This window comes from Kitasatospora sp. NPDC054795, from assembly GCF_053611565.1.
Genome location: NZ_JBSHAP010000001.1, coordinates 56,291 through 112,324, shown reverse-complemented (window position 1 = coordinate 112,324; position 56,034 = coordinate 56,291). Strand labels below are relative to the sequence as shown.

Here is a 56,034-nt window from a genome sequence, read left to right as displayed (position 1 = left end):
GACGTGGTGCTGCCCGCCGACGCCGCGCTGCCCGGGGTGGTCGGCCTGCGCGGACCTCTCTCCTCCCTCAACGAGGCCCGCTACGGGATCCTCTGGGGCACCGTCGGCGCCGCTCGCGACTGCTACACCTCCGCCCTGGACTACGCCAAGAGCCGGATCCAGTTCGACCGTCCGATCGCGGGCTTCCAGCTGACCCAGCAGAAGCTGGTCGAGATGATGCTGGAGGTCGAGAAGGCGTACCTGGTCGCCCTGCGGATCGGGCGGCTCAAGGAGCAGGGCGCCGCTCGCCCGCCGCACATCAGCTTCGGCAAGCTCAACAACGTCCGCACCGCTCTGGAGATCGCCCGCAGTGCCCGGACCGTCCTCGGGGCCAACGGCATCACCACCGAGTACCCGGTGCTGCGGCACGCCAACAACCTGGAATCGGTGCTCACCTACGAGGGCACCAACGAGATCCACACCCTGGTGCTCGGCGAGGCCATCACCGGCGAGTCCGCCTACCGCTGACGGCCGCCCGTCCGCCCCCGCCGCCTGCCGGCCTTCGTCGCATCTCCTCGCCCCTCGTCTCCGCTCGCGGCCCTCTGCCGCTCTCCCACTGCCCTCTACCGTTCCACTGCCCTCTGCGGCCCTCCGCGGCCCGGGAAAACCGGTGGCCGGGCCCGTCGTGGCCCGGCTACCGTCCCTGCCATGACCAGCCGTTTCGTCCCGACGCAGCCCCCGACCACCACCCTCTGGCGCCCTACCGGTCCCGAGGAGCTCGCCCTGGTCGAGGCCGCGGACCGGCGCGCCTGGCCGCCCCGCCTCCCCGAGCAGCCGATCTTCTACCCCGTCCTCAACGAGGACTACGCGATCCGGATCGCCCGGGACTGGAACGTGCCCGCCTCGGGCGTCGGCTACGTCACCCGCTTCGAGGTCGACACCGCCTTCCTCGCGCGCTACCCCGTTCAGCGGGCGGGCGGCCGGACGATCCTCGAACTCTGGGTGCCCGCAGAGGAGTTGGACGAGTTCAACCGGCACATCGTCGGCCGCATCGAGGTCGTCCACGAGTTCCGCCCGCAGCCGTGAGGCGGCCGCCCGCCGACAAGTCGCTGCCGCCCGCGGTCTACCCGGACAGCTCCAGGCTGCCGCGCACCGGACCCTCCTGACCCGCTCCCGGACGGCAGTCCTGGCACCCGTGCCCGCCCCCGGACGGCAGTCCTGGCACCCGTGCCCGCCCCCGGACTGCATCGGCGGAACTCGGCCCGGGGCGTGGGAACGCCCGTCCGACACTTCGTGGACACCTGACGTTCGGCGGTGGGACGCCGACCGGTACGGCGGTCGGTGAACCATGGCGCGGTCGGCGGCGCCCTCGGCGGGCGCGGCCGGGTGCGCACGACCGAAAGGAACCCCCATGTCCGCTGCCCAGTGGCCCCGCCCCCGCGTGCTCGTCGTCGGGATCGACGGTGTCCGCCACGATTTCCTGGCGCAGGTACCGATGCCCCGCCTGCAGGAGGTCGCCGAGGCCGGGTTCCTGGTGCCGGTCACCGTCGCGGACGGCACGCCCACCATGTCCGGGCCGTGCTGGGCCACCATCGTGACCGGCGTCGAGCCCGCCAAGCACGGGGTGTGGGGCAACCACCTGGCCGGCAACCGGCTCGACGTGTTCCCCGACTTCGCCACCCGCCTCGCCCGGGGCGACCGCCGCCGCACCTTCGTCGCGGCCGGCTGGGACCCGCTGATGATCAACGAGTCCGGCGGCCCGCTGTTCCGCGCCCCCGGCCGGCTCTCCTACGTGGCTCCCGCCGAGGACACCCCCGAGGCCTGGGAGGCGGTGGACGAGGAGGTCACCCGGGAGGCCGTCCACGTCCTCGGCACCGCCGACCCCGAGGCGTCCTTCGTGTACCTCGGCGCCGTCGACGAGACCGCCCACTTCCTGGGCTGCGGCGACGAGTACCGCGCGTCCATGCGCACCGCCGACGAGCGCCTCGGCCGCCTCCTCGACGCCGTCAGGGGCCGGGTGACGCACGCCGAGGAGCAGTGGACGGTCATCGTCGTCACCGACCACGGGCACGTGGACGCCGGCGGCCACGGTGGCCGTACGGCCGAGGAACGGACGGCCTGGGTGGCCTGCGCCGGGCACGGTATCCCGGCCGGCCCGCCCACCGGCGAGATCCGTCATCCGGACGTCGCCGCGCAGGTGTACGCCTCGCTGCTGCGTCCGATCGACCCGCACTGGACCCTCGACGGCCGCCCGTTCCCGGTCGCCCGGCCGGTACCGGCGGCGGTCTGAAACCGCGGAGGCCCGAAGCGGTGGTGGTCCGAGGCGGTGGCGGTCCGAAGCGGTGGTGGCCGGTGACCCGGCTGCAGCAGGCCGGGCTGCGGCCGCTCCGGGCTTGAGCAAGGCTCGATCGGGGCTCGGGCCGTTCTCGACCCGGGCGTGCCAACCTGAGCGCCGGAGCGGCACGGACCCGGCGACCGGCGGTGCCGAGGCCTGTGGCTCAGGGATCCGCGGGGCCGGAATCCGCAGGTCCGGAATCCGCGGGCCTCAGGGTCCCTGCCGGAGGACATACGCCTGAAGGTGGAGAAGCTACCCCGTGGGTCGGAGACAAGTTCGCGACCTGGTGGTGACGATCCGACGGGTCCGGACGGGCCACGATGGTTGCACCGGACGGCGGAGCGCGCCGACCGGGTCGGTGACGCGGACCTGAGCGGCCGCCGACAGCGAAGACGAGCGGCAGCGGCACGAGCGGCAACGGCCGCATCGGTCACGACACGGAGAGGGCAGTCGGGCATGAAGGGCATCGTGAGCAAGGTCGCGCTGGGAGTCGCGGGTACCGGCATGGCCGTCGCCGTGGCGGCTGTGGCAATCGGCCCGCGGGTGTCCGACTGGTACGACGAACACCACCAGCAGCAGGGCTCGTACGAGACCGGCACCCAGGCCAAGGCCGACCGGCGGTCGATGCCGACCTGGCTGCCCGACGACGCCTCCGGGGTGAAGTACCTGATCTCCACCACGGGCGACGACCGCCTGCTGCGCGCCACCCTCCCGGAGGGCCGGCTGCCCGCCGGCTGCACCGCCGGGCTGCCGGGCAAGAGCGCGCACCCGGTGCCGCAGGCGCTCAAGGCCGGCTGGTTCCCCGAGAGCGTCGCGACCAAGGCCACCGGCACCTGCGGGCACTACAATGTGGCCCTGACCGGCAACCAGCTCTATGCCTGGCAGGACGGTGCCGCGGTGCAGGCGGCGCTGCGCGCCGAGCACGTCGCCAAGCGCTGAGTCCGGCGACCGGCCCCGGGGGCGCCCGCCGACCGGGCAACGGGCCTCCCGACCACTGCTGAGGACTCTCCTCCCGGCCACTCCGGCCCGGGGAGCGGAAACGGAACGGAACGGCCCGCCGGGCACCGGAAGGTGCGGGCGGGCCGTCGACGTGTGCGGGCCGGGCCGGGCTGCGGGGCGACCGCCGGACGCACCCCCACGGCCGAACAGCGTGCACCCCCGCTGTCGGAACCGGCCCGGGCTGCGATAGGACGGAGCGCGAACGAACCCCGCGTCACCCGTCCGTAAGGAGAACCATGCCCGGCCCGACCGTCGGCCCCACCGACGACACGTCGACCGCTGCCGCTTCCGCTCCCGCCACCACGCCCGACCCCGCGTCCCTTGCCGCCCCGGCCCCGGCCCCGGCCCCCGCCACCGCCACCGGCCAGGCCCGGCCCGGCTGGGCAGTGATCGCCGCCCTCGGCGGGATCGCCGCGCTCGGCCCGCTCACCACCGACCTCTACCTCCCGGGCCTGCCCGCGATCGCCGACGACCTGGTCGCCCAGCCGGCCGCCGTCCAGCTCACCCTGACCTTCTCGATGCTCGGAGTCGCGGCCGGGCAGCTGCTCTTCGGGCCGCTCAGCGACCGTTACGGGCGCCGTCGGCCGCTGCTCGCGGGGCTCGTCCTCTACACCCTGGCCAGCGTGGCGTGCGTGTTCGCGCCGAACCTGACGGTGCTGATCGTCGGCCGCTTCGTCCAGGGCGCGGCCGGCTCCGCCGGGCTGGTGATCGGGCGCGCCGTCTCCCGGGACCGCTTCCAGGGCGTCGCGCTGCTGCGCTTCCTCGCCTCGATCGCCCTGATATCCGGGCTGGCGCCGATCCTCGCCCCGATCATCGGTGCGCAGCTGATGCGGTTCACCTCGTGGCGCGGCACCTTCGGCGTGCTCACGGCCCTCGGGTTGCTGCTCACCCTGGTCTCCTTCGGTGTGCTGCGCGAGACGCTGCCGCCGGAGACCCGGGACCGCGGCGGGGTCGGTGCGGCCCTGCGGACGATGGGGAGGCTGCTGCGCAACCTGCCGTTCCTCGGGCTGGCGCTGACCAGCTCCCTCGCCTTCGGGGCGCTCTTCGGCTACATCAGCGGGTCGTCGACGGTCCTCCAGGACGTGTACCAGGTCTCGCCGCAGACCTACAGCCTGCTGTTCGGGCTGAACTCGTTCTCGATCGTGGTGATGACCCAGGTGAACGGACGGGTGCTGGCGCCGCGCTTCACCCAGCGGGCGCTGATGCTGGGCAGCCTCGCGGCGGCGGTCGCCGCCGGGGCGGCGCTGGTGCTGCTGACGACGGTGTGGGACTTCGGGCTGGCCGGGTTCTGCCCGCCGCTGTTCGCGATGATGGGCAGCCTCGGGGTACTGCTGCCGAACACCGCCGCCCAGGCGCTCGGCCTGGTCGAGCCGCAGGTGGCGGGCACGGCGTCGGCGCTGCTGGGGACGGGCAACTTCCTGTGCGGCGCGGTGGTCGCACCGCTGAGCAGCCTCGGCGGTCGGCCGTCCGCCGTGCTGTTGGCGCTGGTGGTCCTGGTCTGCGGGGTGCTGGCGACGGTGGCGTACCTGGCGCTGTGCCGGCCGGAGCGGATGCGGGCGGCGGGCGGCTGACGGGCGAACAGCGGCGAACGGACGCCGACGAACGGACGACAGGGAACAGATAGCAGCGAACCAGTAACAGGGAACAGGGATCAGCGAACAGAAGACGGATGACAGCTGACAGAAAATGAAATCTGTCAGCTGTCATCCGTCATTCATCACCCGAAGCGGACTCAGGCGATGGAGAAGTCATCCCCGTACACGTTGCCCTGGCCGTACCAGCCGTGCAGGTACACGGTGACCGTGCCGTTGGCGCCGGTGGTGAAGGGGACGGACAGCTTGGTCCAGCCGGAGGAGCTGGTCCAGGCGCTGGCGGTGGCGCCGCCGCTGACGCCGACGTAGGCGTAGTTGCCCTGCACCCAGCCGCTCAGGGCGTAGCTGGTGTTGGGCTTCAGGGTGACGGTCTGCGAGCACTCGCCGGTCTGGCCGGCGGTGGCCGCCGCCTGGAGCGCCTTGGTGCCGGAGTGGACCGGGGTGGAGACCACGGCGCCGCCGCTCTGGCAGGTCCACGGGGTCAGGCTGCCGCTCTCCAGGTCACCGTTGACCAGGCCGGTCGTCGGGCCGGTTCCGGTGATGGTCAGGGTGTAGGCCGCGGTGTGGCTGCCGGAGGGGCCGGTGGCGGTGACGCCGAGCTGGTAGGTGCCCGGAGTCGCGGCCGAGGTGGTGCTGATGTTGAGTGTGGCGCTGTTTCCGGTGGTGACGCTGCCAGGGGTGACGGTGGTGTTGATGCCGATGGTCGGGACGCTGATGACCGAGAAGTTGACGGTCTGCGCCGAGCCCGCGGTGGTCGCCGTCGTGATGGTGGCGGAGGTGGAGGAACCGACCGCGACCGTACCGGAGTTCGGGTTCACGGCGACCGAGAAGTCGTTGCCGGGCTGGGTGCCGGTGACGTTCAGGGTGAAGGTGCCGGTGTGGCTGCCGGAGGCCGCCGAGCCGGTCACCGTGATCGGGTAACTCCCGGGCGTCACACTGGAGATGGTGCTGATGTTGAGCGTGGAGCTGTTGCCGGCGGTGACGCTGCCGGGGGTGACGGTGGCGGTGACGCCGGCCGGGGCTCCGCTGACCGTCAGGTTGACGCTCTGCGCCGAGCCCGCCGTCACGGCCGTCGAGACGGTCGCCGAGGTGGACGAACCGGCGGTGACGGTGGCGGAGTTCGGGCTGACCGACACCGAGAAGTCGTTGTTCACCGTCGAACCGCTGGTGAACGGCGCGAAGATGTGGCTGAAGTCCCAGGTGTTCTGGGCGATCCCGGAGCAGTTGTCGTTCCCGGCCGTGCCCGGGCAGCCGCCGTTGTCGCGCTGGAGCGCCCAGAAGGACAGCGTGTTGATGCCCTTGGAGACCGCCCAGTTGTACACGGTGTTGGCGTTGGCCAGGGTGAACGTCTCGGCCGGGCCGAAGTCGTCGACACCGATCATCTCGATGATCCCGATCGAACCCCACAGCTGGGCGGGGGTCTTGGACGGGTAGAGCTTGGCGAGCTGGTTGTAGAGGCCCTGCGCGGAGGTCTGGGTGTCGGCCGCCATGTCGTGGGTGGCATTGTCGTAGTAGTCGAAGGTCATCATGTTGACGACATCGATCCGCGCGTTGTTGCTGACCGCGTTCCGCAGCACCGCGAGGCCGCTGTCGGCCAGTCCGGAGGGGGTGGTCGGCAGCGTGTAGGAGAACTGGATGGTCCGGCCCTTGGTGGCCGCCCAGTCCTGGACGAGCTTGATGGCCTTGTTGCGGCGGTCGATCCCGCCGCTGTTGGTGAGCGAGTTGTCCTCGATGTCGAGGTCGATCCGGCTGACGTCGTAGGTGGTGATCACGTTCTCGAAAGCGGCCGCGATCTGGTTGACGTCGGTGCAGCTGTCGGCCAGCTCGGTGCCGGTGTTGTCGGCGGTGTAGCCGCCGAAGGACGGGATCACGTCCCCGCCGTTGGCGCGGATGGTCGCGATGTCGGTGCCGAAGGTGGAGGAGGACACCGGCTTGGAGGTGTCGCCGTTCCAGTACGGAGTGCAGGAGCCCTTGGTGGCGGCCTGGAGGAACGCCATGGTCAGGTGCTTGGCGCCGGACTGCGCGGCCAGCTGGGCCGGGCTCTGGCCGGTCCAGGACTCGAAGTAGGGGGCGAAGACCCGGCTGGGCAGCGGGGTGGCGGCCTGGGCGGAGCTCGTCCCGGCGGCGACCAGGCCGGCCGAGGCGGCCAGTGTGGCGCAGGCCGTCAATACGGCCTGGACTGTTCTGCGAAGGCGCATGGATTCTCCAACAGACTTGGTGGGGCAGGACGTTGGGGAGGTGCGGTCGGTCCGGGCAGGGCGGCCGAGTGAGGTCGGCCGCGATCCCGGGGCCGGGGCGGATATCGGGAGTGCGGGAGTGCGGGCGTGCGAACGCCCACCGACTCGCGCGGACGCGGGTGGCGTGCGCATACGCACCGAACGGAGCGGGGGTGGAGTGGAGCATGGCAGGGCAGTGCCTCAGCCGCCGGTGGTCACACCCCCACAGTGCATCCCGGTCGGATCGACATGCTTATGTTTGGACTAGACCACTGGTCTGTCAAGAGTCCTAACAGTTCGTCAGCACACGGTCCGCGTGGTGAAAGGGGGCGGGAGGAGGGCGGTGCTGGAGTCGGCGCTGGAGTCGGTGCCGGTGACGGCGAGAGGCCCCGAAACGAGAAGACCGTGGCCGCGCACCCCGGAAAGGGGCGCGGCCACGGCAGCCCGGCGCTCAGGACGCCGGGCGGTTCATGGTGTCGCGGATCCGTGGACCTGTCGGCCCGGATCGGTGGCTTGGATCAGTGGCCGGAGTCAGCGGGACGGCGGGCAGAGCGTGGAGAGCAGCGCCTCGTTGATCTTCGCGGCGGTGTCCGGGCCGAAGCCCTGCGGGTGGTCGGCGGAGGTGAAGCGCTGGTTGGCCAGGTCGACCAGCTTCTGCTTGTCCTTGGGGAACTGGTACATCGACTGGCACTGGTTGCGCGCCCGGTCCACGGCCTGGTCCGGCTTGCCGCCGACGATCGCCGGGTCGATCGCGTCCAGTGCGGACACCAGTTTGGTCGCCTGGTCGGCGCCCGGCTTGGCGGGCAGTCCGGCGTCGGTGGGCGGGGCGGGCTTGGCCGGTGCGGGGGCTCCCGAGGTGCCGGCGTCGGGGGTGGGAGCGCCGGTCGCGCCGTCGGCCGTGGGGGCGGCCGAGCCGGGCGCGGGAGCCGCGGGTGTGGTGGCGGCGTCGGAGGGCGCGGGGGTCGATGCGGCGGAGGCGGTGGGGGAGCCGGCCGCGGAGGTGGCCTTGTCCGAGCCCGAGCCCGAGCCCGAGCCCGATCCGGAGCTGGAGCCGGAGCTGGAGCAGGCTGCGAGGCTCACCGCGGCGAGTGCCGTGAGGGTGGCGGCGAGGAGACGAGTGCGCATGGCGCCCAGAGTGTCATGTTCGCGGCATAGAAGGGAAGGTGTCTCCGGTGGCTCAAGAGGATCGCCGGAACGGCGGGCGGCGGCCCGGAGGAAACTCCTCCGGGCCGCCGCGTTCACGATCGGCGGGCGTCCACGGGCGTCCACGGGAGTCCGCAGGCATCCACGGGAGTCCGCAGGCGTTCGCGCCGGACCGCCGTCAGCTGAGCCCGTTGGACTTCAGCCAGTCCTTGGCGACCGCCGACGGGTCCTCCTTGTCCACCGAAACGCGCTTCATCAGAGCCACCAGCCCGGCGGTGTCGAGCTTGGCCGACACCGCGTTGAGCGCCGCCGTCGCGGTCGCGTCAACGCCCGCCTTGTAGACCAGCGGGGTGACGTTCTGCGCGCCGAAGATGTTCTTCGGATCGGTCAGCGGGACGAGCTTGTACTGAGCGATCTTCGGGTCGGTGGTGAACACGTTGCCGACCTGGATGTTGCCGTCCTTGAGCGCGTTCGCGGTGGTGTCGGCGGTGGGCTTCCACTCCTTGAAGGTCAGCCCGTAGACGTCCTTGAGCTGCTGCTCGCGACGGTTCTTGAACTCCGGCGGCCCGCCGATGGTGAACTCTCCGACCTTGGCGGCGAGGTCGGCGATGCTCTTGAGGTTGTCCTTGTCGGCCGTCTCCTGGGTGACGCTGAGCGAGTCCTTGTCCTCGGCCGGGGACGATTCGAGGAGGCCCAGCGAGGCGGGCAGCGTCGTGGTGAGTGCCGCGTTCACGTCCTGGGTGGTGGCGGCGGTGGACTTGGGGTCCAGGTAGGCGAGCAGCGAGCCGTTGTACTCCGGCAGGACGGTCAGGTTGCCGCTCTGCAGCTGTCCGTAGAGCACCTCGCGGCTGCCGATGTTGAACTTCTCCTGAACCTTGACGCCCTTGGCCTTGAGCGCCTGCGAGTAGATCGACCCGAGCAGGACGTTCTCCGGGAAGTTCGCCGAGCCGACCACGACCGTCGACCCTGAGCCGCCTGAGCCGCCTGCCGGGGCCGAGGCGCTCGACCCCCCGCCGAGCGGGTCCCCGCCGGAGGATCCGCAGGCGGTGGCGCCGAGGGTGAGCGCGGCGAGGGTGCCGAGGACGACGGCGCGACGGCTTCGGTTGATTGTCGACATGATGACAAATGTCCTTCCGGAACGGGAGGTGAGGGGAGACGGACGTCAGTGGGGCCGCTGCTGGGCGCGCACCCCGGGCGGGAGCGCGAACCGGGCGAGCAGGGCGAAGAACAGCTGGGCGGCGACCGCGAGCAGCACCACCAGCAGCGCGCCGCCCACGGTCACGGCGTACTGGCGGGTCGCCAGCCCGTCGATGACGTAGCGGCCGAGGCCGCCCAGACCGACGTAGGCGGCCACCGTGGCGGTCGCGATCACCTGCACGGTCGCCGTGCGGAAGCCGGCCAGCAGGGTCGGCGCGGCCGAGGGCAGGCAGACCTGCCGCAGCACCTGGGGATGGGTCAGCCCGATGCCGCGGGCGGCGTCCCGGACGTCCGGGTCGGTGCCGCGCACCCCCTCGACGGCGGCCACCAGCAACGGCGGCGCGGCGAGGGCGACCAGCGGGATCAGCACGGCGGTGTCGCCGACCCCGGCGAGCAGCACGGCCAGCGTCACCAGGCCGAGGGTGGGCAGGGCGCGGGCGGCGCCCGCGAACGCGGTCACCACGGTGACGCCGCGCCCGGTATAGCCGATCAACAGCCCGAGCGGGACGGCGAGCAGCGTCGCGCACAGCAGGGCCTCGCCGGAGAGCAGCAGGTGCTCGGCGACCCGGTGCGCGATCGAGTCCGGCCCGCTGAGGTGGTCCGGGGCGGTGAAGAAGTCGCCCAGCCAGTTCAGCCAGTTCACGAGCCGGCTCCCTTCTCCCGGACGGCCCAGGGCGCGAGCAGCCGCCGGGCGGTGACCAGCAGCAGGTCGACGGCCAGTGCCAGGACGGCGATCAGCGCGATGCCGGCCACGATCGGGGTCGGGAAGGTGCGCTGGAAGCCGTCGACGAACAGGTAGCCGAGCCCGCCGCGGCCGACCAGCGCACCCACGCTCGCCAGCGAGATGCTGGACACCGAGGCGACCCGCAGTCCGGCGATCAGGTACGGCACGGCGGCGGGCAGCTCGACCGAGGTCAGCCGGTGCCACGGCCCGTACCCCATCGCGGTCGCGGCCTGCCGGACGGCGTCGGGGACGGCGCGCAGTCCGTCCACGGTGGTCGGCAGCAGCACGGCGAGGGCGTAGAAGGTGAGCGGGATCATCACGGTCGCCTGGGTGGCGAGGCCGGTGTACGGGATCAGCACCACGAACACGGCCAGTGAGGGCAGCGCGTAGACGATGTTGAACACGGCGGACAGCGGCTGGTACAGCCGGGGGTAGCGGGCGCAGGCCAGGCCGAGCGGGACGGCCAGCAGCAGGCCGATGAGCACGGGGACGAGGGCGATCACGGCGTGGTCGGCAAGCAGGTGGCCCAGGTAGCCGAGGTGATCGCCGATCCAGTACCAGCGGACGATCGGTTCATCGTCCACCATCGGCTCCGTCCGTGCCGTCGGTGCCGTCTGTGAGGCCTGTGCCGCCGGTGCCGCCCGTGTCGCTCACGTCGTCCGCGTGGCTCCCGGCGATCGGGGACTTGTCGATGCGGACGGGGGCATCGGCGGCCGGCGAGCCGGAGGCGTCGGGCCGCAGCGCGGCGAGGACGGCCTCGCGGCTCACGGTGCCGGTGACCCGGCCGTCGGCGTCCAGTGCCACGGCGACCCCGGCGGGGGAGAGGACGGCGGCGTCCAGCGCGGTGCGCAGGGTGTCGGTGTCCGGGTGGAAGCCGGCCGTCGGCTGGAGTTCGGCGACGACGGCGTCGCGGTCGATCCAGCCGATCGGGCGGCGCTCGTCGTCCAGGGCCAACTCCCAGCCCCCGTAGCGGAGTCCGTCGCCCACCGGGCGGAGCTCGACGGCCCGGGCGGGGCGCAGGCCGAGGCCGCGCAGGCCCCGGTCTCGTCCGAGGAAGGCGGCCACGCCCTCGTCGGCGGGGGTGGTGAGCAGGGTGTGCGGGTCGGCCAGCTGGGCGATCCGGCCGCGCTCGCGGAGCACCACCACCTGGTCGCCGAGCCGGACGGCCTCCTCGATGTCATGGGTGACGAACAGCACCGTCTTGTGCAGCTCGGACTGGAGCCGCAGCAGCTCCTCCTGGAGCCCGGCCCGCACCACCGGGTCGACCGCGCTGAACGGTTCGTCCATCAGCAGCACCGGCGGGTCGGCGGCCAGCGCCCGCGCCACGCCGACCCGCTGCTGCTGGCCGCCGGACAGCTGGAACGGGTACCGCTTGGCGGTCTCCGGCGCGAGTCCGACCAGTTCGAGCAGTTCGGCGGCGCGGGCGCGGGCCTTCTTGCGGTCCCAGCCGAGCAGGTAGGGGACGGTGGCGATGTTGTCGATCACCTTGCGGTGCGGGAAGAGCCCGGCCTGCTGGATCACGTACCCGATGCCACGGCGCAGCTTGGCGGGTTCCAGCTTCGCGACGTCCGTGTCGTCCAGCAGGACCCGGCCCGAGGTGGGCTCGACCATTCGGTTGACCATGCGCAGCAGGGTGGTCTTTCCGCAGCCGGACGGGCCGACCAGGACGGTTATCCGACCGGTCGGGACCTCCAGGTCCAGGCTCTCGACCGCGACGGTGCCGTCGGGGTGGCGCTTTCCGGCGCCCTCGAATCTGATCACGTGGGAGTTTCCTCGTCAGGGCGCCCCGGGGAGGCGGCGCCTGGGTCGTTCGGTCGTTCGGTCGGGTCGTTCGGTGACGGCGGTTTCAAGCGCCCGGGCGTACTTCCGCCCGCGTGGCTGCCCAGCTTTGGACCGGCGGAAACTCTGATCAGACTATGACCTGCATCATCTCCTGTCCTTGATTTACCGCCCGGCACGCGGTGCGACTGCGACCTCAGCCGCCCTGACGGGTCGGCAGACCGGAGGCCGCCCAGCCCACGAAGCCGCCGTCCAGGTCGGTCGCCCGGTGCAGCCCCAGCTCACGCAGGGAAGCGGCGGCCAGGCTGGAGGCGTAGCCCTCGGAGCAGACCACGATCACCTCGACGTCGTAGCCCGAGGCCTCGGGGATCCGGTGACTGCCCGTCGGATCGAGCCGCCACTCCAGCACATTGCGCTCGATGATCAGCGAGCCGGGGATCTCCCCCTCGGCCGCCCGCTGCGCCGCCGGACGGATGTCCACCAGCAGCGCGCCGTCCAACTGGGCCTGGTAGGCCTCGCGGGCGCGCGGCCGGTGCACGCCCTGCCGGGCTCGCTCCACCAGGTCGTCGATCGTGGTCACCATTGTTCCGGTCCTTCCTCGGAGGTGCGGACGAGCCCGCCGGCCCGCAGGTCGTAGTGCGCCATCGAACTCAGCGGCGGCGAGTAGGCGTGCAGGGTGACGGCAGGGCCGACGGCGGTGTTGCGCACGTCGTGCACGTACTCGGGGCCGAAGGCGCGGGCGGTGCCGGCCGGGATCCGCCGGATCAGCAGGCCCTGCTCAGGGCCGCCGAGGGACAGCTCCTCCAACTCGCCGAGGGCGACGGTGAAGGCGCCGCGCGAGCCGCCGTGGTCGTGGAAGCCGGTGGACTGGCCGGGCAGCCAACTGATCAGCCACACCTCGTGGTCCTCGTCGGCCGCCAGGCGGCGGTACCAGCGCTCCTCGGTGGAGAGGCGGACGTGGTGGATCCACTCGTCGGGCCGCTCGGCCAGCTCGCGGACGATGGTCCGCAGGGTGCTGGGGGTGAGCGGCGCGGGGGTGTCCCCGGCGGGCGGCGGCGGTGGTGGCTCGGGGGCGCTCGCCGGGCTCGCGGAGCCGGTGGCTGTGGTTGTGCCGATGGCGTCGGCGGTGGTGATGCCGACGGTGGTGATGGTACCGGCGATGGCGCCGGCGCCACCGCCGGTGGCGGCGTCGATGTCGGCTTCGGGGCCGATGGCCGGGCGGGTGTGGCGGCTGATGCTCGGGCTCGGGCTCATGGGGCGTCCTCGGGTGCGGCGGGAACGTCGGCGGGAAGCGCCCGGCGTCCGGCGGCGTCGGACGGGCGCGGGCCGACGGAGCGGCTCGGCACGAACGGGTGCGCCGGGGCGGGGCAGGAGTCAGAACTGCGGGTACGGGTGCGCGGCGCGGGACCTGGTGGACGTCACAGGGCGGGACCGGCGGAGGAGAACAAGGTCAACAGGCACAGATGGAACTCGCCTGGCGTCGCAGATCGACGTGCAGGCGGCAGACCAGAGTGGCGCCGGAGTCCATGCGCCGGATCTTTCCCGAGCGAACCGGACGAAGTCAAGCCGGGCCGGCGGCCCGCCGCCGTCCGTTGCCGGTGCCGGGCGGACCCGTCGGCCCCCGGTCGGACCGCCCTTCGAGGACCCCTCGACCGTCCTTCTCGACCGCCCCTCGTCCACTCCTCGGCCTCTACTCCTCGACCCGGTGGCGCGGAACCGGTGGACTCGTGGCGGGCGGCGCCGACGCGGTGTCGCCCGTCGGCTGCGCGGGTACCGGCCCGCCGGCGCCCGGCGCCGGTCCTGCCAGTGCCTGGTCGGCCAGTGCCTGGTCGGCCAGTGCCTGTTCGACCAGGGGCGCGGCCTGCTCGCCCAGGTGGCGGCCGAGTATCTGGTAGGCGTCGAACTGCTGGTGGTCGAACCACTGGTCGCTGGTGCGGTCGTTCGGGAAGGCCCGGTTCGCCATCGCGTAGGCGTGCAGCTCGTACGGCATGTCGGGGGTCAGCACCGCCTGGAGGACGACCAGCCGGCCGTGCCGGACTGCCCCGGGCCCCTCGTCCAGGTCCGGGTAGTGGATGTCCCCGGTGATCACCGCCCGGGCCGAGAGCCGGGCGGACAGCTGTGCCGCGAGCCCGCGCAAGGGTGGCCGACGGATCGCGCGGTCGTTCGTGCGGGCCTTCGCGCCGTCGTCCGCGCCGCCCCCGGCGGGTCGGTCGGTGGGTCGGGCGCACGGCAGGTCGGTCGGCAGGTCGGTCGGCAGGTCGGCGGCGCTGCCGGGGATCAGCAGTTCGGGCTCGTGCAGGGTGATGACGACGCCCAGCTCCTCGCGGGCCAGGGTGATCGCGGCGGCCAGCTTGACGGCGTAGCCCGCGTCCCCGCTGGCGTCGATGCAGACCGCCGTGTCCACCCGGTGCCGCAGCAGCTCGACCAGCCCGAGGTTCTCGTAGTGGCCGCCGTCGGTGGTGAGCAGGAAGCGGTCGTCGGCCGGGAACCGCCCGATCAGCTCCCGCAGTTGGTACGGGAGGCGGCGGACGGCCGGCTGCGCGGGGCGGCGCCAGTCCGGTGGGCCGGACCAGTCCGGGCCGAGCACCGCCGGGTTGGGCAGCCATGTGCCGAGGCGGGCGTTGGTCACCGCGAAGAGCCGCTGGTGGACCCGGGATTCCCGCCCCATCGCGGAGGAGAAGGCCGCGCCGGACACGGCCATCGCCGACTGCACGGTGAGGTCCCGGGCGATGTGCGGACGGGTGCGCCGCTCCAGCAGGTCGGTGCGCGCGTACCCGATGTCCGGACCGCCCACGTAGTCGTACGAGAGTGAGAAGGAGACCGCCGGACGGCCAGGCGGCGTACGAGAGTTGCCCGACAGGTTGGCCGCCGCCGAGAAGATCACCTGGGGGAAGTCGGGGCGCCGGGCGCCGTAGTGGCTCAGCCAGGTCTGCTCCCGGAAGAAGTGGTACGGGCGGGCCACCGACCGGCCGCCCTCGGTGGCGCGCCGGACCGCGAACGCCGAGGCCAGTCGCAGCCGGTAGAACGGGTGCAGGCTCATCCAGGTCTGGTCGAGGTTCAGCCCGACCGCGCCGAGCAGCACCGGCAGCAGCACCTGGACGGAGGTCGGCCAGGCGTAGCCGGTGGCGACAGCCCAGCCGAGGGCCAGCAGCGCACCGGCCGTCAGCGCCAGGAGGGCGGACCACACCACGAGGGTCTGGGGCAGGCCGGCGGCACGACCACCGTGGGGACGGCCCGCGCCGCGGCCGGTACCGCGCTCTGCCGTGCCCGCCGTGCCCGCCGTGCCCGGTGGGGTGGCACCCCGGCCGGGCGACCGGCGGTCGCGCCAGAGTATGCCGAGCAGCAGGGCCAGGTAGCTGAGCGCCACGGTCAGGCCGAGACCCGCGCCGGTCAGCTGCGGCCCGGCTGCCAGCGCCTGCTGCAGCCGCACCGCGCCCCAGGCCAGCTCCGGCACCGCCAGCACCCCGACGGCCAGCAGGGCGGCCAGCCCGAGGAGGCCGAGGCCGGCCCGGCGCAGTGCGCGTGGCAGCAGCGCCTGCCAGCCGAGCGACGGGAAGGCCAGCAGCCAGAGCAGCCAGCACCCGGCGGCCGTGGCCAGCAGCACGCCGAGGGCGGCGAGTGCGGGCACCCGGAACTCCAACGGGCCCGGTACGGCGTCGGTGTGGCGCAGCCCGGCGGCCGCCAGGTGGCTCAGGTCGGTGAGCGGTACGGCCCGGTAGCAGCGGCTGAGTCCGAGGCCGAGCGTCAGGACGGCGGCCAGCAGCAGGGTGAGCGCGGACAGGACGCCACGCAGCAGCGTCCCGAGGGCGACCAGCCACTCGCCGGGGCCGTCGGCGACGTACTTGCCGTGCCGGCGGAGGTGGTCCTCCTCGGGGGAGCCGGGTTCCATCACGGTGTCGGCCGTCAGGCCCGAGACGGCGTGCACCGGACTGCCGGGCGCCGAGTCGCTGAGCGCGAGCTGGAGCGCGCCGACGGTGTAGCCGCCGCCCGAGACGGAGACGAGGTAGCGGGCCCGTTTCAGCCAGGGCCGCAGCGACTGGAGCGCGCCGAGGGTGACGCAGGCCGAGCGGATGCCGCCGCCGGAGGCGCAGAAGCCGAGTTCGGCGGGTTCGCGGCCGGGCGGCACCCGGGCGGCGTCGCGCCAGCGGGCGTGCCGGACCGGGGTGTCCCGGGCGCCCGGCGGGCCGTGGGCGTCCGGAGGCGCGGCGGCGGCGGCCGGTGGGGCGCCGTGCCGGGTGGCGATCGGCCAGGGCGGGACCAGCGCCGGGCGCTCGGGGGAGTCGGTGCCGTGGGCCTTCGCGCCCGCCCGCGCCGGCCGGAGCCCGCGTACGGCGCGGGTGGCGGTCACCACCAGGAGCCCTGCCGCGACCGCCCCGGCGGGCAGGAGCAGCAGCCATTTGACGGTGGCGAGCGCGGTGGCGGCGGCGAAGGGGGTGTCGGAGGAGATGCCGGAGCCGCCCGTGCCGGGGCGGAGGCCGTCGAGCCCCGCGCACAGCAACGCGTCCTCGCCGAGGTCGCAGCAGGCCGCCAGCAGTCCGGCGGCGCCGACCGCGAGCGCCGGCAGCCGTCGGCGTGCCGGTCCGAGCACGTACCCACCGAGCAGTGCAGTGGCGAGCAGCGTCAGCGCGTAGCCGCCGATCAGCCAGCCGTCGGCCCGCAGTGCGGCCAGGTGGTCCGCGACGCGCTCTCCGACCACAGCCTCGGCGGCCGCACGGGACCCGGCCAGTTGGAGGGCGACGTCCGGTACGTGCGGTGCCAGGTGCCGGAACAGCAGCCCGCCGAGGACGACCGGGACCAGTGCGCCGAGGGCGAGCAGCAGGCCGGCCCCGGCGGGCAGCGCGGGCGACCGAGCCGCGGGGCTTCCGCCCGTCGTCGTCGTACCGGCCGGAACCTCGCCTCCCGCCTCGCCTCCCGCCGTGCCTGCTGCTCCCGCAGCTTCCGCCGTTTCCGCCGCGGAATTCCGCACCACCGTCATCGTCACCCCCGCTCGGTCGCCTCGATCCCCCGTGACCGAGCCGTCGAACTCGTATGAAACCAGTGAGGACTGACGGTCCATCGGATCCACAGCGAAGTTCACGCGGGCTCTTACCCGGCCATCGCCATGTGCGCACCCCGGGCGTTCGGTTTCACTCGAACGAGTAAGGAGGTGACTCCTGGGGTAGATCGTCTTTTCATCGCACCCGGGACCGCCCGCGTGTCCGCGCAACAAGATCTCCCCAGACGCGTTTCCGTCAACGTATTGTCAGGCCACCGAGGCCGGGCCTACCGTCTACAGATCGCTTTCTACGCACGTAGACCCTGTGGTTCCCCGAGCGGAACCGCGGGTCAGACCCGCCCCGTCAACCCTCAGACCGCGGGCCCGACCGCACGGCCGGACCGCGGAGTTGCGGAGGTACCCATGTCGCAGATCGTCCGTGCCGCGCTCGTCCAGACCCGCTGGACCGGCGACCAGGAGAGCATGATCGCGCTCCACGAGCGGTACGCCCGCGAGGCCGCCGCCCAGGGCGCGAAGATCATCGGCTTCCAGGAGGTCTTCAACTCCCCGTACTTCTGTCAGGTCCAGGAGGCCGAGCACTACCGCTGGGCCGAGGCCGTTCCCGACGGCCCGACCGTGCGCCGGATGCGGGAACTCGCCCGCGAACTCGGGCTGGTGATGGTCGTCCCGGTCTACGAGGAGGAGCAGCCCGGCGTCTACTACAACACCGCCGCCGTCATCGACGCCGACGGCAGTTACCTCGGCAAGTACCGCAAGCACCACATCCCGCAGGTCAAGGGCTTCTGGGAGAAGTACTACTTCAAGCCCGGCAACCTCGGCTGGCCCGTGTTCGACACCGCCGTCGGCAAGGTCGGTGTGTACATCTGCTACGACCGCCACTTCCCCGAGGGCTGGCGCGCCCTGGGCCTGGCCGGCGCGCAGATCGTCTACAACCCCTCGGCCACCAGCCGCGGCCTGTCCGCCTACCTCTGGCAGCTCGAACAGCCCGCCGCCGCCGTCGCCAACGAGTACTTCGTCGCCGCGATCAACCGCGTCGGCACCGAGGAGTACGGCGACAACGACTTCTACGGCACCTCCTACTTCGTGGACCCGCGCGGCCAGTTCGTCGGCGACGTCGCCTCCGACAAGGAGGAGGAACTCGTCGTCCGCGACCTCGACCTCGGCCTGATCGAGCAGGTCCGCCAGCAGTGGGCGTTCTACCGCGACCGCAGGCCCGACGCCTACGGACCGCTCGCCGAGGCGTGAGGAGCAGCGCGATGACCACCAACGACGTGCGGGCCGCCCGCGACCCGCACCAGCGCACCGTCGTCCGGGGCGGCCTCGTCATCACCGCGACCGAGGAGGTCCACGCCGACGTCCTGATCGAGGGCGAGCGCATCGCCGCCCTCGCCGCCACCGGCAGCTCCGCCGCCGGGGCCTGGACCGCCGACACCGTCATCGACGCCACCGGCCACTACGTCATCCCCGGCGGCGTCGACGCCCACACTCACATGGAACTGCCGTTCGGCGGCACCGCGGCCTCCGACACCTTCGAGACCGGCACCCGGGCCGCCGCCTGGGGCGGCACCACCACCATTGTGGACTTCGCCGTCCAGCCGGTCGGCGGCTCGCTGCGCGAGGGCCTGGACGCCTGGCACGCCAAGGCCGAGGGCAACTGCGCGATCGACTACGCCTTCCACACCATCGTCTCCGACGTCAACGACGCCGTGCTGAAGGAGATGGACGCCCTCGTGGACTCCGGCGAGTCCACGTCCTTCAAGCTCTTCATGGCCTACCCCGGCGTCTTCTACAGCGACGACGGCCGCATCCTGCGCGCCATGCAGCGCGGCGCCGCCAACGGCGGGCTGATCATGATGCACGCGGAGAACGGCATCGCCATCGACGTCCTGGTCGAACAGGCGCTCGCCGCCGGGAGGACCGCCCCCCGCTACCACGGCGAGGTCCGCCGCGAACTGCTGGAGGCGGAGGCCACCCACCGGGCGATCAAGCTCGCCCAGGTGGCCGGCAGCCCGCTCTACGTGGTGCACGTCTCCGCCGCCGCCGCGCTCGCCGAAATCGCCCAGGCCCGGGACACCGGCCTCAACGTCTTCGGCGAGACCTGCCCGCAGTACCTCTTCCTCTCCACCGACAACCTCGCCGAGGAGGGCGCCGACGGCTTCGAGGGCGCCAAGTACGTGTGCAGCACGCCGCTCAGGCCGCGCGAGCACCAGGAGGCGCTCTGGCGCGGGCTGCGCACCAACGACCTCCAGGTGGTCTCCACCGACCACTGCCCGTTCTGCTTCGTCGGCCAGAAGGAGCTGGGCCGGGGCGACTTCTCGAAGATCCCCAACGGCCTGCCCGGCGTCGAGAACCGGATGGACCTGCTCCACCAGGCCGTGGTGGACGGGCACATCAGCCGGCGCCGCTGGGTCGAGATCGCCTGCACCACCCCGGCCCGGATGTTCGGCCTGCACCCGCGCAAGGGCACGATCGCCCCGGGCGCCGACGCCGACCTGGTGGTCTACGACCCCACCGTGGTGCAGACCGTCTCCGCCGCGACCCACCACATGAACGTGGACTACTCGGCCTACGAGGGCCGCCGACTCACCGGCCGGGCACGGACGGTGATGTCGCGCGGCACCGTCGTGCTGGACGACGGCACCTGGCTCGGCCGGGCCGGCCACGGCGCCTTCCTGCGCCGGGACACCTGCCAGTACCTGGTCTGAGCCCTCTCCCGCTTCCCGCCCCTCCCGCCGTGCGGCGTCACCTGGCGCCGCCTGGTCGTTGCAGACCGGGCCGGGCTGCCCGGCCTTCCTGCTCGCCGTCCGACCGCTCGCCGTCTCATCGCTCGCCGTCCGACCGCTGTCCGCCCGCCGCTCCGATCGGGGGCCGGTCGGCGGCGGGCAGAACCCTTACCTGGAGCCCTCCATGGACATCGGCCTCGTCCTTCAGACCGACCCGCCCGCCCGGCTGCTCATCGACCGGATGATCCGCGCCGAGCAGGCCGGTTTCAGCCACGGCTGGACCTTCGACTCCTGCGTGCTCTGGCAGGAGCCCTTCGTCATCTACAGCCGGATCCTCGCCGAGACCGAGCGGATGACCGTCGGCCCGATGGTCACCAACCCCGGAACCCGCACCTGGGAGGTGACCGCCTCCACCTTCGCCACGCTCAACGACATGTACGGCAACCGGACCGTCTGCGGCATCGGCCGCGGCGACTCCGCCATGCGGGTCGCCGGACGGCGCCCCGCCACCCTCGCCCGGCTCTCCGAAGCCATGCACGCCATCAAGGAGTTGGCCGAGGGGCGCACCGCCGAGGTGGACGGCACCGAGATGCACCTGCCGTGGGTTCGCTCCGGCGCGTCGCTGCCGATCTGGATGGGGGCGTACGGTCCGAAGGCACTGAACCTGACGGGCCGTCAGGCCGATGGTTTCATCCTGCAGCTGGCCGATCCGTACCTCACCGAGTTCATGGTCAAGGCGGTGCGGGCCGCCGCCGTCGAGGCCGGCCGGGATCCGGATTCGATCACCGTCTGCGTCGCCGCCCCGGCCTACGTCACCGCCGACGACTCGCCCGAGGCGCTCGCCCATGCCCGGGAGCAGTGCCGCTGGTTCGGCGGGATGGTGGGCAACCACGTGGCCGACCTGGTCAGCCACTACGGCGAGCACTCCGACCTGGTGCCGGAGGCGCTCACCGACTACATCAAGGACCGGCAGGGCTACGACTACAGCCACCACGGGCGGGCCGGGAACCCGGACACGGCCTTCGTCCCGGACGAGATCGTCGACCGCTTCTGCCTGATCGGCCCGGCGGAGGCGCACCGGGCCCGGCTGGTGGAGCTCCGCTCGCTCGGCGTCGACCAGTTCGCCGTCTACGCCATGCACGACGCCATCGAGGCCACCATCGACGCGTACGGGACGGACGTCATCCCGCACCTGTGACGCCGGCCCGCGCAGCCCCGTGTGGCGTCCTGACCGTGCCGCCGATCGTGAACCATCCTGTGTGCCTGTCTGTGAACCCGGCCGTGAACCCGGCCGTGAAGCTGCCCGTGAACCTGTCCGTGAAGCCGACCGTGAGCCTGCTTGTGAACCCGCCCCTGACCCCCACCTGAGCCCGGCCGCGGATTCGGCCGCGGCGGACGGGAGTTGTCCGTGTCCGGAACCGAAGCCAGCGGCAGCAGAAAGCTGCACCACCCCGACGGCCGGGTCGAACTCGGCCCGGCCGCCGGACAGTTGCCCCCCAATGGATTCACCAGCGACGACCTGCGGCCGGTCCCGGTAGCGCGGCGCACCTGGACCACGTACAACTTCCTCGCGCTCTGGGTCGGCATGGCCCACAACATCCCGTCCTGGACCCTGGCTTCGGGCCTGGTCGCGCTCGGCATGGACTGGAAGCAGGCGGTGCTGACCATCGCACTCGCGAACCTCGTCGTGCTGGTCCCGATGCTGCTCACCGGGCACGCCGGCACCAAGTACGGTATCCCGTTCCCGGTCTTCGCCCGCGCCTCGTTCGGGCTGCGCGGCGCCAACCTGCCGGCCCTGCTGCGGGCGGCGGTGGCCTGCGCCTGGTTCGGCATCCAGACCTGGATCGGCGGCGAGGGCATCTTCCTGCTGGCCGGCAAACTGCTCGGTGAATCCTGGCGCACCGCCGGTGAGTTCGGCGGACACCCGTGGACCCAGTGGCTCTCGTTCCTGCTGTTCTGGCTGATCGAGATGGCCATCATCGCGCGGGGGATGGAGGCCCTGCGGCGGTTCGAGAACTGGGCGGCGCCGTTCGTCATCGTCGGCGCGCTCGCGCTGCTGGTGTGGATCACCGTCAAGGCGGGCGGGCTCGGGCCGCTGCTCGACCAGCCGTCCAGGCTGGGGTGGGGCGGCGGCTTCTGGAAGGTCTTCTTCCCGGCGCTGATGGGCATGATCGGGTTCTGGTCCACGCTCGCGCTGAACATCCCCGACTTCACCCGCTTCGGCGGCAGTCAGCGGGCTCAGATACGCGGGCAGGCGCTCGGCCTGCCGACCACGATGACGCTCTTCGCGTTCCTGTCCGTGCTGGTCACCTCTGGCTCCGAGGCGGTCTACGGGGTGCCGGTGTGGGATCCGATCCAGCTGGCCGCCAAGATGGAGAACCCGGTCGGCATCCTGTTCGCGCTGCTGATCGTGCTGGTCGCGACGCTGTCGGTGAACATCGCCGCCAACGTCGTGTCGCCCGCCTACGACCTCGCCAACCTGCTGCCCCGCCTCGTCGGCTTCCGGACCGGGGCGCTGATCACGGGGGTGGTCGGGATCGCGATCCTCCCGTGGCGGCTGATCTCCGACCCGCACGTGTACATCTTCACCTGGCTGGGCGTGGTCGGCGGCCTGCTCGGCACCGTCGGCGGAGTGCTGATCGCCGACTACTGGGTGCTGCGTCGCACCCGCCTCCGGCTCGCCGAGCTGTACCGGCCGGGCGGGGCGTACTGGTACGCGGCCGGTTGGAACTGGAGGGCCGTCACGGCGCTCCTGGTGGGCGGCATGCTGGCGGTCGGCGGCTCGTACTCCACGCTTGACGCCGATGGGGCGAAGCAGGGTCCGTTCCCGGCGGACGGCCTGATTCCCGTCCTCAAGCCGCTCGCCGATTACGGCTGGGCCGTTGGGCTCGCGGCGGCGGCCGTGGTGTACCTGGGGCTGAGCGGGCTGTTCGGGAGGGGAGTTGCGCGGGCGGGGGAGGGCTGACGGATGACGGCGAACAGCTGACAGATTTTGAAATCTGTCAGCTGTTGGTTGTCGGCTGTTCGCTGTTCGCCGTTGTTCGTCGCCTGTCGCCTGTCGCCTGTCGCCTGTCGCCCGCCGTTCGCTGCCGCCGGTCGTTCCTCACCCGGCCGCTGCCGCCGCCCGGTCGACGGCGGCGAGGACCTTCGCGGTGCCGTCCTCGACGGCCAGGACCGCCGCGACGGCCCGGGCGCGGGTGCGGTAGCGGGGGCCGTCGAGGGTCAGGCGGAGGGCGGCGGCGAGGCGGGCGGGGGTCAGGGTGCGCAGCGGGACGGGGCCGGGGGAGACGCCGAGCAGGGCCAGCCGGGCGGACCAGAACGGTGCGTCGAGCTGGGCGGGTACGGGGACGGTGGGAGTCCCGGAGCGGAGGGCGGCCGCCGTGGTTCCGGCGCCCGCGTGGTGGACCACGGCGGCGGTGCGGGGGAAGAGCCAGTCGTGCGGGGTGTCGCCGATGGTCAGGACGGAGTCCGAGTCCTCGGCGGCCAGTTCGCTCCAGCCGGACTGGAGGAGGAGGCGCACCCGGGCGGCGCGGGCGGCGGCGAGGACGGTGGCGGTGAGCCGGTCGGGGTCGGGGACGACCAGGCTGCCGAAGCCGACGAAGACCGGCGGCGGTCCGGCGGCGAGGAAGTCGAGCAGCCGGGCCGGGGGTGTCCAGTCCGGCCGCTCGGGCGGCCACCAGTAGCCCGCCACGTCCAGCCGGGGGTGCCAGTCGGCGGGCCGGGGCACCACCAGCGGCGAGAAGCCGTGCAGGACGGGGTGCTTGCGACGGGCCCGGGTGACGCCGAGCGGTGGCAGGCCGAGTTGCTGCCGCAGCCCGCGGACGGCCGGCCCGAAGAGCCGGTCCGTCGCGGCCTGGACGGCGTGCCCCGCCAGCAGGTTGCCGGACCGGCCGAGCGATCGGGTGCCGGTGACGGCGGGCGCGAACTCCCGGGTGGGGGAGAGGGGCTGGAGGTACAGCCCGATGCTGGGGATGCCGGCCGCCTCGGCGGCGACCTGGCCGAGCGCGCTGGTGGTGCTGGTGGTCAGCAGCAGATCGGTGCCGAGCGCCGTGGCATCGGCGATGCCCTTGCCGAGTGCGGGCATGAACCTCCTGGCGAGCCGCAGGAGTTGCAGGATTCCACTCGGTCCGCTGCCGGCCCGCAGCAGGCGCCGGCCCTCGGCGGAGGCGAGTTCGGCGCGCGGGTCGACCGGTAGCGGGCGGAACTCCAGCCCGGCGGCCCGTACGGGCCCGGCGAAGGTGTCGTGGGTCGCGACGGCCACCTGATGTCCGGCCGCCCGCAGGCGGACGCCGAGCCCGGTGAAGGGGGCCACGTCGCCCCGGGAGCCGGCGGTGGCGATCAGGATGCGCATGGTCGCAGTATTTCGGCGTCGGCGGCGGGCAGGAAGGGCGCCACGCGCGGGGGCGGTCCGGCCCCGCTGACCGGTATCGAACGCCGGCCTGCAGGTGGCGGGCGCCGTGGCTGACCACGTGGCTGACCCCGTCAGATCCCTGCGGCGGAACCGGGTGGCGGAACCGGGTGGCGGGCGGAGGCGTCCTTCCGGGCAGAGCGCACGGGGCGGGGCCCGGGGCGCCGCGGACGGGAGGGGATGTCGGCATGAGCATCGTCGCGTGGATCGTGCTGGGCCTGCTGGCGGGTGCGCTGGCCAAGCTGCTGCTGCCGGGGAAGGACCCGGGCGGCCTGATAGTGACCACCCTGATCGGCATCGCCGGATCGTTCGTCGGCGGCTGGATCGCGTCGCACTTCCTGCACCGCTCGGTCACCGCGCACTTCTTCGACGCCGCGACCTGGGTGTCGGCGATCGGCGGTGCCCTGGTGCTGCTGATCGTCTACCGGCTGCTGTTCGGCAACTCGCGCCGCTGACGGCCGGGTTCGTTCCGTCACCGGTACCCGGGAGGCCACGGGGTGGCCTGCCGTGAGGGGGTCCGCCGCCCGGAGCGGCCGCGCCCGGATGGCCGGTTCGCACCGGTCCTTCCGGGCGCTGGAACGGTGCGGGGCTCTCGTACGTCCTTCCGGTCGGACCCGGGGGCTCGACGGGGTCGTCACACCGATGACGCAAGGGGCGGCGGATGAGCTGGATGGCGTGGATCGTGCTGGGCCTGGTGTCGGGGACGCTGGCCAGGATGGCGATGTCGAGGGGTGAGCGCGGCCTGATCGGCAGCACCCTGATCGGGATCACCGGCTCCTACATCGGCACCTGGATCGTGTCGAACTGGATGCACGGGGCGGTGAAGGTGAGCTTCCTCGACATCACGACCTGGGTGTCGGCGATCGGCGGCGCGATGGTCCTGCTCCTCGCCTACAAGGTGTTCCGCTTCATCACCCGCCGCTGACCGCCGGCCTGAGGCCGGACGCCCCGGACGCCTCGGCGACCCAGTTCGGGAGCGGCTCGCGGGCGGCGAGCCAGCCGGGCGGCACGTCCGCGAGTCCGGTCCGGGCGGCGACCACGCCGGCGGCGATGGCGCAGGTGGTGTCCTTGTCGCCCCAGCCCTCCAGGGTGTGCCAGACGGCCTCGGACAGCGAGTCCAGGTGCCCGGCCGCGGACCAGAGGGCGAACGGCACGGTGTCCGGGGCGGAGATCAGGGTCCCCGAGCCGAGCACGGCGGCGGCGTGCCGGACGCTGGTGTGCCCGGGCAGCCGGGCGGCGATCCGCAGCCCGGAGCGGACCTCGCAGTCCGGTAGCCGTCCGGCGACCTCGGTCAGCAACTCGGCCCGGCCGGGCGGGCTTCCGCCCCGGCTCCGGACCGCCAGCGCCGCCGCGAGGGCGGCCGCCACCGCGCCGGCGACCGCCTCCGGGTGGAAGTGGGTGGTGAGCGCCTGCAGTTCGGCCTGCCGGACCACCGTGTCGAGGTTGTCGGCGAACCAGACCCCCAGCGGGGCGACCCGCATCGCGGCGCCGTTCCCGTGCGATCCCTGGCCCTCGAACTGGCCCGCGGTGATGGCGCGCCAGTCCCCGCCGGCACCGATCCCGCGCAGTACCCGGTGCATCGACGGGCCGTACTTGCGGCCGTACTCGCGGGCGTACTCGGCGGCGAACTCCCGGGCGAGCGCGTCCGGCCGGACCTCTCCCGCACCGAGCAGGTGGCGGACCAGCACGAGCGCCATGGCGGTGTCGTCGGTCCAGTGCCAGGGCGCGCGCCGGACCAGGCGGGCGGCCAGCGCGGCGGGTGCCTCGTCCGGCGGGACCGAGAACCAGCGGTCGCCGAGAGCGAGCCCCTCCAGGCTGTCCAGGACCGGGCGGGCCGCACGCATGTCATCCTCCGAGTGAGATCAACTGTGCGCGGCAGTCTGCCGGACGGGCGGGGCGCCGGCGAACGGATTTCCCGCCGCTCGCCGGCGCCCTATGTGCTGGCGTTCCGTCACTTCACCTTCAGGCCACCGAGGACGAGCTTCCAGACGGCCTCGAAGCGGTCGTCGACCCCGGGCGTGGACCAGGTGGACGCGTAGGCCGGGTCGTGGAAGGGGCCGGTGGCGTCGAAGACGGCGCGGGCGGTGTTGCGGATGTGGGCGAGCTTGAACTCCTTGCGCTCCGTGCCGTCCGTGACGATCTGCGCGATCTGGTCGACCAGGGTGTCGACATGGGCGTTCACCAGGCCGCTGTTCTCCTCGACCAGCACCATGTAGGTGGCGAACAGCTCCGGGTCGTCCAGCGCCTTCTTTCGCTTGGCCGTGAACAGCGTCCTCAGCCAGCGGTGCAGCCGCTCGGAGGCGGGGCCGCCCTCGTTGGAGACGGTCGCCAGCTCGTGGTGCGCCTGGTCCAGCCAGCGCTGGGTGACCGCCTCGCGCAGCGCGGACTTGCTGGGGAAGTGGCGGTAGACGCTGCTGTGGCTGACGCCGAGGATGCGGGCGACGTCCACGACGGTGGCCTTGGCCGGGCCGAACCGCCGGAGGACGTCCTCCGCCGCGATCAGGATCTGCTCGGCGGTGAGTGTGGTGTCCGTGGTCACGGGGAGGTCCGTCCTTTGGGTCGTGCGGTCGGGTGGTGCGGCGGCGCCGGTGGTGCGGTCAGCGCTCGCTGTCCAGGTGGGCCATCTGTGCGGCAGCGTACCGGTCACCTGCGGCGGCGCCGGCGGGTACGGCGGCCTCGACGGCGGCGAGGTCGGGCCCGGTCAGCGTGACGTCGAGCGCGCCGAGGGCCTCGGTCAGACGGTCCCGGCGGCGGGCGCCTACCAGCGGGACGACGTCCTGCCCGCGCGAGGCCACCCAGGCGATGGCGACCTGGGCGACGGTCGCGCCCCGCGCGGCGGCGATCTCGCGCAGGGCCTCGACCAGCGCCAGGTTGTGGGCCAGGTTCTCGCCCTGGAAGCGCGGACTGTGGCTGCGGAAGTCGGTGCCGGCGAGGGCGCGTTCCCGGTCCCAGTGGCCGCTGAGCAGGCCGCGGGAGAGCACGCCGTAGGCGGTGATGCCGATGCCGAGCTCGCGGGCGGCGGGCAGGACGGCGGCCTCGATCGAGCGGGAGAGCAGCGAGTACTCGATCTGAAGGTCGCTGATCGGGTGGACGGCGGCGGCCCGGCGCAGGGTGTCGGCACCGACCTCGGAGAGTCCGATGTGGCGGACGTAGCCGGCCTTCACCAGGTCGGCGATGGCGCCGACGGTCTCCTCGATCGGGACGTCCGGGTCCAGACGGGCCGGGCGGTAGACGTCGATGTGGTCGGTGCGCAGGCGGCGCAGGGTGTAGGAGAGCGCGGTCTTGGTGGCGGCGGGGCTCGTGCTGTAGCCGAGCCACTGGCCGTCGGGGCCGCGCTGGGCGCCGAACTTCACGCTGATCTGCACGCTCTCGCGGTCGCGGCCGCGCAGCGCTTCGTGGATCAGCAGCTCGTTGTGGCCCATGCCGTAGAAGTCGCCGGTGTCGAGGAGGGTGATTCCGGCGTCGAGGGCCGCGTGGATGGTGGCGATGCTCTCGGCCTCGTCGGCCGGGCCGTACAGGTCGGACATGCCCATGCAGCCCAGGCCGAGGGCCGAGGTGACCGGCCCGGTGGTGCCGAGAGTGCGCTGGGCGGGGCGGGTGTGCGGGGACACGGGGACTCCAAGGGGCGGGTGCGGCGCCGGGAGGCGGGGGCAGGGTGGCTCGGGCGCCACTGTGGCACAACAGCGAACAGATTTCAAAATCTGTTCGCTGTCGTCTGTTATCTGAAAGTTGAACTCTGTCTGTTGTCATTTGTTCGGACGAACGCCCCCCTGAATCAGCCACCTCCGCCGCAGCTGCCCGAACGGTCGCGACACGGCTGCCCGCCGGCCGTCAGCGGGCGACCCGGCTGCGGTTCTCGTACGCGAAATCGGTGACCTCGGGGTGGCGGAGCATCCAGCCCTTGATGAAGGGGCAGGTCGCCAGCACGGCCAGGCCGCGGGCGCGGGCGTCGTCCAGGGCTGCGCGGGCCAGCGCACTGCCGATGCCCCGGCCCTCGAAGGCGGGCTCGACCATGGTGTGCGGATAGACCACCAGCTGGTCGCCGCGCAGGTACTCGGCGAAGCCCGTCGGCCGGTCGTCCTCCCAGGCCTCGAAGCGGTTGCGGGCTTCCGCGTCACGTACCGAGAGGGTCATCGAGACTCCTCACCGCCGGAGAGTCGCGGCCGGGCCCGGCCCCGGTCCGTCATCGGGCGACCGGGGCCGCCCCGCCCGTCGATCGCCGGTCGTCCCCGTACCCGTCCCCGTCCCCTCCGTCTCCGCCCGCTCCGTCCACGTCTTCTTCGCCGCGGCCGTCGGCTCACCGGCCGCGCTCCCGACCGGCGCCCAGGCCTCGCGTCCGCCCGGCGCCCGCAGCAGGTAGGCACGGGCGGGCGGCACGTTGCGCCACACCGTGCGCTCGCCCAGGCCGTACGCCGCCTCGAACCCCCGCAGCAGCCGCACCACCGCCCGGTGGCGGGCGCCCCGGCGGGGGCCCGAGGTGAGGGTGCGCGCCGTCGTCGTGCCGAGGTACCCGAAGTACGTCAGCTCGCCGCCGGGTGCCAGCAGCCGCAGGTAGAGGTCGAGGATGTCGCGTACCCGCGCGGGCTCGAAGTTGGTGAACGGGAGCCCGGACACGATCGCGTCGTACCGCTGCGTACAGTCCTCCGGCCGGGCTCCCTCCGGCTCCGCCGCACGGGACTCCGGAAGCTCCTCGACCCGGCAGGCCGACAGCCGCAGCCCGATGCCGGGGTGGCGCGCGGCCAGGACGGGGTCTTCCCGGAGCCGCTCGGCGAACCGCGGGTTGGCCTCGACGACGTGCAACCGGTCACCCGGGCGCAGCACGCGGGCGAGCCGGCGGGTCACCACGCCCGTTCCGGCGCCGACCTCCAGCACCGAGATCGGACGGTTCGGGCGGCTGGTGACCGGTACCACCAGCGCGTTCACCAGCTCGGGGCCGCTCGGGGCCAGCGCGCCGGTGTCGTGGAAGGTGCGCAGAGCCTCGGCGAGGAACAGCAGGCGGTCCCCGCCGAAGGACGAACCGTACGGGGGGGAAAGGGACTTGGGGCCGTGGTGGAGCCGTTCACTGGTCATGTCGTCGACGCTAGGCAGGACGGGGCCGCCGCGAATCGGCCGGTCAGTGGCGCCGACCCCCGACGAAAGTCGAGGGTGCGGTTACCCGGAAGACAGAGGTGTTCCACGGTCGAGCGCCCCTAGCATCGAGCCCGAGGTACCGAACACCGAACCTGCGGAAGGCTTTCGGGGCGGGGGAGAGGGAAGGAGGGGCGTCATGCGCAGGAGTGTGCTCGGCTGGTACGGGCCGGACCACCGGGCCGGGACCGATACCTTGTTGCTGCTCGGAGTGCTCGGCCTGGGCATCGAGGAGGCGTTGGTCCAGTGGACGCGCTCCGACGGTCCACTGCGCCTGCCGCGCACGGTCGTTGCCGCGCTCGCCGCGCTCTCGCTCGTCTTCGCCCGCCGTTACCCGGTGGCCTCGGCCGTGCTGCCGGTGCTCACCGGCGGGTCGTTCAACCGGGCCTTCCCCGGCCTGTTCAGCGTCTTCCACCTCGCCTACCTGGGCCGGACCGGCCCGGCGGTGGCGGGCGGCGCGGCCATCGTGGTGGGCAGTGCGGCGGGTGCGGATTCGCTGATCGGCTGGGCCGGCACCGCCGGGTCCCAACTCCTCGTCCAGGCCGCCGTCCTGGCAGTCGCCCTGTGGCTGCACGGCAGACGGGTGCTGATCCGCACCCTGCACGAGCAGGTCGACGCGCTGCGCCGCGAGCGCGAGCTGCGTGCCGACCAGGCCCGAGCCGCCGAACGCGCCCGGATCGCCCGGGAGATGCACGACGTGCTGGCCCACCGGCTCAGCCTCCTGGTGCTGCACGCCGGGGTGCTGCGCGACCAGGCCAGGGCCGGTACCGTCGCCGCGGACACCGACCGCCTCACCCACCGACTCGAACTGCTGCGCACCACTGCCGCCCGATCGCTCGACGATCTGCGCGACGTCCTGGGCGCGCTGCGGGCCGACCCACCGGCCCCGCGCGCCGCGGGAGGTGATCCGCCCGTGCCGGCCGAGGCCGGGAGCGTCCCGGCGCCCGCCCTGCGCGACCTCACCGAACTCGTCGGCGAGGCGACCCAGGCTGGCCAACGGGTCCAACTCGCCCTCTCGGGAGACCCGGAGACCATCCCGACCACCCACCGGCTGGCCGTGCACCGGCTGGTCCAGGAGGCGCTGACCAACGCCCGCAAGTACGCGCACGCCGCGCCCGTCACCGTCCGGGTCGGCTACGGCGCGCCGGCGACGACGGTCGAGGTCCGCAACGGCCCGGGCGAGGCGATGCCGGACGGGCCGGGTGCCGGCGGCGGGTACGGGCTGGTCGGGCTGGCCGAACGGGTCGAGGCCCTCGGCGGCCACCTCGACGCCGGTCCGGAGGGTGGCGGCGGCTTCCGGCTCTCCGCCCGGTTGCCCGCGCCGGACCGCCCGCCGCAGCTGGTGGCCGACCCGGCTCCCGTCCCGGGCCAGGGTTCGCCACCACCACCGGGGCGCGCGTCGTCGGACCCGGCGCGGGCGTCTCCGGGGCAGGGGCAGGGGCAGGGGCAGGGGCAGGGGCAGGGGCCGGGGCCGGGGCAGGGGCCGGGGCCGGGGCAGGGGGGATCCGGACAGGGGAGACCCGGGCAAGGAATTGGAGGGGCACGGCAGTCGCCGGAAGGGGTGCAAGGGGCGCACCACCCGGAGCGATCCACGGGACCGGAGCGATCGATGGAACCGGAGGAGCCGATGGAACCGGAGCAGGAGCCGAAGCAGCAGCCGAAGGGTGCCGCATGATCCGAACAATGGTGGTCGACGACGACGCGCTGGTTCGCCTCGGCCTGGTCGACCTCCTGGCCCAGGACCCGGCACTCACCGTGGTCGCCGAGGCCGCCGACGGGCTGCAAGCCGTCGAAATCGCCGGCTGCCGGCGGATCGACGTCGCGCTGATGGACATCCGGATGCCCAGGCTCGACGGGATCGCCGCCACTCGGCGGCTGCGCGAACTCCCGGACGGCCCACGGGTCATCGCCCTCACCACCTTCGATCTGGACGAGTACGTGTACCAGGCGCTCGCGGCCGGGGCGGACGGCTTCCTGCTCAAGGACACCCCGCCCGCGGAGATCGCTCGGGCCGTCCACGTCGTCGCGGGCGGTCAGGGGATGCTGCACCCGGCGGCCGCGCGGCGACTGATCGACCGCTACCACCGGGTCGGGGCACCCCGGTCGGTGGCAGCCCGTCACCGGGTCGCCGGGCTCACCCCGCGGGAGACCGATGTGCTGTGCGAACTCGCCGACGGCCTCTCCAATGCCGAGATCGCGGGCGTGCTCGGAATGCGCGAGAGCACCGTCAAGGCGCATGTCAGCCGGATCCTGACCGGGCTCGGTGTCGGCAACCGGGTCCAGGCGGCGCTGCTCGCACGCGATGCCGGGCTGGTGGGCGACGGTGGCTGAGGACGAACGGCGGAGAGCGACTGCGGCCGGGACCGCGCACCGGGGTTCCGGTCGGTCGCGCACGCTCGCACACATTCGTGCACGTCCGTGTCGGGCCTGCTCCCGCCGTGCAGGGGTGCCGCCCTGTCGTGTCCGGGCGGGCAACCGAGGCACGTCGAGGCTCGGAGGGGCACACCGGGGCACGGCACCGGCCGGTGTTCACGCGGGTGTTCCCCGGACGTTCCCCCGGAGTCGGGGTGGGCGGTGCAGCGGGCTTCCCTGAGCCGCCGCGTGCTCCCGGTTCGTATCGCATGCTGAGCCGCTGTCACCCATCCGGCGTGGAATTGCCGTGCCTTGGCCGTTTGCGCTGCCGAACTCGGGCGGCGGGTCCATGGTGGAGATGGGCGCGATCCGGCGACCGCGTCCGCGCGCCGATCCAGGCCCGCGCGCCGAGCGCCCGCGCCGATCGTGGACGGGCGGCCTCCGAAGCGGGGCCCGGTACCGGCACGCTGGGAGCAGGGCCACCTCGCAGGAAACCGAACGGTTCTTCTAGGCTCACATCTCGGCTTCCCTGCGGCGGTACGGCCATTGCGCCCGCTGCCAGGAGGCCACCGTCCACGGGGGCTCCGGGCGGACCGGGGCCCCCGGATCGAGCGAGGAGGACGCACATGCCAAGCACGCCGCCCAGCCGTTCCACCGTACTTGGGCCAGACGGGCCGATTCGATGGGCCGCCCATCACCCCGGTCGACCGGTGCGGTCCGGCCGGGCCTGGTACCCGGGTGGGAGCGGTCGGCCGGTACGGCCGCTGTATACCGGCGGTGGTCGCGGAGGCGAGCGTTGAGTCCCCAGATCGTCGGGGCGCCCGCCGTGCCGGGCGCCGCCGTGGAACCCGACCCGACGCCGGTCACCGTCCCGGCCGTCACCGACGGCGAGGCCCTCGCCGCAGCCGCCACGACCACCGCGACCACCACCACTGCCGCCACCACCACCACTGCCGCCACCACCGTCGGTGCCACCGGCACCGTCATCGCTGCGGGCGCCACCACCGGCACCGCAACTGCCGCTGCGGCTCAGGCCACTGCGGTTCCGGCCGCCTCGGCTCAGGCCGCCGCGGTAGCGACCGGCGCGGCGAAGACCGCCGTGACCACGGCAGCCGTCGCCAAGACCGCAGCGGCCAAGAGCACGGTAGCCAAGACCACGGCAGCCAAGACCGCGGTGGCCAAGTCCGCCCTCACGAAGTCGTCCCTCGCCAAAGCCGTCGTCGCGAAGAACACGGTGGCGACGACCGCGGTGCCGAGGAGCACGGTCGGAAAGCCCGCGGCGGGCCCGGCCACCACCGCCACCCCCGGGGCCTCCACCGCCACCACGGCGCTTCCCGGTGTGCCGCAGGCGCTCAGCGCCCGGGCCCGTACCCTCGCCGGAGCAGTCCGGCGGCGCTGTGCCGATCTGGCGCGGATCGAGTCCCCCAGCGGGGACGCGCCCAGACTCGACGCCCTCGCCGAGGAGTTGGCGGCCGGCTTCCGTGCCACCGGTGCCACCGCCCGGCGTGAGCCCGGACCGGCCGGGGACCACCTCGTGCTGGAGTGGGAGGGCCGGGACGAGTCCCTGCCGCACCTGCTGATCGTCGGGCACCACGACACCGTCTGGCCGGTCGGTACCCTCGCGGACTGGCCGGTGACCGAGCAGGACGGCCGGCTCACCGGCCCCGGCGTGGTCGACATGAAGGGTGGACTCGCCGTCCTGGAGAGCGCGTTGTCGCTGCTCGCGGACCTGGGTGAGCGCCCGCACCGGACCGTGCGCCTGGTCGTGGTCTCCGACGAGGAGGTGGGCAGCCCGGACGGGCGGCGCCTGGTCGAGCGCCAGTTGCGCGGCGCCGCGGCGGTCCTGGGGCTCGAACCACCGCACCCCGACGGTCGCTTGAAGACCGCGCGGCGCGGCAGCACCCGGGTACGGCTCACCGTGACCGGCCGCGAGGCGCATGCGGGCAACGACGCCCACGACGGGGTGTCCGCGGTCGACGAGCTGGTGGACCAGCTGGTGGTGGTGCGGGACCTCGCCGGCCAGCCCGGCACCGAGCTGAACGCCGGTCGGATCAGCGGTGGTTCGCGTGCCAACGTGGTCGCCGGCCGGGCCGAGGCCGAGTTGGGGCTGCGCTTCGCCACCGTCGAGGCGCAGCGCCGCACGCTCGACGACCTCGCCCGGCTCGCCCCGTTGCGTCCGGGTGCCCGGGTTCGTACGGAGGTGCTGTCCAGCCGTCCGGCCTGGCCCGAGCGGACCGGCAACCCGCTGCTGCGGCACGTGCGTTCGCTGGCCGCGGTGCTCGGTCAGCAGCTGGACGGCGGTCCGGCGGGCGGGGCGGGGGACACCAACCTGCCGGGCTCGCGCGGGCTTCCGACCCTGGACGGCTTCGGGGCGGTCGGTGCTGGGGCCCATGCCCGGCACGAATACATCCGGCTCGACCAGATCGCCCCCCGGATCGCACTGCTGGCGGCGCTGCTCGCCGTTCCGCTGCCGCGACTGCGTGACCGCGCGGAGGGGTGAGGCGTTGCGGTGAGCCGCTGACGGTCGGCAGCTGACAGCCGACAGCGGTGGACGGTAGGCAGTAGACGGACGCCGGCGATCAGAGGGCAGCGGACGGACAACGGCCGACAGGCGCCGGCGAACAGATGACAGTCGACAGATAGCAGCTGACAGATTTCAGAATCTGTCAGCTGTTATCTGTTTCGCACCTTGCCATCCCTCCGCCCCGCTGCGCAGAATGGTACCGACCGAACGGTCAGTCGGTTGGTTGATCGGGCGTTCCGGCAACCGACCGGGCAGGACGGGCAGGACACGAGAGGGGACTGTGGTGACAGCAGAGGTGGCCGAGGCGGTCCCCGCGCAGACGCCGGAGGACCGGTTCGAGGCGGTCGTCGCCGCCGAGCAGCGGATCGAGCCCAGGGACTGGATGCCCGACGCCTACCGGGCCACCCTGATCCGCCAGATCGCCCAGCACGCACACTCCGAGATCATCGGCATGCAGCCCGAGGGCAACTGGCTGACCCGGGCGCCGTCCCTGCGCCGCAAGGCCATCCTGCTCGCCAAGGCCCAGGACGAGGCCGGTCACGGCCTCTACCTCTACGCCGCCGCCGAGACCCTCGGCGTCGACCGCGCAGAGCTCACCGAGAAGCTGATCTCCGGCCGCCAGAAGTACTCCTCGATCTTCAACTACCCGACCCTCACCTTCGCCGACGTCGGGGTGATCGGCTGGCTGGTGGACGGCGCCGCGATCTGCAACCAGGTCCCGCTCTGCCGGTGCAGCTACGGCCCGTACGCCCGCGCGATGGTGCGGATCTGCAAGGAGGAGTCCTTCCACCAGCGCCAGGGCTACGAGCTCCTGATGACGCTGATGCGCGGCACCGAGGCCCAGCGCCGGATGGTCCAGGACGCGGTGGACCGCTGGTGGTGGCCGTCGCTGATGATGTTCGGCCCCTCGGACTCCGACTCGCCGAACAGCGCCCGCTCGATGGCCTGGCGGATCAAACGGCACAGCAACGACGAGCTGCGCCGGCGGTTCGTCGACATGACCGTCCCGCAGGCCGAGCACCTGGGGGTCACGCTCCCTGACCCGGAGCTGCGCTGGAACGAGGAGCGCGGTGGCTGGGACTTCGGTGAGCCGGACTGGTCCGAGCTGACCAGGGTCATCCACGGCCAGGGCCCCTGCAACGCCCAGCGGATCGAACGCCGCCGTGCCGCCCACGAGGACGGCGCCTGGGTGCGCGAGGCCGCCGTCGCCTACGCGGCCAAACGCGCCGCCGAGGCTGCCCGAGCCGCCGAGGCTGCCGAAACCGCCGGAGCCGTCGAAGCCCCCGGAGCCGCCCAAGCCCCCGGACTCACCGAAGCCACCGAACAGGAGAACGGAAAGTGACCGAGCCCCAGGTTGGCTCCCCGGCAGGGTCCAAGGCCGGCTGGCCGCTGTACGAGGTGTTCGTGCGCCCCCGGCGGGGGCTGAACCACGTCCACGTCGGTTCGCTGCACGCCGCCGACGACCGGATGGCGCTGCTCGCCGCCCGCGACCTGTACACCCGGCGCAACGAGGGTGTGAGCCTCTGGGTGGTCCGCTCGGACGCGATCACCGCCTCCACCCCGGACGAGCGCGACCCGTTCTTCGATCCCAGCGGCGACAAGGTCTACCGCCACCCGACCTTCTACGACATCCCCGAGGATGTCCCGCACATCTGACGGGGGAGCCACCGTGCACGACCACACCACCTCCACCACCGGAACCAGCACCGGCGCCGGCCCGGGCGGCGGCCAGGACGACCACGTCTACCTCAGCCTCGCCGACGCCGCCCCCGGACCCGAGGGCGAGGGCCGCTGGGCGTACGGGACGGGCTTCGCCGACCCGCTGCTCGGCGTGGACACCACGCTGCCCGCCGGTCTGGACGGCGCCGACCTCGCCGCCTACTGCCAGATGCTGGGCGACGACGCCCTGGTCCTCGCGCAGCGGCTGATCGAGTGGTGCACCCGGGCGCCCGAGCTGGAGGAGGAGGTCGCGCTCGCCAACCTGGGCCTCGACCTGCTCGGCCAGGCCCGCCTGCTGCTCACCCGGGCCGGGCAGGCGGACGGCACCGGCCGCACCGAGGACGACCTGGCGTACTGGCGCGAGGAGCACGAGTTCCGCAACGTCCGCCTGGTGGAGACGTCGAACGGCGACTTCGCGTACTCGATCGCCCGGCTATTGCTGTTCGCCACCGCGCGCGGCGCCCTGTACGAGGCGCTGAGCGCGCACCCCGATCCGGTGCTGGCCGCGGTCGCCACCCGGGGTGTCAAGGAGCTCGCCTACCACCGGGAGTACGCGACCGCCTGGACGCTTCGTCTCGGCGACGGCACGCCGTACTCGGCCGAGCGGATGCAGGCCGGGCTGGACGCGGTCTGGCCACTGCTTGAGGAACTGTTCACGGCGCACCCGGTGGAGCTGCGGGCGGGTGTCGACCCGGCGACCCTGCGCGAACCGGTGCTGCGCTCGCTCACCGCCGTCCTCGCCGAGGCCGGGCTGACCCTGCCGGACGCGCCGCCGCTGGCCACCGTCCTCGGCCGGGCCGGCCGGGACGGCGTGCACACCGAGGCGCTCGGCCCGCTCCTCGCCGAGCTCCAGGTGCTGGCCCGAGCCCACCCGGGGGCGACATGGTGACCCACGACATGGTGACCCACGACATGGCGACCCACGACGTGGCGACCGACGGCATCGTGACCGACGAGGTCGCGACGGGTACGGCGGGCATGGCGGGCATGGCGGGCGCGACGGAACCGACGACCCGCGACGTGGCCTGGGCCGTCGCCGCGGCCGTCCCGGACCCGGAGCTGCCCATGCTCACCCTGGCCGACCTGGGCGTCCTGGCCGGGGTCGAGGTGGACGGCGGCAGCGGTACCGTCACCGCCTGGCTGACCCCGACCTACTCGGGCTGCCCCGCCGTCGCCGAGATGGCCGCCGATGTGGACCGCCGGCTGCGCGCGGCCGGCTACCCGGACGTCCGGGTGCGGCTGCGGCTGGACCCGCCGTGGTCCACCGACCTGATCACCGCCGAGGGTCGCCGCAAGCTCGCCGAGGCGGGCATCGCCCCACCGCACCCGACCGCCGCCGTCGCGGCCGCCACCGGACCGGTGGCGCTCACTCTCGGCCCGACCCGCTCCGGGGCCCCGACCGCGGCCGGGCCGGGCACCGTTCCCCCCGTGCCGTGCCCGCAGTGCGGCGGGACCGACACGGAGGAGCTGTCCCGCTTCGGTTCCACCGCCTGCAAGGCGCTCTGGCGCTGCAGGGCCTGCCGCGAGCCGTTCGAACGCGTCAAGGAGATCTGAATGCCCGCCGCTTCCGCCGCCGCCGGCTCCGCCGTTCCCGCCGCCGCTGTTCCCGCGTCCGTCGACACCGCGTCCGTCGACACCGGGTCCGTGGTCTCCGCGTCCGTCGACACCGGGTCCGCGACCGGCATCCGCCCCGCCCGCCGTCCGACCTTCCACCGGTTGCGGATCGCTCGGGTCGAGCGGCTCTGCGAGGACGCCGTCGCGGTGACCTTCGCGGTGCCGGACGGGCTGGCGGAGGAGTACGCCTTCCGCCCCGGGCAGACCCTGACCCTGCGCAAGCTGGTGGACGGCGCCGACGAGCGCCGCTCGTACTCGATCTGCGCCCCGGACGGCGGGCCGCTGCGGATCGCCGTCCGGGAGGTGCCCGGCGGGTTGTTCTCGCGTTGGCTGGTGCGCGAGGCGAAGCCCGGCGAGGAGGTGGAGGTGCTGACGCCGTCCGGCCTGTTCACCCCCGAGCTGGGGGTTCCGGCCGACCACGTGCTGCTCGCGGCGGGATCCGGCATCACCCCGATGCTGTCGATCGCCGCCTCCGTGCTGGCCGCCGACCTCAGCTCCACCGTCACCCTGCTCTACGGCAACCGGCGCAGCGACACCGTGATGTTCGCGGACGAGCTGGCCGACCTCAAGGACCGCTACCTCGGCCGCTTCCAGCTGGTCCACGTGCTCTCCCGGGAGACCAGGGACGCCGAGTTGCTCAGCGGCCGGCTGGACCCGGAGCGGGTCCGCGCGCTGCTGGCGGCGCTGGTGGACGTCGGGAGCGTCGGGCACTGGTGGCTGTGCGGCCCGTTCGGCATGGTCACCGGGGCCAAGGACCTGCTCGCCGAACTGGATGTGCCGGGCGAGCGGGTGCACCAGGAGCTGTTCCACGCCGAGGACGAGCCGCTCCCGGAGCGCGACGAGGACTGGGACCGGACGGACGCCTCGGCCGACGGCGGGTCGGGCCCGCAGAGCGAGGTGACCGTCGTGCTCGACGGCCGCGGCAGCACGCTCTGCCTGCCGCGCGACCGCTCGATTCTGGACGGCGCCCAGCGCTCCCGGCCCGACCTGCCGTTCGCCTGCAAGGGCGGAGTCTGCGGCACCTGCCGCGCCCTGGTCACCGAGGGCGAGGTGGAGATGCGCCGCAACTTCGCCCTGGAGGAGAAGGAGCTGGCCGCCGGGTACGTCCTGACCTGCCAGGCCCGCCCGCTCACCGACCGGGTGACCGTCGACTACGACCGCTGAGCGAGCTCAGACGGCGGCGGGTTCCGCGACCTGGTCCGCGAGCGCCGGGCTCCCGGCCGTCGGTGCCGCGAGCGCCGGGTCCCCGAGGAGCTTGACCAGGTCGTTGACGGCCGCGCGGCCGGCCCGGTTGGCGCCGACGGTGCTGGCGGACGGACCGTAGCCGACCAGGTGGACGCGCGGGTCGGCGGTGGCGCGGGTGCCGGTGAGGGCGATCCCGCCGCCGGGGGAGCGCAGCCCGAGCGGGGCGAGGTGCCCGACCTCGGGCCGGAAGCCGGTGGCCCAGACGATCGCGTCCACCGGCAGCTCCTCGTCGCCCCAGGCGACCCCGTGCTCGGTCAGGCGGTCGAACATCGGGCGGCGGCGCAGCGCGCCCAGCTCCTGGGCGCGCCGGAGGGCGACGGACGGGCCGAGCCCGGTCACGCTGACCACGCTGCGCACCGGCAGGCCCTGCCGGACCCGCTCCTCGACCTTGGCGACCACCGCGCGCCCGTACTCGGGGGTGAACGGTCCGTTGTGGTAGAGGGGTTCGGAGCGGGTGACCCACACCGTCTCGCCGACGGCGGCGACCTCCGACAGCACCTGGACCGCCGAGGCGCCGCCACCGACCACCAGCACGCGCCGGCCGGCGAACTCCTCGGGACCGCGGTACTCGGCGTAGTGCAGCTGGCGGCCCGCGAAGTGACCGGGGTAGTGCGGGAGGAAGGGCCGGGTCCAGGTGCCGGTGGCGTTGATCAGTGCGCGGGTGGACCAGACACCGTGGTCGGTCTCGACCAGCAGCCGGGCGTCCGGTCGTTCGGACTCGGCGCGTACGGCACGCACCGCGACCGGGCGTACGACCGGGAGCGCGTGTCGGACCTCGTACGCTGCGAAGTACTCCGGCACCACCTCGCGCGCGGGGGCCCCGGGGTCCGGCGGCGGGAGTTCGGCGTCGGGGAGGTCGTGGACGCCGTGCACGGTGGCCATCCGCAGGGACGGCGAGCGGTGCGCCCAGGCGCCCCCGGGGACGGGGTTGGCGTCGAGGACGACGAAACCGCCGTCGACGCCAACCCGGTACGGGGCGAAACCGCGGCGGCCCAGGTGGTGGGCGGCGGAAAGGCCTGCCTGCCCGGCACCCACCACCAGGACGTCCACGCGTTCCGGAACGCTGTTCGTTGCACCGTAAACAGTCACGCCGCTGAAACATCAGGGGGTCGACGGCTGTTCCCGTCGTCCCGCCGGGGCTCCGTCGGCGTCCGTGGAGGAGCGAACGGTGGTCGCGAACGGGAGTGCGCGGGCGGAGGCGCGAGGGCGCGGAGGCGCGGATGTCGAGGAGCAGGAGCGGAGGAGCGTCAGGAGAGCGGGGAGATGACGGCGGCGGTGCCGTAGGCGCAGACCTCGGTGCCGACGTCGGCCGCCTCCGTGACGTCGAAGCGCATCATCAGGACGGCGTTGCCGCCGCGCGCCTTGGTCTGCTCGACCAGCCGCTGCATGGCCTCGTTGCGGCTCTCGACCAGGGTCTTCGTCAGACCGCGCAGCTCGCCGCCGATCAGCGACTTCAGACCGGCACCGATCTGGCTCCCGAGGTGGCGGCTGCGCACGGTCAGCCCGAAGACCTCGCCGATCACGTGGTCGACCCGGAAGCCGGGGACGTCGTTGGTGGTCACGACCAGGACGTCGGCGTTCGGGCCCTGCCCGCCGCCGTACTCGTTGATGTCAGCCATGGGACGCATCCTGCCAGTTCCTGCGTCCGAGTGACCGAGGCGTGGCCGCGCGGTGGCCGAGAACGCTTCCGGAAGCTGGTCCGGACCGGTGATCGGGGGGCCGAAAGGCCGTACCGTTAGCCCCATGGGCGAGCGAAGCGATCATCCACAGGGGCCGGGCGCGGCGGAGGACTCCGGCGCGCAGGAGATCGAGGCGACGGTGGTGCTGGGCCTGCGGATCACCGACTGGCCGGCCCTGCGCGCGGCCGCGATCAGGGCCGTCGAGGAGCTGGACTTCGACGGCATCGACCCGGCCGGCCAGCGTCGCGAACTGCTGCGCGAGGTCGCCGAGGACGCCAACGCGGCGCTCGGCGCGCTGCTGCATCCGGACCGGCTGGTGGCCGCCATCCCCGGGGTCGAGGCGATGGGCGGGACGCTGGAGATCAGCGTCACGGAGGACTTCACACCGGACTTCGCCGACCTGTTCCCGCTGGAGGGCGACGAGGAGGACGGCGGCGCGGGCGCGGACTGGACGCTCACCCCGCGCACCGCCTGCCTGCTCCACGCCCAGCTGATAGGTCTGGCCGACGCCGCGTACGACGACTTCGACGAGCACGGGGACGAGGCGATCGTCGACGGCGAGGACACGGACTGGACGGTCTTCGCCAGGCTCCCCGAACGCACCTGGCGGATGCACCGGAGCTGGCGCCGCGCGATGGCCCGGGCCTTCGACGACCTCGCCGACGACCTCGCGCTCGGCGAGTGGCCACTGCCACGCTGCCTGGCCGAGGACGTGGCGCTGCGGATGGCCCTGGTGGACGCCCGGACGCTGCTCGGCGCCCAGCCCGAGTCGGTCGCGGACATGATGGGCGACCTCCCGGCCGACCTGTACGACTACGACTGGGACGGCTGCCACGACGAACTGTTCGGGGTCTACGGGCCGGACGACGGTGATCCGGAGCTGGGGGCGGAGCAGCGCACGGAGGCGCTGCTGGCGGCCACCCACCCGGAGGGCTGGTTCCTGATGTACGAGGACGCCGAGGAGCGGGACCCGCAGCGCGGCTACAGGCGCTGACGAGGCGCTGCGCCGTAGGGCGGGCGTCGGGCACCGGGGCATTGGACGTCGGGGCGTTGGACGTCGGGGCGTTGGAGGCCGAGGGTCGGAGGGCGGGGCAGGGCGTCGGCCGCCGGTTCCGTGGCCGTCGCTCGGGCCGGGCGGTCCGATGGGTGGGCGGTTAGGCTGCGGGCATGTCCGATGTGCGTGGCATGCGCGGTCCGTCCCCCGACGATCCTCTCGATATCGACGGTCCCGACGGTCCCCACGATCCGAGTGCTCCCGAAGAGGGCGAAAGGACAGGCGGAGGGCCGGGCGATGAGCCGGGCGATGAGGACGAACCGGCGCTGGCCCGGATCGCGCTCGGGCTGGACGGGGCGAGGGCGGCGCAGCGCGGTCGGACGGCCGAGGACCGGGCCGGCTTCGAGGCGCTCTGGGAGGCGCTGGGAGAACGGGACGTCTTCCACCGCTGCCTCGTCGCCCACTACCTGGCCGACCTGCAGGACGACCCGCGCGCCGAGCTGGCGTGGGACCGGCGGGCCCTGGCCGCCGCCGACTCGCTGAGCGCCGAGCGTGCCCGGACGTACGGGTCGGCCCTCCAGGTGCGCGCTTTCTACCCCTCGCTGCACCTCAACCTGGCCTCGGACCACCTCAAGCTCGGCGAGCCGGACCTCGCCCGTGCGCAGCTCGAACGCGCCGTGCGCAGTCTGGACGCGCTGCCGGAGGACGCGTACAGCGCGAGCATCCGGGCGGCGGTGGACGAGCTGCGGCAGCGGCTGCGGTGAGCGCGGAGGTGGACGCTGCGGCGGTCGGGCCGGGCCGAGTCGGGTCGGGCCGAGTCGTCCGGAGCGGGGCTGGCATCCTGGACGGGTGACTGATCCTTCCGATGCCCCGACCCCCACTGCTTCGACCCCCACTGCTTCGACCTCCACTGCTTCGACTCCGGCTGTGGTTCCTCCGGCCCCGGCTCCGGCTCCGGTCTCCGAGCCCCCGGCCCCTGCGGCCGACCCCGGCGAGGCCCCGGAGCGAGAGGACCGCGAGGACCGCGACGAGCGGCCGCAGTACGTGCTGCCGCTGGTCGTCCGGATGGAGCGGGCCACTCCGCCGAGCCGGACGGACGCGCTGGAGACCTCGGCCCGGGCGGTGCTCACCCTGCTGGCCGACCCCCGGGTGACCGGGGCGGACGGTGAGTGGGCGGAGCGGGTCGCGGCCTGGGAGGACGCCCGGATCCGCAAGGTGGTCCGGCGGGCCCGGGGCGGGGAGTGGCGCCGGGCGTGCGAGCTGCCGGGCCTCACGGTGCGCGGCCGGGAGGCCGAGGTGCGGGTGTTCCCGCCGGTCCCGCTGGACGGGTGGCCGAAGGACCTCGCCAAGCTCCAGGTGTCCGGGACGGACCTTGAGGAGACGGTCGAGGTCACGGCGCCCGAGCCGGGGCTGCCGGTGCTGTGGCTCAACCCCGAGCTGGAGATGAGCGCGGGCAAGACGATGGCGCAGACCGGGCACGCCGCCCAGCTCGCGTGGTGGCGGCTGGACGAGGCGCAGCGCAAGGAGTGGGCCGAGGCCGGCTTCGCGCTCGCGGTCCGAACGGCCTCGCCGCAGGCGTGGGAGGAACTCGTCCGCAGCGGGCTGCCGGTGGTCCAGGACGCGGGCTTCACCGAGATCGCGCCCGGGCCAACTGTTGCACTCGAGGGAGGCACGCGCTACTGCCCCACCCCGCGCCTACGACGCCCGTGAACGCTCCAAGCTGACCCCCGAACCGCAACGTAGCAGGTGAGACGCGTACGTTCCCGGCCGTCGCATGTCTCCGGCGGCCCTTCCCGGAGGGGGCAGGGGACGGCGCTCCCGCCAACGGGCAAGACGGGTAGGCATCGCGAAAGGCCGCGGCCTGTTCGTCAGCGAGCTGCTCGGCCATCCGATGCCGGACCCGTTCGGTGATGGCGAGTTCGTCGCGGAGGGGCTGACGGTGTCAGGAGCCGGCCGGGGCGCCGATCACCGGGCGCCTGGGCTAACGCCTGTCCAGCAGTCCGCGTTCGAGGGCCACGACACCGCGTGCGTGCGGTCTCTGACGTCGAGCTTGGCGAAGACCCGCAGCAGATGGGTCTTCACCGTGGCCTCCGTGATGACCAGCCGCCGACCGATCTCCACGTTGGACAGGCCGTCGGCGACCGCGCTCAGCACATCCACCTCCCGGGTGGTCAGGGCCACCGGAGCTGGTTGCCGCATGCGGGCAACCAGCCGCTCCGCGACCCTCGGGGCCAGGACGGTCTCGCCGCGGGAGGCGGATCGGATGGCGTCGACGAGCTGATCACGCGTGGTGTCCTTGAGCAGGTAGCCGATCGCGCCGGCCTCGACCGCGCGCTCGATCTCCGCGTCGGTGTCGTACGTGGTCAGGATCAGTACCCGGGTTCCTGGGCAGCGGGCGACGATCTCGACGGTGGCACTTGCCCCGTCGAGGACCGGCATCCGCAGATCGATCAGTGCCACGTCCGGCTTCAGACGCTCGACGAGTTCGACGGCCGCGCGGCCGCCGCCGCCCTCGCCGACTCGGAGCCCGATCTCGGAGGTGGCCGGTTGGGCTGGTACGGAAGGAAGGAAGGAATTAATCCGTGCCGGCTCTGTCGTCGTTCGTGGCTGCGAAGGTCAGGTCCGGGGCCGGTCAGCCCTCGTCGTCGACGGCTCCGCCCAGGTGCTGGTCGGGAACGAGGCGGTCACCGCCCGCAGCGGAGCTTCCGTGCGGATGTCGTCACCCGGAGAACCACTACCGGGAGTCAGGCCGTGACGAGCTCCTTCTCGCGGGCCGGTGTCTTGACCTTGGGCTTCCTGTTCGGCAGCGAGAGCCGGAAGACCTTGTGCCACGCGGAGAACACCTGTTTGGGCAGCGGCCCGGTGACGTACTCCAGCTCGTACTTTTCGAACAGCGCGCGCACCTTCACGGCGACTTCGGCGTACCGGTTGCTCGGCAGGTCCGGGAACAGGTGGTGCTCGATCTGGTGGGACAGGTTGCCCGTCATGAAGTGCATGGCCCTGCTGCCGCTGATGTTCGCCGAGCCCATCATCTGGCGCAGGTACCACTGGCCGCGCGTCTCGCCCCTGACCGACTGGCGCTCGAAGACCTGTACGCCCTCGGGGAAGTGCCCGCACATGATCACCGAGTGGGACCAGATGTTGCGGACCAGGTTCGCGGTGAACGTGGCGGCGAGCGTGGTGAGGAACGACGGGCCCGACAGCAGCGGGTGGATCACGTAGTCCTTGAGCACCTGCTTGCGGATCTTGCGGCCCACGGCCTTGGCCCGCGCGCGGAACTCCGGGTTCCTGCGACGGTGCTTCTGCAGGTTCTTGCCGAGTTCGAGGTCGTACGCCGCGATGCCGTACTCGAAGAAGCAGGCGTTGACGAAGTTCCACAGCGGCTGGCCGAGGTGGAGCGGGTGCCACTTCTGGTCCTCATCGACGCGCATGATGCCGTAGCCGAGGTCGTTGTCCTTGCCGATCACGTTGGTGTACGTGTGGTGCAGCTCGTTGTGCGAGTGCTTCCACTGCTCGGACGGCGAGACGTGGTCCCACTCCCAGGTGGTGGAGTGGATCTTCGGGTCCCGCATCCAGTCCCACTGGCCGTGCAGGACGTTGTGGCCGATCTCCATGTTTTCCATGATCTTCGCCACTGAGAGGCCGGCGGTGCCGAGCAGCCACGCGGGCGGGAAGATCGAGAACAGCAGAACGCCCCTGCTGGCCAGTTCGAGCTTGCGCTGCGCCGAGATGACCTTGCGGATGTAGGCGGCGTCCTGCTCGCCGCGGTCGGCGAGCACCTCGTCGCGGATCGCGTCCAGCTCGCGGCCGAGCTCCTCGATCTGCTCCGCGGTCAGGTGGGCGGTGGGGTCGATGGCGGTCAAGGTGCTTCTACCGTTCGATGTCGCAGGGGCCCGCCGCGGCGGACACGCAGGTCTGGATGAGGACGCCCGGCTCGGCCTCGGTGATCTCGCCGGTGCGCAGGTCGCGGACGGCGCCGGCCTTGAGCGGCGTGACGCAGCCGAAGCAGATGCCCATGCGGCACCCGGAGGGCATGAGCACACCGGCTTCCTCGCCGATGTCCAGCAATGGCGTGGCGCCGTCCGCGTCGACGGTCCTGCCGGTGGCGCTGAACGTGACCTCGCCGCCGCCGTCGTCGCTGCCGCCGTCGCCGGCGACGACGATGCGGGGGCGGAACCGTTCGGTGTGCAGGCGCTCCTGGACGCCGTGCTCGGTCCAGTGCTCCTCTGCGGCGTCGAGCAGGCCCGCAGGCCCGCAGGCCCAGGTCTCGCGCTCGGCCCAGTCGGGCACGAGTTCGCCGAGACGGGCGATGTCGAGCCTGCCGTCTGTGTCGGTGTGCACCTCGGTGAGGCGCAGCTTCTTGTCCGCGACCATGCCGTGCAGTTCGTTGCGGAAGATCACGTCTTGCGGCTGTGGTGCGCAGTGGACCAGGACGGCGTCGTCGACCTCGGTGTCGCGCAGCATGCCCATCACGGGCGTGATGCCGCTGCCGGCCGTCAGGTAGAGCACCTTGGCGGGCTTGGCATGCGGCAGCACGAAGTCACCGGTCGGCTGGTCGAGCTGGATCAGCGTGCCCGGTGTCGCCCTACGGACGAGGTGGTTGCTGACCTTGCCGTCCGGGATCGCCTTCACGGTGATCGTGATGCGGCCGTCCTGGCGGTCTGTCGGTGAGGTGATGGAGTAGCTGCGCCACAGGCGCCTCCCGTCGACGTCGACCCCGATCCGCACGTACTGACCGGCTGTGTGGCCGCGCCAGCCCCGTCCCGGCCTGATCACGACGGTCGCTGCGTCAGCCGTCTCGGGGTGCACAGCCTCGATGCGCCCACGCAGGTCGGCGCCCGCACGCAGCGGGCTGGCCAGGTCGAGGTAGTCCGACGGCAGCAGCGGCGTCGTGACCATCTCCAGCAGTTTCCACGCCCTGCTGCGGAGGGCTGCACTCGTCATGACTCCAGCTTGCTGCGCCTCGGGGCGTAAAGTCCTGACCGTAGGACGTGAATCTGGTCGGCTGAATTGTTCGTAGGGAACAAGAACGTGAGCCATGCAATCCGGAGGGCCAGCGAGCTGGTCCTGGATGAGACGACGGTCACCGCGCTTCGGGCCGCGCTGACGGCCACTGCCGACGAGGTCGTCGAGGCGATCATCGACGAGGTCCCGCCCTACGCCAACGCTCTTTCGGGTCGCATGGGCGGCACCATCCGCCGAGCCGTCCGCACCGCCCTGGGGCACTACCTGGACCTCGCGAGCGGGAACGCCACGGGTGGCGACGCCGGTGACGCGGCCTACGAGCTGGGCCGCGGCGAGGTGCGCGACGGCCGTTCGATGGACGCCCTGCTCAGCGCCTACCGGGTCGGCGCCCGTGTGGCCTGGCGATGCCTGGCGGCGGGTGCCGTACCCGCAGGTCTGCCCGCCGCCGAGGTCGCCAAGTTCGCCGAGCTGACCTTCGCCTACATCGACGAGCTCTCCGCCGCGAGCGCCGCGGGCCACGCCGACGAACTGGCCGCCAGGGGCAGGGCCCACGAGCGCCACCTGGAACACCTGGCCCGCGACCTCCTCGCCGGCGTGAGCCTGGAATTGCTGCTGGCCTCTGTTCAACGAGCCGGGTGGCAGCCCCCGGTTTCGCTGACCGTGGTCCTGCTACCCGCTTCCCAGGCCCGGCCCGCCTACCGGGCGCTCGACCCGAGCACTCTCGTCCTCGACGATCTGCCGGACGCCACCGGTGTGCTGCTCGTCCCCGATGCCGACCGGCCACACCTCTTGCGGCAGCTGACCGACCGCGCCGCCGTGGTCGGCCCGGCACGGCCATGGACTCGTGCGTCCGCCTCGTACGCCCGGGCCGTACGCGCCCGCTCCCTCTCCTCTGAGATCCGCGACACCGAGGACCACCTGCCCGAGCTGGTGCTGAGTGCCGACATGGACGCGTTCGCAGACCTGCGTGCCCGAGCCCTCGCGCCGTTGCGGACCTTGCCTGCCGCGACCGCAGGGCGGCTGGAGGAGACCTTGCGGGCGTGGCTGCTGCACCAGGGCAGGCGGGACGAGGTGGCGGCGGCGTTGTTCGTCCATCCTCAGACAGTCCGGTACCGGATGTCGCAGCTGCGGGAGCTGTTTCCGGATCTCGCCTCGCCGGACCGGGTCCTTGAACTGACCCTGGCGGTGGGTCTTCGGGGCGGCTGATGCGCACTGCGACCGTCCACGACTGCGTCTGGCCGCCTCGCCCGAGCGGTACACCGGCACGACGAGCTCGGCCTGGAGGTCGCGACCGGTGCGGTGCGGGTGGGGGTGCGGGTGCAGGACCCGGGCACAGGGAGATCGCGCCGGGCAGCTGCACGGTGATCGCGGAGCACCCGACGCTGCGGTGACGGCGGGGCGGGCGGCCGTCGGGCGACGGGCGACGGGTGGGCGACGGGTGGGTGTCGGGCGACGGGTGACGGGTGACGGGTGACGGGTGACGGGTGACGGCGAACGAACGGCGGCGAACAGATGACAGCCAACAGATAACAGCGAACGGATGACAGATTTTGAAATCTGTCATCCGCAACCTGTCGTCCGTCCGCTGTTCCCCGTCGCCCGTCAGCTCGGCTCGTACCGCCGCATCGCCCGCAGCCCGCCGTAGACCGCCAGGGCGGTCCAGAGCGCCATGATCAGCAGCCCGGTCCAGTGGCCGTAGTGGACGCCCGGCTCGGGCTGGGTGCGCATCGCGTACAGGCCGGCCCGGTCGGGCAGGAACTGGCCCAGTTCGCGGACACCGGGGATGGCGGCCAGCCAGGTGGTGCCCAGGAACACCGTCGGGGTCAGCAGGCCGAGTGCGGCGCTGAAGTTGCCCAGCATCGCGGTCAGTCCGAGGCAGATCAGCACCATCATCGGGTGGTACAGCACGCCGGCCAGGAAGCTGCGGGCCAGGCCCGGGGTGGAGAGGTCCAGGCCGACGGTGGCGCCGACGACCAGGAACGAACCCGCCGTCGAGGCCAGCCCGAGCAGCAGTCCCAGCCCGGTGCCGAGCGTGAGCTTGGCGCCGTAGAGCCGGCCGCGCCGGGGAACGGCGGTGAGCGAGGTGCCGATCATGCGGGTGTTGAACTCCTGCCCCATCAGCAGGATGCCGAGGCAGGCCACCGCGACGTGCCCGAAGAGCAGTCCGTAGAAGATCCCCCCGGCCGGGTCCTCTCCGGCCGTGTGGTCCTTCGCCCCGTAGGCGGCGTTGACGGCCGCCGTGACGCCGACCGTCAGCGCCAGGGCGACCAGCGGGGCCGCCCACTGCGAGGGCAGGGTGGTGAACTTGACCCGTTCGGCGCGTACCGCGTCGGCCATCGCGCTCATCGTCGCTCCCATGTCCCGTTCGCCCGTGGTCACTTGGCGCGCCGCATCGCCCGCAGGCCGCCGTACGCCGCCAGGGCGGTCCAGAGCGCCATGATCAGCAGCCCGGTCCAGTGGCCGTAGGCGATCTGCGGGTCGTCGACGTACCGCAGGGCGTACTGGCCGGCCCGGTCGGGCAGGAACTGGACCACCCGGCGCACCCCCGGGACTCCGCCGAGCAGTGGTGAGAGCAGGAAGAGGGTCGGGACCAGCAGTCCCATGGCGGCGGTGAGGTTGCCCAGCACGGCGGTCGTTCCGAGGCAGAGCACCACCACCAGCGTCTGGTAGAGCACCCCGGCGACGGCGGTGCGGACGAAGGCGGGCCCGTCCCACTCGGCGGGGACGGAGGCCGCGTACCCGGCGAAGGCGCCCGCCGTGCCGACGGCGCCGACCGACAGGCCGACCAGTGCGCCGAGCGTGAGCTTGGCGCCGTAGAGCCGGCCGCGTCGCGGGACGGCGGTGAGCGAGGTGCCGATCATGCGGGTGTTGAACTCCTGCCCGATCAGCAGGATGCCGAAGCAGGTCAGCGCCGCCTGGCCGAAGTTGAGGCCGTAGAAGACGCCGACACCTGGGTCGTCGGTGATGTTGTGGTCCTTGCCGCCCAGGGCCGCGCCGACGGCGGCGGTGACGCCCGCGGTGAGCACCAGGGCGAGCAGCGGGGTGATCCAGAGCGACCGGAGCGTGGTGAGCTTGATCCACTCGGCGCGCAGGGCGTTGACGGCAGGGGACCCGGAGGACGTCACGACGGATGTCGCGGCGGACGTCACGGCAGGGTTCGAAGCGTTCACGCGGCGGCCTCCGCACGGTACTCGACGCTGTCGGCCGTCATCCGCATGAACGCTTCCTCCAGGGAGTCCTGCTGCACGGCGATCTCGTACAGCACCACGCCGTTGGCCGCGGCGAGCGCGGCGATCCGCTCGGGTTCGGCGCCGCTCACCTCCCAGGCGCCGCCGGCGACTTCGGTGGCGTCGAGGCCGTGTCCGGGGTCGCGGAGCAGGGCGGCGAGCTTGGTCGGGTCGACGGCGCGGACCCTGATCCGGGTCCGGCCGTGGCGGTCGATGAACTCGGAGGTGGCGGCGTCGGCCAGTAGCCGGCCGCGCCCGATCACCACCAAGTGGTCGGCGGTGAGCGCCATTTCGGTCATCAGATGGGAGGAGACCAGCACCGCCCGGCCCTCGGTGGCCAGATCGCGGAGCAGGGTGCGGATCCAGCGGATGCCCTCCGGGTCCAGACCGTTCACGGGCTCGTCCAGCAGCAGCACCGGCGGGTCGCCGAGCAGTGCGGCGGCAACCCCGAGACGCTGGCGCATGCCGAGCGAGAAGCCCCGGATCCGCCGTCCGGCCGCGTCCGCCAGACCGACCTGGCCGAGCACCTCGTCCACCCGGCGGGCCGGCAGCCCGTTGCTCGCGGTGAGCCAGCGCAGGTGGCCGTGTGCGGTCCGGCCGCCGTGCAGTGCCTGGGCGTCCAGCAGTGCTCCGACCGTCCTCAGCGGGTCGGGCAGTTCGACGTAGGGGCGGCCGTCGACCAGGGCGTGTCCGGCGGTCGGCCGGTCGAGGCCGAGGACCAGGCGCATGGTGGTGCTCTTGCCGGCGCCGTTCGGGCCGAGGAAGCCGGTCACCACGCCGGGTCGCACCTCGAAGGTCAGGTCGTCGACGACGCGTCGGCCGTCGTACTCCTTGGTCAGGCCCTGGATCTCGATCACGGCCCGCTCCCCTCGTCTCGTCGTCTTGGCGGTCTCCGCCGGTGCTCGCTGTGGTCGGCCCCGGGCGGTGGCTCCATTCGACCGGAGCGGGCCGGTGCGGCGGATCCCGCCGGGGCGGGGAGCCGCCTCCCTCCCGGGAGGGAGATCGCGGGCGACCGGCGCGGGAGCCGGGCGCCGGGGGCGGACTGGCAGGATGGCCCAATGTCCAAGATCGCAGTGCTGAAGAGCGCGGTGTCCGTGACCGCGGCGCCGCTGAGTGCGGTGTCCCGACTCTTCGCGCCGCTGGTGGCCGGCGCCACGTACGCACGGATGCTGCACCTGCTGGTGGGGTGGTTCTTCGCGGGCATCGTGCTGATGGTCTATCCGGGGACGTACCACAAGGGCCTCGGCGAGATCCTGATGGCGGCCGTCTCGGTGGACGTCGTGCTGCTCGCGCTGGCCGCGCTCATACCGGCCGCCCGCCGGGCCGAGGGGGTGCAGGCGCGGCTGCTGCTGGTGCCCGACCGCGAGGAGGACATCGCCGCCGAGCCCTCCCGCACCCGGGCCGACCGGCGGCGGACGGCCGGCTGGCTGATCGGGCGGGTCGCGCTGGGTTCGGCGGTAGGGTTCCCGCTGGTCTTCGGGATCACCGGGGCCTTCGACAGGCTGACCGGCCCGGACGCTCTCTGGTACCTCCCGCTCGTACCGTTGGCGGTCCTCGGCTTCGGCTGGTTCCTGGTGTGCGCGGGCCGCCTCCAACTCGCCATGGCGATAAGGCTGCTGGGCCCCTCTCCGGCCGAGCGGCTGGCCGAGGCGGAGCTGCGGGCCGAACGGCTCCTGGAACGCAACCGCTTGGCCCGCGAGCTGCACGACTCGATCGGCCACGCCCTGACGGTGACCGTCCTTCAGGCGGGCGCGGCACGCGAGGTCGGGGACCGGGACTTCGTCGCCAAGGCGCTCGAAGTCATCGAGGAGACCGGCCGGCAGGCCATGGAGGACCTCGAACGCACCCTCGTGCTGCTGCGCGATACCCCGGCCGGGGCGAACGGCGTGGCCACCGAACAGCCCGGGATCGACCAGCTGCCCACACTGTTCGACACCGCCAGGGCGGCCGGCAGCCCGGTGGAGGCGCAGGTCGACGTGAAGCCCGGCATCCTGCCCGGAGTGCTCTCCCGCGAGTCGTACCGGATCGTCCAGGAGGGCGTCACCAACGCCCTCAAGTACGCACCGGGCGAGCCGATCGACATCCGGATCGCCGTGCGGGACGGCCGGTTGGAGCTGCGCTGCGCCAACCGGCTGCCCGGCGCCGGACGTTCAGCGACCGGAGCGGCGCGGCCTCCGGCGGTCGGGGCGGGCAGGAGTACAACGCGCAAGGGCGGAAAGGGACTGCGCGGAATCCGCGAACGCGCCACGCTACTCGGCGGGGAGGCGGAGGCGGGACCTTCGGCGGCGGGCACGGCGGCAGGGGCGGGCACGGCGGCGAGGGTGGGAACGGCAGCGGCGGGCAGGGCAGCAGGGGCCGCAGCGGGGGCGACCGGGCCGATCGAGGAGGGGAGCGGGGAGTGGGTGCTTGCCGTGCGCCTGCCCCTACGCTTGGGCTCGTGACGAACGATCTTGCGATGGCAGGTCCGGCCGGAGGCGCCGCCGGGATGACGGACATCCTGCTCGCCGACGACGAGGAACTGGTCCGGGCCGGTCTGCGGGCCGTCCTGGAGGCGCAGGGGGACCTGCGGGTGGTCGGCGAGGCGTCCGACGGCGCGGAAGCGGTCGCCCTGGCCCGGGCGCTGCGTCCGCACGTCGTGCTGATGGACGTCCGGATGCCCGTGCTGGACGGCCTGGCCGCCACCCGTGAGCTGCTGCGCCCCGGCGCACCGGGTGAGCGCCCGCCGCGGATCCTCGTCGTGACCACCTTCGAGAACGACGACTACGTCTACCAGGCGCTGCGCGCGGGCGCGGACGGCTTCCTGCTGAAGCGCACCCGCCCGGCCGAGATCGCCCAGGCGGTACGGCTGGTGGCGGCGGGCGAGTCGCTGCTGTTCCCGGCCGCGATCCGCCGCCTGGCGGCCGCGCACGGCAACCCGACCGCCCGTGCGGCGATGGAGCGGGCGGCGCTGACCGAGCGCGAGGCGGAGGTGCTGCGGCTGGTCGCGCGCGGCCTCAGCAACGGGGAGATCGCCGAGCGGCTGTTCCTCGGCGTGCAGACCGTGAAGACGCACGTCAGCAGCGTGCTGACGAAGCTGGGCGCGCGGGACCGCACCCAGGCGGTGATCGCGGCGTACGAGTCGGGGTTCGTCGAGCCGGCGGAGTGATCGCGCCGGGGCAGGACCGCGCTGGAGTGATCGCGCCAAAGTGATCGCGCCGGGGGCCGCGCCGGAGTGAGACCGCCGAGGGGCGTCAGGCCGGGTAGGCGTGCGTCTGGGTGGCCTTGACCGAGGCCCAGACCGCGGCGCCGGGCGTCAGCTCCAGCTCGGCGACGGCGGCCGGGGTGAGGTCGGCGGCCATCGGCAGGTCGCCGGCGAGCTCGGCGCGGACCCGGTCGCCGTGCAGTTCCAGCCCGGTGACCTCGGCCTTCCACAGGTTGCGCGCGCTGGTCTGCGGGCGCTCCCGGTACAGCGTCACGGCGGAGGGCGGGAAGGCGACGAAGGCCGGGCCCTCCAGCTCCTCGGCGGTGGCCAGGACCGCCCCGTCCGGGAGCGTGACCCGGGTGCCCTCGGCTCGGCCCTGGTACAGGTTCAGCCCGACCAGCCGGGCGATGTAGTCGGTGCGCGGGTGCCGGGCGACCCCCGCCGGGCTGCCGGACTGCACCTGCCGGCCGTCCTCGATCACCACCAGCCGGTCGGCCAGCACCATGGCGTCCAGCGGGTCGTGTGTCACCAGCACCGCGACCGCCTCGAACTCGGCCAGATGGCGCCGCAGTTGGGACCGTACGTCGAGCCGGGTGCGGGCGTCCAGGGCGGCCAGCGGCTCGTCCAGCAGGAGCAGCCGGGGGCGCACGGCGAGAGCGCGGGCGAGCGCCACCCGCTGGGCCTGGCCGCCCGAGAGCCGGCCGGGACGGGCCGAGGCGTGGTCGGCCAGTCCCATCCGCTGCAGCCAGCCGGCCGCCTCCGCCCGCGCCTCGCGCTTGGGGCGGCCCTGGCAGCGCGGGCCGAACGCGACGTTGTCGAGCGCGCTGAGGTGCGGGAACAGCAGGTAGTCCTGGAACACCACCCCGACCGGACGCTCCTCGGCCGGGGTGTGCACACGCTGCGCCGGGTCCTCCAGGAGGCGGCCGTCCAGGCGCAGATGGCCGCCGGTGAGCGGGAGCAGTCCGGCGAGGGCGCGCAGGGCGGTGGACTTGCCGGCGCCGTTGGGGCCGAGCAGCGCGACCACCTCGCCGCGGGCGGCGGTGAGCGCGAGGTCGAGCGAGAACGCGGCGCGCTCGACCCGCAGGCGGGCGTCCAGGGCGGGGCCGGGGCGGCTGTCGGTGTTCATCGGGGTGGCGTCCAGGTGTCCAGAGTGCCCGGGAGGTCGAGCGGGTCCATCGGGTCCCTCGGGTCCCTCGGGTCCCTCGGGTTCGTTGGGTCCGTTGGGTCCGTTGGGTCCCGGGGAGTGTCGCAGGAGGTGTGCGGGGGAGCGTCCGCAACGGTGTCCGAGGTTGAGCGCGCGGGCGGGGTCACGGCGTCGACAGCCAGCGGTCGCGCAGGCCGACCAGGACGGCGACGGAGACCACCAGCAGCACCAGCGACAGCGCGATCGCCGCCTGCGGGTCGGACTCCATGGCCAGGTAGACGGCCAGCGGCATGGTCTGGGTGCGGCCCGGGAAGTTGCCCGCGAAGGTGATCGTCGCGCCGAACTCACCGAGCGCCCGGGCCCAGGCCAGGACGGCACCGGCGGCGATCCCCGGGGCGATCAGTGGCAGGGTGACCCGCCGGAAGGCGGTCAGCCGGGAGGCGCCCAGGGTCGCGGCCGCCTCCTCGTAGCGGGGGTCGGCGGCCCGCAGCGCGCCCTCGACGCTGATCACCAGGAACGGCATCGCCACGAACGCCTCGGCGATCACGACCCCGGTGGTGGTGAACGGCAGCGTGATGCCGAAGGCCGAGTCCAGCCAGGAGCCGACGATGCCGCGCCGCCCGAGCACCAGCAGCAGTGCCACACCGCCGACCACCGGCGGCAGCACCAGTGGCAGGGTGACCAGCGCCCGGATGATCCGGCGGCCCGGCAGATCCGTGCGGGCGAGCAGCCAGGCCAGCGGGACGCCGAGGACCAGCGACACCGCGGTGGCCGCGGTCGCGCTGACCAGTGACAGGCGCAGCGCGTCCCAGACGGCGGGGCTGGTGAGCTGCTCGGACAGGCCGCTCCAGGGGGCCCGGATCAGCAGACCGACCAGCGGCAGGATCAGGAAGGCCAGTCCGAGCAGCGCCGGGAGCAGCAGGGTGACCGGGACGCGGTGCGTGCGCGGGCGGCGACTTCGCGGGCGCCGCCGCGGCAGGGCCTGCGCGGGTCCTGCCTGCGCGGGTCCTGCCTGCGCGGGCTCCGCCGGGTCGCCGTCGGCGGTACGGGCCGGGTGGTCCTGGTCCGGGTGGTCCTGCTTCGGGTGGTCCTGCTTCGGGCGGTTCGGCCCGGAGCCGGTGGTGCGGTCGCTCACGGCGCCTGGAAGCCCGCTGCGGTCAGCACCTGCTTGGCCTCGGGCGACTGGACGTACGCGACGAAGGCGGCGGCGCCGTCCTTGTTCGGGGCCTTGGCGAGGGCGGCGATCGGGTAGTCGTTCACGGCCTTGGCGGCCTCGGGGAAGTCCACGCCGTCGATCTTCGCGGCATCGGCCTGGACATCGGTCCGGTACACCAGGGACGCGTCGACCTCGCCGAGTTCGACCTTGGTGAGCGCGCCCTTGACGTCCTGCTCCAGGGTGACCGGAGTGAGGTCGAGGCCGGCGGCCTTGAGCGCGGTCTGGGCGGCGGCGCCGCACGGCACCTCCTTTGCGCACAGGGCGACCTTCACGCCGGAGGCGGTGAGGTCCTTGAGGCCCGCGATGTGCTTGGGGTTGCCCTTGGGGACGGCGATGGTGAGCGTGTTCTTGACGAAGGTCGTCGGCTGTCCGCTCGCGCCGCCCGCGTCCGTCACGGTCTTCATGGTGGCCGGGCTGGCGGCGGCGAACACGTCGGCCGGGGCGCCGGAGTTGATGCTGGTGGCGAGGCTGGAGCTGCCGCCGAAGTTGAAGGTGACCTTGGCGCCCGGGTTGGCGGCCTCGAACTTCTTGCCGAGCTCGGTGAAGGTCTCCTTGAGCGAGGCGGCGGCGAAGACGGTGACGGTGCCGGAGGCCTTCGGGACGCCGCTGCCGGCGGCGGAGGCGTCCGGGGAGGTGGCCGAGGAGGCCGTGGAACCGGAGGACTTGCCGCCGTCGCTGCCGCAGGCGGTGACTCCGAGGGTGAGCGCGAGGGCCGCGGCGGCGGCGACGGCAAGCCTGCGGGTGGTGGGCGTGCGGGTGCTCATCGGTGGTTCCCCTCCAGGGTGCGCGCCGGAAGGGGCGCGAGGGACTGGCCGCAGCTGCGGCCATTACGGCGATCATAGTGCCGCATATGCGAGTGATAAATCCCCTGTCGGTTTGCACAGGCAGGAGCCAGTGGGGTCCTCCGGGCTGCTGTGGGATGGCTCGAACGGGTTCGGGGAGCGCTTGGCGGGGGC

General features: G+C 73.2%; 51 protein-coding genes and 1 pseudogene (1 of these 52 running past the window's edge). 25 read left to right on the top strand and 27 right to left on the bottom strand.

The features are described 5' to 3' along the window. The 5 genes from ACWGJO_RS00500 to ACWGJO_RS00480 form a co-directional block, all read left to right on the top strand. Positions 1-507, top strand: the final stretch of a protein-coding gene (locus ACWGJO_RS00500; protein WP_452181448.1) for an acyl-CoA dehydrogenase family protein. It extends 681 nt beyond the left edge of the window; only the last 507 of its 1,188 coding nucleotides appear in the window; the start codon falls outside the window, past its left edge; the stop codon is at positions 505-507. Between the two features lie 180 nt (positions 508-687). Next, positions 688-1,065: an ADP-ribosylation/crystallin J1 gene (locus tag ACWGJO_RS00495; RefSeq protein ID WP_359900454.1), complete on the top strand. Its 378-nt coding sequence runs from the start codon at positions 688-690 to the stop codon at positions 1,063-1,065. A 325-nt stretch (positions 1,066-1,390) separates the two neighbouring features. Continuing rightward, positions 1,391-2,269: an alkaline phosphatase family protein gene (locus ACWGJO_RS00490; protein ID WP_452181447.1), complete on the top strand. Its 879-nt coding sequence runs from the start codon at positions 1,391-1,393 to the stop codon at positions 2,267-2,269. Positions 2,270-2,770: 501 nt separating this feature from the next. Further along, a complete protein-coding gene (locus ACWGJO_RS00485) occupies positions 2,771-3,253 on the top strand; it encodes a hypothetical protein (RefSeq protein ID WP_452181446.1) in 483 nt (160 codons plus the stop codon). Positions 3,254-3,549: 296 nt separating this feature from the next. Beyond that, positions 3,550-4,884, top strand: coding sequence for a multidrug effflux MFS transporter (locus ACWGJO_RS00480; protein ID WP_452181445.1), 1,335 nt, complete (start codon positions 3,550-3,552; stop codon positions 4,882-4,884). A 161-nt stretch (positions 4,885-5,045) separates the two neighbouring features. On the opposite strand, the gene ACWGJO_RS00475 is transcribed toward ACWGJO_RS00480, so the two are convergent. The 10 genes from ACWGJO_RS00475 to ACWGJO_RS00430 form a co-directional block, all read right to left on the bottom strand. Beyond that, positions 5,046-7,103 (bottom strand): glycosyl hydrolase family 18 protein, encoded by a 2,058-nt coding sequence (locus ACWGJO_RS00475; protein ID WP_452181444.1) that lies wholly within the window; start codon positions 7,101-7,103, stop codon positions 5,046-5,048. Between the two features lie 549 nt (positions 7,104-7,652). Then, positions 7,653-8,246: a hypothetical protein gene (locus ACWGJO_RS00470; RefSeq protein WP_452181443.1), complete on the bottom strand. Its 594-nt coding sequence runs from the start codon at positions 8,244-8,246 to the stop codon at positions 7,653-7,655. Positions 8,247-8,442: 196 nt separating this feature from the next. Beyond that, positions 8,443-9,381 (bottom strand): ABC transporter substrate-binding protein, encoded by a 939-nt coding sequence (locus ACWGJO_RS00465; RefSeq protein WP_452181442.1) that lies wholly within the window; start codon positions 9,379-9,381, stop codon positions 8,443-8,445. 45 nt (positions 9,382-9,426) lie between these two features. Further along, a complete protein-coding gene (locus ACWGJO_RS00460) occupies positions 9,427-10,104 on the bottom strand; it encodes an ABC transporter permease (RefSeq protein ID WP_359900468.1) in 678 nt (225 codons plus the stop codon). Then, entirely contained in the window at positions 10,101-10,772 is a 672-nt protein-coding gene (locus ACWGJO_RS00455; RefSeq protein WP_452181441.1) for an ABC transporter permease, read from the bottom strand. The genes ACWGJO_RS00460 and ACWGJO_RS00455 overlap by 4 nt, the downstream gene beginning before the upstream one ends. Continuing rightward, positions 10,759-11,946 carry an ABC transporter ATP-binding protein gene (locus tag ACWGJO_RS00450; protein ID WP_452181440.1) on the bottom strand — a complete coding sequence of 396 codons (1,188 nt, stop codon included), beginning with the start codon at positions 11,944-11,946 and terminating at the stop codon, positions 10,759-10,761. The genes ACWGJO_RS00455 and ACWGJO_RS00450 overlap by 14 nt, the downstream gene beginning before the upstream one ends. 214 nt (positions 11,947-12,160) lie before the next feature. Further along, entirely contained in the window at positions 12,161-12,547 is a 387-nt protein-coding gene (locus ACWGJO_RS00445) for a rhodanese-like domain-containing protein (protein ID WP_359900474.1), read from the bottom strand. After that, positions 12,541-13,218, bottom strand: a complete 678-nt coding sequence (locus ACWGJO_RS00440) for a cysteine dioxygenase (RefSeq protein WP_452181439.1) — start codon at positions 13,216-13,218, stop codon at positions 12,541-12,543. Before ACWGJO_RS00440 ends, ACWGJO_RS00445 begins: the two co-directional genes overlap by 7 nt. 196 nt (positions 13,219-13,414) lie before the next feature. After that, on the bottom strand, positions 13,415-13,492 hold the full coding sequence (locus tag ACWGJO_RS00435) for a putative leader peptide (RefSeq protein WP_107086570.1): 78 nt from the start codon (positions 13,490-13,492) through the stop codon (positions 13,415-13,417). Between the two features lie 162 nt (positions 13,493-13,654). Next, positions 13,655-16,930, bottom strand: a complete 3,276-nt coding sequence (locus tag ACWGJO_RS00430; protein WP_452181438.1) for a hypothetical protein — start codon at positions 16,928-16,930, stop codon at positions 13,655-13,657. 432 nt (positions 16,931-17,362) lie between these two features. Here ACWGJO_RS00430 and ACWGJO_RS00425 point away from each other — a divergent pair, with 432 nt between their 5' ends. The 4 genes from ACWGJO_RS00425 (at position 17,363) to ACWGJO_RS00410 (ending at position 22,648) form a co-directional block, all read left to right on the top strand. Next, positions 17,363-18,205, top strand: a complete 843-nt coding sequence (locus ACWGJO_RS00425; RefSeq protein WP_359900480.1) for a nitrilase-related carbon-nitrogen hydrolase — start codon at positions 17,363-17,365, stop codon at positions 18,203-18,205. Positions 18,206-18,216: 11 nt separating this feature from the next. Next, entirely contained in the window at positions 18,217-19,665 is a 1,449-nt protein-coding gene (gene hydA / locus ACWGJO_RS00420) for a dihydropyrimidinase (RefSeq protein ID WP_452181437.1), read from the top strand. 202 nt (positions 19,666-19,867) lie between these two features. Beyond that, the gene (locus ACWGJO_RS00415; protein WP_452181436.1) at positions 19,868-20,881 is read left to right on the top strand and encodes a TIGR03842 family LLM class F420-dependent oxidoreductase; all 1,014 of its coding nucleotides are present in this window, start codon (positions 19,868-19,870) and stop codon (positions 20,879-20,881) included. 210 nt (positions 20,882-21,091) lie between these two features. Further along, complete coding sequence (locus ACWGJO_RS00410) at positions 21,092-22,648, top strand: NCS1 family nucleobase:cation symporter-1 (RefSeq protein WP_452181435.1); 1,557 nt, start codon at positions 21,092-21,094, stop codon at positions 22,646-22,648. Positions 22,649-22,786: 138 nt separating this feature from the next. On the opposite strand, the gene ACWGJO_RS00405 is transcribed toward ACWGJO_RS00410, so the two are convergent. After that, complete coding sequence (locus tag ACWGJO_RS00405) at positions 22,787-24,034, bottom strand: glycosyltransferase (RefSeq protein ID WP_452181434.1); 1,248 nt, start codon at positions 24,032-24,034, stop codon at positions 22,787-22,789. Between the two features lie 245 nt (positions 24,035-24,279). Here ACWGJO_RS00405 and ACWGJO_RS00400 point away from each other — a divergent pair, with 245 nt between their 5' ends. Beyond that, positions 24,280-24,546, top strand: coding sequence for a GlsB/YeaQ/YmgE family stress response membrane protein (locus ACWGJO_RS00400; protein ID WP_355254305.1), 267 nt, complete (start codon positions 24,280-24,282; stop codon positions 24,544-24,546). A 206-nt stretch (positions 24,547-24,752) separates the two neighbouring features. Continuing rightward, entirely contained in the window at positions 24,753-25,016 is a 264-nt protein-coding gene (locus ACWGJO_RS00395; RefSeq protein WP_359900491.1) for a GlsB/YeaQ/YmgE family stress response membrane protein, read from the top strand. On the opposite strand, the gene ACWGJO_RS00390 is transcribed toward ACWGJO_RS00395, so the two are convergent. The 5 genes from ACWGJO_RS00390 to ACWGJO_RS00370 form a co-directional block, all read right to left on the bottom strand. Next, positions 25,003-25,935, bottom strand: coding sequence for an ADP-ribosylglycohydrolase family protein (locus ACWGJO_RS00390; protein ID WP_452181433.1), 933 nt, complete (start codon positions 25,933-25,935; stop codon positions 25,003-25,005). The two genes, ACWGJO_RS00395 and ACWGJO_RS00390, sit on opposite strands and share 14 nt — an antisense overlap. Positions 25,936-26,042: 107 nt before the next feature. Next, positions 26,043-26,630: a TetR family transcriptional regulator gene (locus ACWGJO_RS00385; protein ID WP_452181432.1), complete on the bottom strand. Its 588-nt coding sequence runs from the start codon at positions 26,628-26,630 to the stop codon at positions 26,043-26,045. 58 nt (positions 26,631-26,688) lie between these two features. Beyond that, positions 26,689-27,624 carry an aldo/keto reductase gene (locus tag ACWGJO_RS00380; RefSeq protein ID WP_387685329.1) on the bottom strand — a complete coding sequence of 312 codons (936 nt, stop codon included), beginning with the start codon at positions 27,622-27,624 and terminating at the stop codon, positions 26,689-26,691. A gap of 298 nt (positions 27,625-27,922) precedes the next feature. Further along, a complete protein-coding gene (locus ACWGJO_RS00375) occupies positions 27,923-28,225 on the bottom strand; it encodes a GNAT family N-acetyltransferase (RefSeq protein WP_452181431.1) in 303 nt (100 codons plus the stop codon). A 9-nt stretch (positions 28,226-28,234) separates the two neighbouring features. Then, positions 28,235-29,161 (bottom strand): class I SAM-dependent methyltransferase, encoded by a 927-nt coding sequence (locus ACWGJO_RS00370; RefSeq protein WP_452181430.1) that lies wholly within the window; start codon positions 29,159-29,161, stop codon positions 28,235-28,237. A 196-nt stretch (positions 29,162-29,357) separates the two neighbouring features. On the opposite strand from ACWGJO_RS00370, the gene ACWGJO_RS00365 reads away from it, so the two are divergent. From ACWGJO_RS00365 to paaE, 8 genes are all read left to right on the top strand, one after another. Then, positions 29,358-30,893 carry a sensor histidine kinase gene (locus ACWGJO_RS00365; RefSeq protein WP_452181429.1) on the top strand — a complete coding sequence of 512 codons (1,536 nt, stop codon included), beginning with the start codon at positions 29,358-29,360 and terminating at the stop codon, positions 30,891-30,893. Further along, entirely contained in the window at positions 30,890-31,549 is a 660-nt protein-coding gene (locus tag ACWGJO_RS00360; protein WP_452181428.1) for a response regulator, read from the top strand. The genes ACWGJO_RS00365 and ACWGJO_RS00360 overlap by 4 nt, the downstream gene beginning before the upstream one ends. A gap of 817 nt (positions 31,550-32,366) precedes the next feature. Next, on the top strand, positions 32,367-34,070 hold the full coding sequence (locus ACWGJO_RS00355) for a M20/M25/M40 family metallo-hydrolase (protein WP_452181427.1): 1,704 nt from the start codon (positions 32,367-32,369) through the stop codon (positions 34,068-34,070). Positions 34,071-34,287: 217 nt separating this feature from the next. After that, on the top strand, positions 34,288-35,436 hold the full coding sequence (gene paaA, locus ACWGJO_RS00350; protein ID WP_452181426.1) for a 1,2-phenylacetyl-CoA epoxidase subunit PaaA: 1,149 nt from the start codon (positions 34,288-34,290) through the stop codon (positions 35,434-35,436). After that, complete coding sequence (gene paaB / locus ACWGJO_RS00345) at positions 35,433-35,750, top strand: 1,2-phenylacetyl-CoA epoxidase subunit PaaB (RefSeq protein ID WP_359900510.1); 318 nt, start codon at positions 35,433-35,435, stop codon at positions 35,748-35,750. The genes paaA and paaB overlap by 4 nt, the downstream gene beginning before the upstream one ends. Before the next feature lie 13 nt (positions 35,751-35,763). Next, the gene (gene paaC / locus ACWGJO_RS00340; RefSeq protein WP_452181425.1) at positions 35,764-36,702 is read left to right on the top strand and encodes a 1,2-phenylacetyl-CoA epoxidase subunit PaaC; all 939 of its coding nucleotides are present in this window, start codon (positions 35,764-35,766) and stop codon (positions 36,700-36,702) included. A gap of 98 nt (positions 36,703-36,800) precedes the next feature. Beyond that, the gene (gene paaD, locus ACWGJO_RS00335) at positions 36,801-37,367 is read left to right on the top strand and encodes a 1,2-phenylacetyl-CoA epoxidase subunit PaaD (RefSeq protein WP_452181498.1); all 567 of its coding nucleotides are present in this window, start codon (positions 36,801-36,803) and stop codon (positions 37,365-37,367) included. After that, positions 37,368-38,591 carry a 1,2-phenylacetyl-CoA epoxidase subunit PaaE gene (paaE, locus tag ACWGJO_RS00330; protein ID WP_452181424.1) on the top strand — a complete coding sequence of 408 codons (1,224 nt, stop codon included), beginning with the start codon at positions 37,368-37,370 and terminating at the stop codon, positions 38,589-38,591. A 6-nt stretch (positions 38,592-38,597) separates the two neighbouring features. On the opposite strand, the gene ACWGJO_RS00325 is transcribed toward paaE, so the two are convergent. Next, positions 38,598-39,722 (bottom strand): NAD(P)-binding domain-containing protein, encoded by a 1,125-nt coding sequence (locus ACWGJO_RS00325; protein WP_452181423.1) that lies wholly within the window; start codon positions 39,720-39,722, stop codon positions 38,598-38,600. Between the two features lie 197 nt (positions 39,723-39,919). Continuing rightward, a complete protein-coding gene (locus ACWGJO_RS00320; protein ID WP_452181422.1) occupies positions 39,920-40,291 on the bottom strand; it encodes a YbjQ family protein in 372 nt (123 codons plus the stop codon). Positions 40,292-40,415: 124 nt separating this feature from the next. On the opposite strand from ACWGJO_RS00320, the gene ACWGJO_RS00315 reads away from it, so the two are divergent. The 3 genes from ACWGJO_RS00315 (at position 40,416) to ACWGJO_RS00305 (ending at position 43,055) form a co-directional block, all read left to right on the top strand. Then, positions 40,416-41,345 (top strand): hypothetical protein, encoded by a 930-nt coding sequence (locus ACWGJO_RS00315; protein WP_452181421.1) that lies wholly within the window; start codon positions 40,416-40,418, stop codon positions 41,343-41,345. Positions 41,346-41,518: 173 nt separating this feature from the next. Continuing rightward, a complete protein-coding gene (locus ACWGJO_RS00310) occupies positions 41,519-42,109 on the top strand; it encodes a hypothetical protein (protein ID WP_452181420.1) in 591 nt (196 codons plus the stop codon). Positions 42,110-42,272: 163 nt separating this feature from the next. Next, the gene (locus tag ACWGJO_RS00305; RefSeq protein WP_452181419.1) at positions 42,273-43,055 is read left to right on the top strand and encodes a peptidyl-tRNA hydrolase; all 783 of its coding nucleotides are present in this window, start codon (positions 42,273-42,275) and stop codon (positions 43,053-43,055) included. A 271-nt stretch (positions 43,056-43,326) separates the two neighbouring features. On the opposite strand, the pseudogene ACWGJO_RS00300 reads toward ACWGJO_RS00305, so the two are convergent. The 3 genes and pseudogenes from ACWGJO_RS00300 to ACWGJO_RS00290 all read right to left on the bottom strand — a co-directional run. After that, positions 43,327-43,865 (bottom strand): annotated as a pseudogene (locus ACWGJO_RS00300) (response regulator); the annotation flags it as partial. Positions 43,866-44,089: 224 nt separating this feature from the next. Continuing rightward, positions 44,090-45,208: a fatty acid desaturase family protein gene (locus ACWGJO_RS00295; protein ID WP_452181418.1), complete on the bottom strand. Its 1,119-nt coding sequence runs from the start codon at positions 45,206-45,208 to the stop codon at positions 44,090-44,092. A gap of 7 nt (positions 45,209-45,215) precedes the next feature. Continuing rightward, on the bottom strand, positions 45,216-46,289 hold the full coding sequence (locus ACWGJO_RS00290) for a ferredoxin reductase (protein WP_452181417.1): 1,074 nt from the start codon (positions 46,287-46,289) through the stop codon (positions 45,216-45,218). Between the two features lie 87 nt (positions 46,290-46,376). Between ACWGJO_RS00290 and ACWGJO_RS00285 the strand changes: the two genes are divergently transcribed. Then, entirely contained in the window at positions 46,377-47,516 is a 1,140-nt protein-coding gene (locus tag ACWGJO_RS00285; RefSeq protein WP_452181416.1) for a PucR family transcriptional regulator, read from the top strand. Between the two features lie 396 nt (positions 47,517-47,912). On the opposite strand, the gene ACWGJO_RS00280 is transcribed toward ACWGJO_RS00285, so the two are convergent. From ACWGJO_RS00280 to ACWGJO_RS00270, 3 genes are read right to left on the bottom strand one after another with little or no spacing between them, the layout of a single operon-like run. Beyond that, positions 47,913-48,656, bottom strand: a complete 744-nt coding sequence (locus tag ACWGJO_RS00280; RefSeq protein ID WP_452181415.1) for a hypothetical protein — start codon at positions 48,654-48,656, stop codon at positions 47,913-47,915. 29 nt (positions 48,657-48,685) lie between these two features. After that, positions 48,686-49,480: an ABC transporter permease gene (locus ACWGJO_RS00275; RefSeq protein ID WP_452181414.1), complete on the bottom strand. Its 795-nt coding sequence runs from the start codon at positions 49,478-49,480 to the stop codon at positions 48,686-48,688. Further along, a complete protein-coding gene (locus ACWGJO_RS00270; protein WP_452181413.1) occupies positions 49,477-50,394 on the bottom strand; it encodes an ATP-binding cassette domain-containing protein in 918 nt (305 codons plus the stop codon). The genes ACWGJO_RS00275 and ACWGJO_RS00270 overlap by 4 nt, the downstream gene beginning before the upstream one ends. Positions 50,395-50,595: 201 nt before the next feature. Here ACWGJO_RS00270 and ACWGJO_RS00265 point away from each other — a divergent pair, with 201 nt between their 5' ends. Together ACWGJO_RS00265 and ACWGJO_RS00260 are read left to right on the top strand one after the other, a co-directional pair. After that, positions 50,596-51,978: a sensor histidine kinase gene (locus ACWGJO_RS00265; RefSeq protein WP_452181412.1), complete on the top strand. Its 1,383-nt coding sequence runs from the start codon at positions 50,596-50,598 to the stop codon at positions 51,976-51,978. Between the two features lie 44 nt (positions 51,979-52,022). Continuing rightward, positions 52,023-52,682, top strand: a complete 660-nt coding sequence (locus ACWGJO_RS00260; RefSeq protein ID WP_452181497.1) for a response regulator — start codon at positions 52,023-52,025, stop codon at positions 52,680-52,682. Between the two features lie 85 nt (positions 52,683-52,767). Here ACWGJO_RS00260 and ACWGJO_RS00255 read toward each other — a convergent pair whose 3' ends face one another. The 3 genes from ACWGJO_RS00255 to modA all read right to left on the bottom strand — a co-directional run bounded on the left by ACWGJO_RS00255 (position 52,768) and on the right by modA (position 55,842). Then, positions 52,768-53,844, bottom strand: a complete 1,077-nt coding sequence (locus ACWGJO_RS00255; protein ID WP_452181411.1) for an ABC transporter ATP-binding protein — start codon at positions 53,842-53,844, stop codon at positions 52,768-52,770. Between the two features lie 181 nt (positions 53,845-54,025). Continuing rightward, the gene (locus tag ACWGJO_RS00250; RefSeq protein ID WP_452181496.1) at positions 54,026-54,841 is read right to left on the bottom strand and encodes an ABC transporter permease; all 816 of its coding nucleotides are present in this window, start codon (positions 54,839-54,841) and stop codon (positions 54,026-54,028) included. Between the two features lie 152 nt (positions 54,842-54,993). Further along, entirely contained in the window at positions 54,994-55,842 is an 849-nt protein-coding gene (gene modA / locus ACWGJO_RS00245; RefSeq protein WP_452181410.1) for a molybdate ABC transporter substrate-binding protein, read from the bottom strand. Positions 55,843-56,034: the final 192 nt, after the last annotated feature.

Excerpts from the sequence above, each read along its gene's own strand:
- ACWGJO_RS00280 (WP_452181415.1), bottom strand. The coding sequence starts at position 48,656 with ATGAGCGCGATGGCCGACGCGGTACGCGCCGAACGGGTCAAGTTCACC.
- ACWGJO_RS00455 (WP_452181441.1), bottom strand. The coding sequence starts at position 10,772 with ATGGTGGACGATGAACCGATCGTCCGCTGGTACTGGATCGGCGATCAC.
- ACWGJO_RS00395 (WP_359900491.1), top strand. The coding sequence starts at position 24,753 with ATGAGCTGGATGGCGTGGATCGTGCTGGGCCTGGTGTCGGGGACGCTG.
- ACWGJO_RS00440 (WP_452181439.1), bottom strand. The coding sequence starts at position 13,218 with ATGAGCCCGAGCCCGAGCATCAGCCGCCACACCCGCCCGGCCATCGGC.
- ACWGJO_RS00405 (WP_452181434.1), bottom strand. The coding sequence starts at position 24,034 with ATGCGCATCCTGATCGCCACCGCCGGCTCCCGGGGCGACGTGGCCCCC.
- ACWGJO_RS00400 (WP_355254305.1), top strand. The coding sequence starts at position 24,280 with ATGAGCATCGTCGCGTGGATCGTGCTGGGCCTGCTGGCGGGTGCGCTG.
- ACWGJO_RS00480 (WP_452181445.1), top strand. The coding sequence starts at position 3,550 with ATGCCCGGCCCGACCGTCGGCCCCACCGACGACACGTCGACCGCTGCC.
- ACWGJO_RS00495 (WP_359900454.1), top strand. The coding sequence starts at position 688 with ATGACCAGCCGTTTCGTCCCGACGCAGCCCCCGACCACCACCCTCTGG.
- modA (WP_452181410.1), bottom strand. The coding sequence starts at position 55,842 with ATGAGCACCCGCACGCCCACCACCCGCAGGCTTGCCGTCGCCGCCGCC.
- ACWGJO_RS00380 (WP_387685329.1), bottom strand. The coding sequence starts at position 27,624 with ATGGGCATGTCCGACCTGTACGGCCCGGCCGACGAGGCCGAGAGCATC.
- ACWGJO_RS00310 (WP_452181420.1), top strand. The coding sequence starts at position 41,519 with ATGTCCGATGTGCGTGGCATGCGCGGTCCGTCCCCCGACGATCCTCTC.
- ACWGJO_RS00470 (WP_452181443.1), bottom strand. The coding sequence starts at position 8,246 with ATGCGCACTCGTCTCCTCGCCGCCACCCTCACGGCACTCGCCGCGGTG.
- ACWGJO_RS00370 (WP_452181430.1), bottom strand. The coding sequence starts at position 29,161 with ATGACCAGTGAACGGCTCCACCACGGCCCCAAGTCCCTTTCCCCCCCG.
- paaE (WP_452181424.1), top strand. The coding sequence starts at position 37,368 with ATGCCCGCCGCTTCCGCCGCCGCCGGCTCCGCCGTTCCCGCCGCCGCT.
- ACWGJO_RS00320 (WP_452181422.1), bottom strand. The coding sequence starts at position 40,291 with ATGGCTGACATCAACGAGTACGGCGGCGGGCAGGGCCCGAACGCCGAC.
- ACWGJO_RS00265 (WP_452181412.1), top strand. The coding sequence starts at position 50,596 with ATGTCCAAGATCGCAGTGCTGAAGAGCGCGGTGTCCGTGACCGCGGCG.
- hydA (WP_452181437.1), top strand. The coding sequence starts at position 18,217 with ATGACCACCAACGACGTGCGGGCCGCCCGCGACCCGCACCAGCGCACC.
- ACWGJO_RS00255 (WP_452181411.1), bottom strand. The coding sequence starts at position 53,844 with ATGAACACCGACAGCCGCCCCGGCCCCGCCCTGGACGCCCGCCTGCGG.
- ACWGJO_RS00435 (WP_107086570.1), bottom strand. The coding sequence starts at position 13,492 with ATGGACTCCGGCGCCACTCTGGTCTGCCGCCTGCACGTCGATCTGCGA.
- ACWGJO_RS00415 (WP_452181436.1), top strand. The coding sequence starts at position 19,868 with ATGGACATCGGCCTCGTCCTTCAGACCGACCCGCCCGCCCGGCTGCTC.
- ACWGJO_RS00375 (WP_452181431.1), bottom strand. The coding sequence starts at position 28,225 with ATGACCCTCTCGGTACGTGACGCGGAAGCCCGCAACCGCTTCGAGGCC.
- ACWGJO_RS00425 (WP_359900480.1), top strand. The coding sequence starts at position 17,363 with ATGTCGCAGATCGTCCGTGCCGCGCTCGTCCAGACCCGCTGGACCGGC.
- ACWGJO_RS00260 (WP_452181497.1), top strand. The coding sequence starts at position 52,023 with ATGACGGACATCCTGCTCGCCGACGACGAGGAACTGGTCCGGGCCGGT.
- ACWGJO_RS00365 (WP_452181429.1), top strand. The coding sequence starts at position 29,358 with ATGCGCAGGAGTGTGCTCGGCTGGTACGGGCCGGACCACCGGGCCGGG.
- ACWGJO_RS00465 (WP_452181442.1), bottom strand. The coding sequence starts at position 9,381 with ATGTCGACAATCAACCGAAGCCGTCGCGCCGTCGTCCTCGGCACCCTC.
- ACWGJO_RS00475 (WP_452181444.1), bottom strand. The coding sequence starts at position 7,103 with ATGCGCCTTCGCAGAACAGTCCAGGCCGTATTGACGGCCTGCGCCACA.
- ACWGJO_RS00490 (WP_452181447.1), top strand. The coding sequence starts at position 1,391 with ATGTCCGCTGCCCAGTGGCCCCGCCCCCGCGTGCTCGTCGTCGGGATC.
- ACWGJO_RS00315 (WP_452181421.1), top strand. The coding sequence starts at position 40,416 with ATGGGCGAGCGAAGCGATCATCCACAGGGGCCGGGCGCGGCGGAGGAC.
- paaA (WP_452181426.1), top strand. The coding sequence starts at position 34,288 with ATGGTACCGACCGAACGGTCAGTCGGTTGGTTGATCGGGCGTTCCGGC.
- paaD (WP_452181498.1), top strand. The coding sequence starts at position 36,801 with ATGGCGGGCGCGACGGAACCGACGACCCGCGACGTGGCCTGGGCCGTC.
- ACWGJO_RS00390 (WP_452181433.1), bottom strand. The coding sequence starts at position 25,935 with ATGCGTGCGGCCCGCCCGGTCCTGGACAGCCTGGAGGGGCTCGCTCTC.
- ACWGJO_RS00485 (WP_452181446.1), top strand. The coding sequence starts at position 2,771 with ATGAAGGGCATCGTGAGCAAGGTCGCGCTGGGAGTCGCGGGTACCGGC.
- ACWGJO_RS00360 (WP_452181428.1), top strand. The coding sequence starts at position 30,890 with ATGATCCGAACAATGGTGGTCGACGACGACGCGCTGGTTCGCCTCGGC.
- ACWGJO_RS00290 (WP_452181417.1), bottom strand. The coding sequence starts at position 46,289 with ATGACGAGTGCAGCCCTCCGCAGCAGGGCGTGGAAACTGCTGGAGATG.
- ACWGJO_RS00445 (WP_359900474.1), bottom strand. The coding sequence starts at position 12,547 with ATGGTGACCACGATCGACGACCTGGTGGAGCGAGCCCGGCAGGGCGTG.